The sequence below is a fragment of the Pseudomonas sp. C6002 genome, assembly GCF_013385805.1.
GTDB lineage: Bacteria > Pseudomonadota > Gammaproteobacteria > Pseudomonadales > Pseudomonadaceae > Aquipseudomonas.
On record NZ_JACAPH010000045.1, the window covers coordinates 91,080 to 136,696 of the forward strand.

The following is a 45,617-nucleotide window of genomic DNA, read 5'->3' on the forward strand; positions in this document are numbered from 1 at the left end:
GAAAAGCAGATCTGCTTTCGCTCTGGTCACCGAAAAAACGGATATGTACTCAATCCCGATAGAGCCCACCAATCACCCGGTCAGCCCAAGCAATTGGACGCAACGCAAACATGCTTCTAACCTGACAGCCTGCGCCACCCAAGAAGCCCGCCCATGATCGTCCGTCCCAAACCCAACCTGCTCGGCATCCTGTTCTCCCTCAAGGGCTCGATCGCCAAACGCATTGCGCTGCGCAGCCTGCTGGTCACCCTCCTGGCCTCAGTCATCGTGCTGGTAGAAACCCTGCACCCGGCCTACTTTTCCAAGGTCAACGCCACACCCTTCACACTGCTGGGGCTGTCACTGTCCATCTTCATGAGTTTTCGCAACAACGCCTGCTACGACCGCTGGTGGGAAGGCCGCAAACAACTGGGCCAGATGATCATCGAGATCCGCTCACTGATCCGCGAAACCCAGGTCCTCAACCCTGCCGAACGCAAACACGTCCTGCGCAGCCTGTGCGGTTTCGCCCATGGCCTGATCGCCCGCCTGCGCCTGGAAGACGAAAGCCAGGCGATCAAACCGTGGGCCAATCCAGAACCCGGCCACCCGAACCTGCCCGACAGCATCCTGCAAGACCTCGGCGCCCGCTGCTCGAACCTCGCCGAACAGGGCCACATCAGCGACTGGCGCTACACCCAACTGGAAACCCGGCTGTACGGCCTGAGCCAGATCCAGGCCTCCTGCGAGCGGATCAAACACACCCCGCTGCCCTTCCCCTACACCTTGCTGCTGCACCGCACCATCTACCTGTTCTGTATCCTGCTGCCCTTCGCCATGGCCGAGCCGCTGGGCTGGCTGACCCCGGTGTTCACCGCCATCGTCAGCTACACCTTCTTCGGCCTGGACGAAATCGGCGACGACCTCGAAGACCCGTTCGGCTTCGACGAAAACGACCTGCCCTGCAACGCCATCGTGCGCACCCTGGAGCGCGAGATTCTCGCCGCCCTCGGCGAAACCACGCTGCCGCCGGCCCTTGAGCCGATTGAGTTCGTGCTGACGTGATGCGGGTTTGACACTCGCGATAACCTGACCGAAGCTGATGGCTTTGCACTAGCTGCCCAGCTTTCGGACGCCTGCATGTCAAAGTCACGCCGTTATTCCATCGTCGGCCTGTGCGCCCTGTTGTTTATTGTGCTGATCACCTGGTATTTCACCCGCACCACGCCGGTGGTGGTGCCCCCGGCCATCGCCCATGGTTACGCCAAGGCCTTGAAACAGGCGCACAACGGTGAACCCGGCGCTGCCCGGGTGCTGTATCAACAGTTGGGCCGCCCGGACCTCTCCGATGTGCGCCGCGCCGCCCTGCATACCGAACTGCCCAACTACCCCAGCCCCCAGGCCCTCAAGCTGGCGGACAAGGACCTGGCCAACGACGCGCCAATGGTGCGCGAGGCGGCGATTCACAGCATTGTCGGCCTGGTGCCCAGCGGCCAGCGCACGCTGTTGCTCGGGCCACTGCTGGATGACCCGGAGCAAAGCGTCAGGTTTGCCGCGGCCAATGCCTTGCTCGGGCTGTCCCCGGATACCCTGGGCCTGTACTTCGGCCCGTTGCAGCAAGTGCTCGACGAATACGTGAAGCTGCTCAAGGGCCAACCCGAAAGCCCCGAAGGCTGGATCCAGCTGGCACGCCTGTACATTCACAGCGCGCTGCTGCCCGACGCACAAAACGCCCTGGAGCAGGCGATGCGCCTGCAACCGGACAACCTGCAAGCCGTGGTCGCGCAAATTGAACTGCTGGACAAGCAGGGCAAGGTCGACGAGTCCCGCCAACTCCTGGCCAAACAGTTGCAGGCCCACCCCGATTCGGCCTACCTGCAACATGCCCTGGGCATGTGGCTGCTGCACCATGGCGAGCGCGCCTTTGCCCTGCTCAGCCTGTCCCGGGCGGTGGAGCTTGAACCGAACAATCAGGATTACCGCTACGACCTGGCCACCACCCTGCACGCCCAGCAGGAGCTGGAGGCCGCCCAGCGCCAGCTGGAAGAAATCATCCAGCGCAACCCGGCCAATCGCAAAGCCAGGGTGCTGCTGGTCAATTACTGGAAGGAAACCGGCCAGTTGCAGAATGTGCAGGTGCTGCTGGCACAGCTTGAACAGCAGAATCCGGACGACCCGGCGCTGCAACAGGGCCTGTAAAAGCGGTATTTGATACAAAACGTTGAACCGCCACACGGCGCCAAGGTCAAGTAAATATGGCGCGCCCCAGACGGCGCTGCCGACTACTTATTTGTGACCCGAGGGCACTTCTTGTCTACATCCAAAGAGCTGTTCACAGCAAAGGCGGCCACCGGTATTGAAGGTCTGGACGACATTCTTGCCGGAGGGCTTTCCCGTAGCCATTTGTTCCTGCTGGAAGGTGAACCCGGCACCGGTAAAACCACCGTGGCCCTGCATTTCCTCCAGGCCGGCGCAAAAAACGGCGAACGATCGCTGTACATCACCCTGTCGGAAACCGAGCGCGAGTTGCGCCAGGGTGCCAAGTCCCATGGTTGGGACCTGGACGAACACATTCACATCTTTGAACTGACTCCCCCCGAAAGCCTGCTCAATGCCGAGCACCAGCAAAGCCTCCTGTATTCCTCGGACCTTGAGCTGGGCGAAGCCACCCGGCAGATCTTCGAAGTGGTGGAACGGGTCAAACCTACCCGCGTCGTGATCGACAGCCTTTCGGAAATCCGCCTGCTGGCGCAAAGCTCCCTGCGCTATCGCCGGCAGATCCTGGCGATCAAGCACTACTTCGTGCGCTACGACGCCACCGTGCTGCTGCTGGACGACCTGACCACCGAGTCCCTCGACAAGACCGTACACAGCGTGGCCCACGGTGTGATTCGCCTGGAAGAACTGACCCCCAACTACGGCGCCGAGCGCCGCCGCGTGCGGATCGTGAAATACCGTGGGCAGAAATACCGCGGCGGTTTTCACGACTTCACCATCATGGAAGACGGCGTACATGTGTTCCCGCGCCTGGTGGCAGCCGAGCACCGTGGCGGCTACAACCGCCAGACCCTCACCAGCGGCATCCGTGAGATGGACGCCCTGTTGGGCGGCGGGATCGAGACCGGTTCCAGCACCTTGATCCTGGGCCCGGCCGGTACCGGCAAATCGCTGATCTCGATGATCTTTGCCGCGGCAGCCGTCTCCCGGGGCGAAAAAGCCGCGCTGTTCATTTTTGACGAAGAGCTGGGCCTGCTGTTCGAGCGCATGAAGAACATGGGCATCGACCTGGAGGCCCTGCAAGGCACCGGCAACCTGCTGATCGAACAGGTGGACGCCGCCGAGTTGTCCCCCGGCGAGTTCTCCCATCGGGTGCGCCGCTGTGTGGACGAACGCGGGATCAAGACCGTGGTGATCGACAGCGTCAATGGCTATCAGGCCGCGATGCCGGAAGAGAACGCGTTGATCCTGCACATGCACGAACTGCTGCTGTACCTCAACCGCCGTGGCGCCGCGACCTTCATGACCGTCGCCCAGCACGGGCTGGTGGGCGACATGCAGGCGCCGGTGGACATTACCTACCTGGCCGACACCGTGATCCTGCTGCGTTACTTCGAAGCGCTGGGCAAGGTGCGGCGTGCGATTTCGATCATCAAGAAACGCACCGGCAACCACGAATCGACCATTCGCGAATACCGCATCGGCAGCCGGGGCATGACCATCGGCGAACCGCTTGATGCGTTCCAGGGTGTATTGCGCGGCGTACCGACCTACATGGGCACCGACAACCCGCTGCTCAAGGATGAAAGTTCATGAGTGGCCTGCCGGCCACTTTCGAACGGGCGATCATTCTGGCGCCCCTGGGTCGCGACAGCTCCCTGGCGTTGATGATGCTCAATGAGGCCGGGTTCAACGGCATCATCGCCAGCCATTTGCAAATGCTCTGCGAGGAGCTGGAGCACGGTGCCGGCTTGCTGGTCATTGCTGCCGAAGCCCTGCGCGGTATCGACCTGGAACCGCTGCTCACGTACCTGCATCAACAACCGGCGTGGTCAGACCTGCCGATTGTGCTGATGACGCACCACGGCGGCAGCGAACAGAATGGCTCGTCGCACCTGAGCACCTTGCTGGGCAACGTGACGTTCCTGGAGCGTCCGTTCCACCCGATCACCCTGATCAGCCTCGTGACCACGGCGCTGCGCGGACGTCGTCGGCAATACGAGGCCCGCGACCGGCTGATCGACCTGAGCCAGAGCGAACAGCGCCTGCAAAGCACCCTGGAAACCCTTGAGCAACAGGTGGAAGAACGCACGGCGCAGCTGCGCAATAACGAAGAAGCGTTGCGCCAATCGCAGAAAATGGAAGCCGTCGGCCAATTGACCGGCGGCATCGCCCATGACTTCAACAACATGCTGACCGGCATCATCGGCAGCCTGGAACTGCTGCGCAGGCGCGTGGCTCGGGGCCGCACCGAAGACCTCGACAGCCTGATCGACCTGGGTGTCACTTCAGCCAACCGCGCGGCCGCCCTGACCCACCGCTTGCTGGCGTTTTCCCGTCGCCAGTCGCTGGATTCAAAACCGGTACAGATCAACCAATTGGTGAGTTCGATGGGTGAGCTGCTGCAACGCAGCCTGAATGAAAGCATTGCCCTGGATATCCGCCTGACCGAGCAACTCTGGACCGCCGAAGCCGACCCCAACCAGCTGGAAAGCGCCCTGCTCAACCTCGCCATCAATGCCCGGGATGCGATGCCCAACGGCGGCAAACTGGTGGTGGAAACCACCAACCGCCACTTGGACAGTGTGTTTACCGCAGCCTACGGCACCCTCACCCCTGGCGACTATGTGGAACTGAGCGTCAGCGACACCGGCTGCGGCATGCCCGAGAGCGTGATCAGCCGTGCATTTGACCCGTTCTTCACCACCAAACCCATCGGCCAGGGCACCGGGCTGGGGTTGTCGATGATCTACGGGTTTGCGCGCCAATCCCACGGGCATGTGTCGATCCACAGTGTGGTGGGCCAAGGCACCACCGTCAGCCTGTTCCTGCCGAGGTATGTCGGCGAGGTCATTGCAGATGAACCGCTCAACCCGGCATTGCTGCCGTTCGCCAATGCCGGCGAGACCGTGCTGATCGTCGAGGACGACCCGGCCGTGCGGGTGCTGGTCAGCGCCGTGCTGAGTGAACTGGGCTATGCCTTCGTCGAAGCCGGTGATGCCGACAGTGCCATGCCGATCATCGAGTCCAGCCAGCGCATTGACCTGCTGATCAGCGACGTTGGCCTGCCCGGCATGAACGGCCGGCAATTGGCGGAGATCGGCCGGCAGGTGCGGCCCGAGTTGAAGGTGTTGTTTATTACCGGCTATGCAGAGCATGCGGCTGTACGGGGCGGTTTTCTGGACCCGGGCATGCAGATGATCACCAAGCCGTTCACCTTTGATCTGTTGACGGCAAAGGTGAGGGAGATGATCAAGGCTTGAAGAGGGAGTGTGCTCCCTCTTCTCAAGACGTTAAGCCAACAGCCGCTGGATATGTTCCTGCAACGTATCCAGGTCAAACGGTTTGGCCAGGATCGGTGCATTGCGCGTGATCGGGCTGTTGCAGTCGAGAATCTCCTGCGGGTAACCGCTGATGAAGATCACTTTCAATTCCGGTCGCAGCTTGATCGCAGGCTCGGCGATCTGTACCCCGGAAATGCCGCCAGGCAGGCGGTAGTCGGTCACCATCAGGTCCAGGTGCGGCTTGGTGGCCAGGATTTCAAACGCCTGCTCACCGTCAATCGCCTTCAACACCCGATACCCCAGGCCCGCCAGGTACTCGCCCAACACAAACATAATCGATTCGTCATCTTCGACGATCAGTACAACATCTTGTGCATCTTCACTCATGGGAAGCCTTTGTCCGGTCAATTGCTGCTGATACGACCATGGGGTCACGCAGAGGTTGCGTCGGATTTGCGAATGATTTCATGCCCCGGCCTCCAGGGGCAGGCAGACGCGGAACAACGCGCCCTCGCCTATCCGGCTTTCCACTTCAATGGTCCCGCCGTGGGCCGCGATAATCTGCTCGGAGATAAACAACCCCAGGCCCAGGCCCGCCACGGCATGGTTGGCCGACACGCGCTCGAACTGCTGGAAAATACGTTTCTGGTTGTCTTCGCTGATGCCGATCCCGTGGTCACGTACTTCTACCCGCGCTTCGCCATGCTCGGCGTACACCCGCACTTCCACCGGGCTCTTGGCCCCGTAGCGCAAGGCGTTGGTCAACAGGTTGGACACCACCTGTTCGATACGGAATTCATCCCAGTTGCCTACCACCGGCCCTTCCTGGACCCAGGCCACCGAAGACTCCGCCGCCGCCACCTGCGGCGCAAAATTTTCCAGCAGGTTGTGCACCAGTTGCGTGAGGTCAAAGCGACCGGGGCGGATCGACAGCTTGCCCGTGCGAATGCGCGACACGTCGAGCATGTCTTCGATCAGGCGGATCAGGCTCTGGATCTGCCGCTCATCGCGGTCGACCATGGCATGCATCTTGTCCAGGGTAAACGCTGCGGCGTTGTCCCGGGCAAGGTGCATCTTGCGCAGCTGGGTTTCCAGGATCAGCCCGTTGAGGGGCGTGCGCACTTCGTGGGCGACGATCGACATGAAGTCATCGCGCATGCGCACGGCCTGCTCCAGTTCGGCCTGGGTGGCCTGCAAGCGCGTGAGCAAGGCTTCCTGCTCGCGCCGGCTTTGCTCCAGGGCTTCAACCTGCTGCTTCATCGCCTTGCTCTGGCGGTACAGGTCAACGAATACGTTGACCTTGCTCTTGACCGCGTGGATATCCAGCGGCTTGTGCAGGAAATCCACGGCGCCGCTTTCGTAGCCCTTGAACGCATAGTTGAGCTCACGGCCGGCAGCACTGACAAACACGATGGGAATGTTCTTGGTCTTTTCGGTGCCGCGCATCAGCTCGGCCAGCTCGAAGCCGTTCATGCCCGGCATCTGCACGTCGAGAATGGCCATGGCGAACTCGTGCTCCAGCAGCAGCGACAAGGCCTCGTCGGCGCTCAATGCCTTATAGACCTGGCGGTCCTCGCGCTTGATCAGCGCTTCAAGGGCCAGCAGGTTTTCCGGCAGATCGTCGACGATCAGCAGTTTGGCCTGGACAGTACTTAACATGGGGAGGATTCCAGGGAAGCCAGCAAGGTGCCGATGCGGCTCAAGGTGAGGATATGGTCAGGTTCATGCAGCGCCAGGGCGGCCCGGGGCATCACAGCGACGCGGGCCTCCAAAGGGTCCTGCACCACCGTGGTACCGCCGCTCTGCTTGACGTGGGCCAGGCCCCGGGCGCCGTCCTGGTTGGCCCCCGTCAGCAAAATCGCCAGCAAGCCCTTGCCGTAGACATCGGCGGCCGAATCAAACAGGTAGTCGATTGCCGGGCGGGAATGGTGCACTCGGTCCTCCTGGCTCAGTGACAGGCTGCGGTCGTGCTCCACTGACAGGTGATAACCGGGGCCGGCAAAATACAGGGTACCGGGCTGGATCACTTCCTTGTCGCGGGCCTCCACCACCTTCATCGATACGCGTCGGTCAAACACTTCCGCCAACTGGCTGCGGCGCTCGTCCGGCAAATGCAGCACGGTAATGATCGGCAGGCCGAAGCTCGCCGGCAGCTCGCCAAAAATGCTCAGCAATGCCTCGACACCGCCCGCGGAAGCGCCGATCACAATGGCCTCGATCCCGGATACCGGGCTGGCAGTAGCTTCATTCATAATTTTCGGTAGATCCGTTCTTGCTTGACCAGGGGTTCGAACTGTTTGCTGTAGGCGGAAAAATCCAGGGTTTCCTTGCTGCCCAGCACCAGGAAGCCGCGATGACACAGCGACTCATGGAACAGTCCAAACGCCCGATCCTGCAACTTTTTATTGAAGTAAATCAATACGTTGCGACATGAAATTAATTGAGTTTCGGAGAATACGCTGTCGGTCGCCAGGCTGTGATCGGCAAACGTCACGTTCTCCCGCAGGGTCTTGTCGAAGATCGCATGATCGTAAGCCGCCGTATAGTAATCGGCAAACGAACGCTGGCCACCGGCCTGCTGGTAGTTGTGGGTATAGGCGCGGATGTTCTCGAGGGAAAAAATCCCCTGCTTGGCTTTTTCCAGGGACCGGGGATTGATGTCGGTGGCGTAGATGATGGTGCGTTCCAGCAGGCCTTCCTCACGCAACAGGATGGCCATGGAATACACCTCCTCCCCGGTACTGCAGCCCGCGATCCAGATCTTGATCGACGGGTAGGTCTTGAGCAGCGGCACCACTTCCTTGCGAATCGCCAGGAAGTGCGAGGGGTCGCGAAACATTTCGCTGACCGGAATCGTCAGGAACTGCAGCAACTGCATGAACGCCGTCGGGTCATGCAGCACCCGTTCCTGCAAGGCCGAGATGGTGGCGCAGTCGAACTGACGCAACGCATGAGCCACGCGGCGCTTGACCGAAGCGCCGGAGTAGTCGCGAAAGTCGTAGCTGTACTTGAGGTAAATCGCCTCAATCAACAAGCGCAGTTCGATGTCAGTGCTTCGTTCCAATTAAATCCGTTCCATCTTGGGTAGCCACACGCGAATCAATGAAAACAACCGGTCCAGGTCGATGGGCTTGGCCAGGTAATCGTTGGAGCCTGCCGCCAGGCAGCGCTCCTGATCGTCCTTCATGGCCTTGGCCGTCACCGCGATGATCGGCAGCTTGCGCCAGCGCGGGTCCTGGCGGATCAAGGCGGTGGCCTCGTACCCGTCCATCTCCGGCATCATCACGTCCATCAGTACCAGGTCGATGTCATCGACTTCATTGAGTTTCTCGATCGCCTCGCGGCCATTACGGCCGATCACGACAATCGCGCCCTTGTGCTCCAGGGCACTGGTCAGGGCGAAGATATTGCGTACATCGTCATCCACCAGCAGGATCTTGCGGCCCTCGAACACCTTGTCGCGGCTGCGGGCAGTCCTGAGCATTGTCTGGCGTTCATGGGACAACTGCGATTCGACTTTGTGCAGAAAGAGTGTCACCTCGTCCAGCAGGCGCTCGGGGGAACGCGCGCCCTTGATGATGATCGAGCGCGAATACTTGCGCAGTTCGGCCTCTTCATCGCGGGTCAGGTTGCGCCCGGTGTAGACGATCACCGGCGGGAACGAGCAGATGTCCTCGATGGACATGCGCTTGAGCAGCTCGTTGCCGAGCATGTCCGGTAGCTTGAGGTCGATGATCATGCAGTCGTAGATGTGGGTGCGCAGCAGGTCCAGGGCCTCCTGGGCGAAGCCTACGGCGGTGATCTCGATATCATCGTCGCCGATCAGGCGGGCAATGCTGTCTCGCTGAAGGTCATCGTCTTCCACCAGCAGCACACGCTTGACCTTCTGCGTCAGCTTGGCTTCCAGGCGGGCGAACACATCCTTGAGCTCTTCGCGGGTGGTCGGCTTGACTGCATAGCCCACGGCGCCCATGTGCATGGCGGCTTCGACGCGGTCCTCCACGGAAATCACGTGCACCGGGATATGGCGGGTCCCGGCATGTTCCTTGAGCCGTTGCAGCACGGTCAGGCCGGAATGGTCCGGCAGGCGCATGTCCAGCAGGATCGCGTCGGGAATGTACTGTTCCGCCAGGGCGTAGCCTTCGTCTGCGCCATGGGCCACCAGGCAGTGGTAACCCAGTTCATGGGCGAGGTCGAAGAGGATGCGGGCAAAGTTGGGCTCATCTTCCACCACCAGGATGCAACGCGTGGCGAATGGAGCCTTGTCGCGGTCATCGATAAAGCGCGGGATCTGCGCTTCGTGGGCGATCGGCATCGGCGACACCTTGATCGGCGCCGGTGCAGGCACAGGGACTACCGCGCGCGGCTGTTCCAGCGCCGGGGTGTCTTCGTCATGCTCTACATAGTGCTCGGGCACCACCAGGGTAAAGATACTGCCCTGGCCAGGTTCGCTGGTGACGCTGATATAGCCGCCCAGCAGGTTCGCCAGGTCCCGGGAAATCGACAGGCCCAGGCCGGTGCCGCCGTAACGACGGTTGGTGGTGCCATCGGCCTGGCGGAAGGCCTCGAAGATGCTTTCCTGCTGGTCCGGGGCGATGCCAATCCCCGAGTCGCGTACGGTAAAGGCGATGCCCTCCCCCGGTGCCCGGGATACCGACAGGCTGACCTCACCTTTCTCGGTGAACTTGATGGCGTTGGACAGCAGGTTCTTCAGAATCTGCTCCAGGCGCTGGCGGTCGGTGAACAGCATGTGTGGCGAGCCTTCCTGCACCTCCACCTGGAACCCGAGCTTGCGGTCGGCCGCCAGCGGCTCGAACATGCCGCGCAGCCCATCGACCAGGCGCGCAACGCTGGTGTTCTCCGGGCGCATTTCCAGCTTACCGGCTTCGACCTTGGAGATATCGAGGATGTCATTGATCAGGTTGAGCAAGTCGTTACCGGCCGAGTAGATCGACTCGGCGAACTTGACCTGTTCGGCGCTGAGGTTTTCCTGGGGGTTCTCCGCCAGCAACTTGGCCAGGATCAACGAGCTGTTCAGCGGCGTGCGCAGCTCGTGGGACATGTTGGCGAGGAATTCGGACTTGTACTTGCTGGAGCGCTGCAACTCGTCGGCACGCTCTTCCAGCTCGATCTGTACGCGGTTGAGCTGGACGTTCTTCTGGTCCATGGCATCGCGCTGCTCGGCCAGGGTCTGGGTCTGTTCGGCCAATTGTTCGTTGGTCTGCTCCAGCTCCGCCTGCTGGGTTTCCAGGTGGGCCTGGGACTCCTTGAGGATGCGCGACTGTTCTTCCAGCTCTTCGTTGGCCGTCTTGAGCTCTTCCTGCTGCACTTGCAGCTCTTCATTGAGCTGCTGGGTTTCGGCCAGCACTTCCTGCAGGCGCTGGCGATAACGCGCGGCTTCGATGGAGGTGCCGATGTTGTCGGCAATCAACTCCAGCAGTTCGACATCACGGTCATCGAGTGCACGCAGGAAACCCAGTTCGATCACCCCGTTGACCCGGCCATCATCGCTGGTCGGTACCACCAGCACGCTGCGGGTCGAACCTTCGCCGAGGCCGGAACTGACCTTGAAGTAATCCACCGGCACATCGTCCAGGCGAATCAGGCGGTCCTGCCGGGCCGATTGGCCGACGATGCGTTCGTCGTTGTAGATCGACTGTTCCTGCTGCTCCTGCTCGCGGGAGAAGCCATAGGTCGCCACGCGTGTGAGGCCGCCGTGCTCTTCACGCACGTACAACGCCGCCACCGCCGAGCCCATGTACTGGGCAAAGAACTGCAAAATGTTGCGCCCCAGCAGGTTCAGCGTCAGTTGGCCAAGGACCTGCTCGGCCAGCTCGGTCTGGCCGTTGCGCAACCAGGCTTGCTGCTCGAGGCGCTTGGCGATCCTCTGCTGCGACATCAGGTTTTCGCTGTAACTGTTTGAAAGTTCTAAAAGATTCTTTCGACCGACATACGCCAGGAAGCCACTCAGGCCGAGCACAAACACCAGGTACAAGGTGACGCTGATGATCGTGGTGCGGGTAACGTCTTCGTTGCGGGTGATGCGGAACTGTTGCTCCATCGCCACCGCCCGGTCGTACTCCTTGCGAATCTCGTCCGTCAGGCTCTTGCCACGCCCGGCTTTCACGGCGGTGCGGTAATCGCCGTTTTGCCGCTGCATGTCAATCATCGACTGGGCGTAGGTGTTCCACGCCTGTTGCAACGATTCCAGACGCTTGAGCCGGTCCACCTGCTCCGGATTGTCCGCCACCAGTGCCTGCAAGTTGCGCAAGTCGGAAATGATCCGCGGCTTGGCCACTTCGTACGGGTCGAGGAAATGCTCGTCACCGGTAATCAGGAAGCCGCGCATGCCGGTTTCCAGGTCCACGGTCAGTTTCGAGGTTTCGTTGAGATTGTTGATTACCCGGTCGGTGTGTTCGACCCACTGGATCACCGACAACAGGTAGGTGATCAGAACGACGAAAAACACCGCGCTGAGCACGCCAACGCCCAACGGCAGTGCCACGTTGCGGCCCAGCAATTTACGGAAGCTTTTCTCATCGACAGACGACGCGGGAGTCATGGGCATGCCTTGGCCAATACGGAAAAACGAGGAGTTTGCCCCAAAGTTGCGCCTGAGCGCTATTTTTCTGCTACCCGTAGCGACATGGATTACATAACCCATTGATAAATAGACGAATGGATGTGTTTTTAACACTCGGCAATTGACTTTCCTTCTTACATGGGAACCGAAGTGAGCCTGGAACGTTGTGTGTGGGCCGCCCCACCCAAAGGGGTGCCGTGGGGAACAGGGAACCTCCCCGGAAAAGGCGCGTATCTCCTAATAAAACAGGTACCCACCGATGCAAAATGTCAGCAACCTCTCCGTGCAACAGCCTGCGCCCCAATTCTTTTCCTCCCCTGCTTCCGGGGCATCGTCCCTGAGCCCCCTGCCAGCCACGCCCCCTGCCGTTGCAGCAGCGCCAGCATCAGCCGCCGACCGCTCCGATGTGCTGAAACAGCCCATGGCCGACCGGCAGAACTGGCAGAACCTGCTGGACGCCATCAACCTCGCAGCCCCGGCCCTGCAAGACTACGACACCGCCCCCTATGTACAGTCCGTCCTGAAGCTCACACAAATGGCCATTCATCCGGACTCGTCCCATCACAACACCCTGGACATGGGGACCAGGGTCAACCAAAGCCTGGAGGCATTCCTGAATGCCAACGGGGTGCCTCTGCCAACCTCCAAGGCCGAGTTGCTCAAGCTGAAACTGGAAGCGACCGTCAGGATCGCCGCCCACCCTTTCGGTGACCTGGGCGGTGCCCTGTCCTGGCCCGCACCGCTGGACCAGAACCAGCAAACTCAGTTGCGCCTGCTTGCGATGAACCACGCCCACCACCTCGGCGATCAGCCGCAAGTCACGCAGACAAAGAGCGTCCTGGACTTTCTCGCGTACCAAAATCCCATTCCTGTGGCCGCCTTGAACGACCCGGCGAAGATCCTCGAGTTTCTTTTAAGCTCGCCCGAAGGCCAACTGATGGGCCAGGCCCTGCAGCGCGGGCTCAATGGTATCGAGACCAAGAACAGCCATTACGACTACCTGCTGGCCGCCATCAGTGCACAGATGGATCCCGAGTCAGTCCAGGCGCCTCAACGGAACAAACTGGCCGGTTTCGACGTGGCCAGTGAAGAACATTGGGGCAAGCCGGCCTCTGCCATCGTCAACGGGCTGAGCGCACACCTGTCGAGCGAGGGCAGAACGAGCCCCGAGATGGCCCAGACGGGTGCTTACGTATTGCTGGCAAGAACAGCCCCGGAGTTCCTGATCAAAGACATCCCGGCCAGCGTGACCTATGGCAGCCCGGCCTGGGTCAACCTGGCGGTTGCGGCGGCGTCGATTGAAGCGCAGTCGCCGGGCTCGGTACCGAACATGACTTTCGCCCAAGTGATGCTCAAGGCCGAAAGCGCTGCACTCGCCGAGCCCGCCGTGACCCAAAGCGCACAGAGGGCAGCGCTGATTGATTGGGCCGTGGCCAACGGCGTTATCAGCAAACAACCCAACGATGCCTACAGCCCCGACCAGCTGGAAGCGATACGCGTCGAGTTCACTCAGCAGGTGGATGAACGCATGAAGGCCTCCACCCTGCTGGAGACCGATATCCCGAGCCGCAAGGCCATTGCACTGGCCCAGCTCAAAGAGCGATTTGGCGAAGATGTGCCGTTTGAAAAAAAGGCCCTGACGGTGAAGGACACCCGCCAACAACAGTTTGGCGTACCGCTCTACGACCCAAACCGCGCACCTGCGGGCCTGCATTCGTTGCTGGACATCGCCATGAGTGGCTTGGGCGATTACACCTGGGAATCCAAGGATCCAGACATCACCCAGGCACTGGAAGGCCAGTCGCTCAAGTTCGACGTAAACGCGACATTTCAAAAGCAGTTTGAAGCGTCGATCAAGTCGCTGAACGACGGGGTTGCCACCACCGTAAAGCACCTGATCGCCAGCCTGCCGCTGGAAGATCGAAAAAACATCGAGCAGGGCAACCTCACTTTTTACCAGCCCTCTGTTTATCAATTGGGCCCAAACCTGGTCACCTCGCTTTTCAAACCGATTAAAAATGAGCTGCTGATACAGGTAGAGGGTGGCACGGAACCTGTTACCTATAGGCTGGACATAAAAAACGGCAGCATCAAAAAAGTAACGCCCCAGGATTTCTCTGCGAGTACCTGGGAACTGGCGATCGAGGAAAACAGAATAAAAAAATTCGACGCATCAGAGGCCAGTGAGCCCGAGCGCTCAGCCAGTACAGACACGAACCCACTGCCTCCCAACAGCTTTGCCACCGCCCGTACCCAGTACATCGCGGATGCATTTGTCGAAAACCTCGACCTGGGCAACGAGGATGTCGTCAAGCAAGCCAAAGGCGCCACGACCTACGACAAGCAAATGGAAACCGAGTTGAAGGTGACCCATTTCTTCCTCGACCTCATTCCCTTCAAGTCAGCGATTGCCAACTTTACCAAGGGTAATTACCTGGAGGGGGCGATTGACCTCCAGCTGGACCTGCTGGGCTTTGTCAGCCTGGGTTCGTCCAAAGCGGCACAGGCGGGCACAAAAGCCCTCAGTGCAGGCGCCAAGGCGCTGAATGTTGCCAAAAAGATCGGTGTCGCCACCATCGGCGCCTTGAACCCGGTGGGCGGCTTGGGCGATTTGCTTCTGGGAGGCGCAGGACTGATTAACCGGGGCGGCAAGTTTGTAGTCGAAAAAAGCATTAACGGGCTAAACAAACTCAAGGGGGCAGCCGGCAGCTATGACCTGTTGAAAGCCGCCGGCAAGGAACATGGCGTCGCGGCAATCGGCACCATCAAGCTGGCGGATCAAACCGTCGAAGCCTCCGCTGTATTGAACAAGGGCGAATGGTACGCGTACGACGCCCTCAAGAAACAACCCTATGGCCCACCGCTGAAGGGGTTCACGCCACAGACCGTGTCGGTCCAGGACAACGTTGAAAGCTTCTGGGAGTACTTTGTCGGAGGGCCGGCCACCAAGGCGCAAAACACACCCTCCAAGCAATTATCCAACTCATTCAAGGCTACGCAGGAACACGCCAGAACAACGAGCCACGATGCGTATATGCGTGGCTATAACAACGGGGTAGTGGATGACATCCCGGGCTACTCGGGCTCCATGGATATCGCAGAGCTCATGGAACTGGCACTTAAGCCGAATCGAAGCCCCGAAGAAATCGGCGCCCTGGCACAGTCAATAGGCAAAAAGCGATCAGAAGTCGGCCTTAAAAACTATGAGTTCTACAAAGCCGAAATTGAGCGCATCCCCGGCATCAAGCTCCGGGGCATGCCCCAGAATTTCTATTTGAGCCAGGTGGACACGGTGACCGGAGGCGAATGTGGCGTGTTAGCCAACGCAATGGCCTACGCCGTGTCCGTTGGAAAACAGGACGAGTACATCGACAAGCTTTTCATTGCAGCGGCAACCAAGGAAACCAACCCAAAATCGGCGAGGTTCATCAAGGACATGAGCGAAGCCCAGGATCACTTCAGAAAGCGACCGCACTCGGCTGAAGTCGTCACGCAAAAGTCCTATCAGGCCATCATCGATGACCTGGCCAACGCGACGACGTCCAAGACACTCATCATCGCCACGCCCGTCCACGCGATGACAGCGGGAGTGATCGTGGAAGGCGGCACGCGAAAATGGTTCTATTTCGACCCCAATTTCGGATTGGTCAATTTTCCGACCGAGGACGCCATGAAGAAAGGAATGAAGGAATCGCTGGCCAACAGTAAGACGCCGCTCATCCCGGGAGCGTTTGGGACGCCGACAAACCCGGAATATACGGTCAGCACATTCAAGGCAAGCGAGAACCAGAGCCGGGTCCATGGGTTGGTGTACGGATCCCTTTAACCGATAAAACCGGCAGCTTGAGACCATGCCAGGGGCTTGCTGGTTGTTCCAGCAAGCCCCTGGCAAGTGAGTGGCAGTGATACGCGACATTTGTAGCCGTTACCGGCACAATGTTTTGCTTATCTGGGGAACTTGCCGGGACCGACAATACTCAGGATGAAAACGGTCTTCCCATTGCCCAAGACCTGCCCCTTCCACTGTTCGGGAACCTCCACTATGTCAGCCGCCCCCTCCACCATCCTTGTAGTCGAAGACGACGCCATCGTGCGCATGTTGATCGTCGATGTCCTCGAAGAGCTGGAGTACCAAGTGCTTGAAGCGGCCGATGCCGAAGAAGCCTTGAAAATTGTTCAAGACACCGACCAGACCATCGACCTGATGATGACCGACGTCGGCCTGCCGGACATGGACGGCAAGCAACTGGCCCTCAAGGCCCGCGAAATACGCCCCGCCCTGCCCATCCTGTTCGCCAGCGGTTATGCCGAAAATATCGATTCGCCAGCCGACATGCAGGTGATCGGCAAGCCGTTCTCGATTGATCAGTTGCGTGACAAGGTCAAATCCATACTGCCCGTCTGCTGAAGCCCCCCTATTCCCCAATGCCGTTACACAGTGACGGCATTCCAATGCAGTCTGCGCCCAGCGGACGCCTCCGTGATCGCGACCACAGCAAACAACTAATTCTTTCGATTGACTAGCGAGTGCGGAATTTACTGCTAGCGTCAAACGACATGTCCTACACGTAATAGTGAATAAGCACAGCCCCCTAGCCTTCGCAAACGCGCTATCGGGAACATCACCAGGGAATTGGGGAGTGGTCATGCTCAAGTCATCGTATTTTCCAGCAGCTGTGCTGGTGGCTTCGGTGTTGCCTGTGATTTCGGCCCAGGCCGACAACGCCGACACCGCCAACAAGAGTAACAACCCGCTGAACCTCGCGCCGGGAGCGAACCTGCAGGATTACTACACGCCCAGGCTGTTCGACAGCAACGCCCACACCAATGACACGCTGCTGCGCGGCACATTGCCGATTGCGCCATCGGATTTCATCGGTGTCCCTCAGTTACTACGCGCCACCCTGCCCATCAGTACGCGCCCCGACCCCCACAGTGGCTACACCACCGGGATCGGCGACCTGAACCTGTTCGATATCTTCCTGCTCAAGACCGATGGCGTGCAGTTGGGCATCGGCCCGCAAATCACCGCACCTACCGCCGAGCACGATGAATTGGGCACCGGCAAGTGGCAGGCCGGACTGGCGGCGGTGGCCATCGACGCCTCGCCCCGCGGCTTGCTCGGCGCACTGGTGCAATACCAAAGCTCGTTTGCCGGGGACAGTGACCGCGCCCATGTCGAAAGCGCGACCTTCCAGCCGTTCATCATTCACAACCTGCCCAAGGGCTGGTACCTGCGCTCTACCGGCACCTGGACGTTCGACCTGAAAAACGACACCCATTACATCCCTATCGGGTTCGGTGCCGGCAAAGCCTGGAAATCCGGCAGCAACATCCTCAACGCCTACCTCGAACCGCAATGGACCGTGGCCCGCAAAGGCGATGGCCTGCCGCAGTTCACCCTGTTTGCCGGGATCAACGTCACGTTTGGGAAATAAGGATATTTTATGCGTGTTCTGATTCGTAGTGCCGGGTTCTGCCTGTTAACCCTGACCGCCGCTGTACAGGCACAGACCCTGGACACCCGCATCGGCCCGATCACCATGGAAGGTGAACTGCCGGCCCACAGCGAAATCGCCAAACTGTATGGCGAGCTGGATTTCCAGCAGGCTACCCAGAGTTTTCTCTGGGCCCTGCCGCTGGTGTCCTACGCCCAATGGCAGGACGAATTCAGCGCCAAGCTTGGCGCACGCAGCGGCGATTTGATGGTACTGACCACCTACGAAGACAAGCTCGGCGTGATCACGGCCAACGCCACCACACCGTATATCCTCGGCTTCGTCGACCTCAACGAGACCGGCCCGCTGGTGATCGAACTGCCGCCAGGCCCCACGGCCGGCGGGATTGGCGACTTCTGGCAACGGGCGATCATCGACATGGGCCAGACCGGCCCCGACCTGGGCAAGGGCGGCAAGTACCTGGTGTTGCCACCCGGCCAGGAGCCACCCGCAGATGCCGGCAAGTATTACCTGGCCAAATCGGAAACCATGAACGTGCTGGTGGGTTTTCGCGTACTCGACCCCGACCCGGCCAAGGGCAAGGCGCTGGTTGAGCAATTCAGGATGTACCCCTACGCCCAGCGCGCCAACCCGGCGAAAACCCGCTTACTGTCTCCCGGCGGCAAGCCCTGGTCCGGCACCCAGCCGCGCGGCATGGCCTACTGGGAACGGCTGCACGGGATTATCCAGAAAGAGCCCGTCAACGAGCGTGACCGCTTCTATATGGCCATGTTGTCCAGCCTGGGCATCGAAAAGGACAAGCCGTTCAACCCCAACGACCGCCAACGCCAGGCCCTGGAGCAAGGCGCACAAATGGGCGAGTTGATTGCCAAGGCCAATGCCTTCGCCAAACGCTTCCCCCAGGCCCAGTACTGGAAAGACCGGCAGTGGGACACCGTGCTCAACATCGCCGAACCGTCCCAGCGCGTTACCTACTATGACCAGCTCTGGGAACGCAGCGCCTGGTTCTATGAAGCGGTCACCAACACCAAAGGCATGGTTTCCAAGACCCCCGGCCTGGGCCAGACGTACCTCGGCGCCTATACCGACAACAAGGGCCAATGGCTCGACGGCGGCAAGGCCTACACCCTGCATGTCGGCGCCAACCCGCCGGCCAAACAGTTCTGGTCGATGACCGTGTATGACATCGACAGCCGCTGCCTGATCGACAACCCACAGCGTAAAGCGGACCTGTCTTCACGCCAGGATTTGAAGAAAAATGCCGACGGATCGATAGATCTTTACTTCGGACCGCACGCGCCAAAAGACTTCGAGAGCAACTGGGTGCAAACTCTGCCCGGCAAACACTGGTTCAGCTATTTCCGACTGTACGCGCCGACTGAAGCCTACTTCGATAAAAGCTGGAAACTCGACGATATCCGACTGATTCAGTAAGGACGCAACAACATGATTCGAAAACCGACGCGCCTGCTGTTGGCGAGCCTCTCGATTCTCATGAGCACCGGCGCCTGGGCCGATTTCACCGCTACGCCGAGTGAAGCCAGGGCCATCGCCAAGGAAGCCTACCTTTATGGCTTCCCCGTGGTGGAGATGTACAAGACCCTCTACACCCAGGCCGTCGACAAGACCGGGCCGAACTACAAGGCGCCGTTCAACCATATCGGCAACACCGCGCAGGTGTTCACGCCCAAGGACACTGCGTTCGTTACACCGAATTCGGACACGCCCTACTCCTTCGTCTGGCTCGACCTGCGCGCCGAGCCGGTGGTGCTGACCCTGCCGAAGATCGAGGACAACCGCTACTACTCGGTGCAGTTGATCGACCTCTACACCCAGAACTTCGGCTACCTGGGCACCCGCAGCACCGGCAACAACGGTGGCCACTACATGATCGCCGGCCCCGGCTGGAAAGGTCAGCAGCCCACCAATATCGACCGCGTCGTGTACAGCGAAAGCAACATCGCCTACGCGCTGTACCGCACGCAATTGTTCGATGACAAGGACCTGGCCAAGGTCAAGCAGATCCAGGGCGGCTACAAGGTCCAGACCCTCAGCAACTATGTGAACCAGCCGAAACCGACCAAGCCGCCGAAAATCGCCTGGCCCAAGCCCACCCCGAACATGAGCGACAGCGTGCACCTGTTTCGCTACCTGAACTTCATGCTGGGCTATGCGGCGCCTCAGGACAGCGAGAAAGACGTGCTGGCGCGTTTTGCCAGGATCGGCGTCGAAGCCGGCAAGCCGTTTGACCTCAAGGCCCTCACCGTCGAGCAACGCAAGGCCCTGGAAGACGGCATAGCCGACGGCAAGGCCGAGTTTGCGGCGTTCAAAAAGGACAAGGTCGATACGCACCAGGTAACCAGCGGTGACCTGTTCGGCAGCCGCGATCACCTGCAGAACAATTACCTGTACCGCTACGCCGGCGCCAACATGGGCATCTTCGGCAACTCCACCGACGAAGCCGCCTACCTGAGCTACTTCGTCGACAGCGAGGGCAAACCGGCCAACGGCGCACGCCACAGCTACACCCTGCATTTCGACAAGGGCCAGTTGCCACCCTCCGATGCGTTCTGGTCGCTGACCATGTACGACGCCAAGACCAAGCTGCTGGTGCCGAACCTGAAGAAACGCTACCTGCTCAACTCGCGGATGCTGCCCAACTTCAAGCTCGATGCCGATGGCGGCCTGACGCTGCTGGTGGCCCACCACGAGCCACCGAAAGCCGAACAAAGCAACTGGCTGCCAGCACCGCCCGGCCCGTTCTACGCGGTATTGCGCATTTACCTGCCCAAGCCCGAAGTGGGCAACGGCCAATGGAAGCTGCCACCGCTCACACCGATCAAATAGCGCCTGGTCACGTAGTACCGCTGCACCCTGACATCAGGCATTTACAAGGAGTAGAGCCATGGTTTCACGTAGTCAATTGAGTGCGTTTACCGCCGCCACGCTGGCACTGATGCCAGGGATAGGGTTTGCCGACAATGCCAGGGATTGGCAGAACACCCCGACGGATCTGAACATGGTGTTCGGCTACTACAACCGGGTCGACACCAACACCCCGATCGACACGACATTGCCCATCAACGGCCTGTCGTTGAACGCCGACCTCTACCTGTTCCGCTACGCCCGTTCATTCGGCATCGACGGGCGCAACAGCGCCATCCAGTTTATCCAGCCGTACGCCGACGTTTCGGCGTCGTTCGACAACGCCCAGTTTTTCAGTGGGACCAAGCGCAACGGTGGCATGGGCGACACGCAGATTGTGTTCGCCCATAACATCTTCGGTGGCCCGGCATTGACCGCCGAGGAATTCGCCAGTTGGAAGCCCGAGACGTTCCTCACCGGTGCGCTGTGGATGACCATGCCCACCGGCGACTACGATAAAGACCGCATCATCAACATCGGCTCCAACCGCTGGGTGTTCAAGCCCGAACTGGGCTTCGGCACCCCGATTGGCCCGACCTGGCTCGAAATCAACACCTACGTCTCGCTGTTTGGCGACAACAAGGATTACCACGGCGACAGCAAGCTGGAACAAAAGCCGCTGTATGCCATCGAGGGTCACTACAGCTACACCATCAACCGCGCACTCTGGGTGTCGCTGGACGCCACCTACAACCGCGGCGGAGAAAGCAGGATCGACGGCGACTGGCAAGACAACAAACAGGAAAACGGCCTGCTGGGCGCCAGCCTGGGTTTTATGTTGTCACCCCAGTTTGGCGGCCTAATCGCCTATAACGACACGGTCTCCGAGCGCACCGGTTCACCCGATGTGAACACCTGGACCTTCCGCCTGCAGTACGTCTGGTGAGAGCCACCTTCACGGAATGAACGGAGTGCGCCATGTCCCGTATTCATCTCGCGCGTCTATTGCTGGCAGGCTTGCTGCTCACCCCTCACACCGTTTTGGCCGACGAGCTGGAACCCAAGGCCCTCACCGCCCTGGAGCAGATGGGTGGCTACCTGCGCAGCCTGCAGCAGTTTCGCATCGACGCCCACAGCCACACCGACCAGGTGCTGGAGAACGGCCAGACCATCGAGTTCAGTCACCAGACCCGCCTTGCAGCGATGCAGCCGGACAAGCTGCAAGTCTCGGTGGAAAGCGACGGTGAGCGCCGCAGCCTGTTCTACAACGGCCAGCGCTTTACCCTGTACGACAGCCGCAGCGGTTACTTCGCCAACCAGGCGGCACCGGCGAATATCGGCGGGTTGCTCGATCAGTTGAGCGAACGCTACGGCATCGAGCTGCCCCTGGCCGACCTGTTCCGCTGGCATCCCGGCACCGCCAAGGAGGTGGGCATCAGCAACGCCGTACTGATCGGCAGTGAAACCATCGACGGCCAGACCTGCACCCACTACGCCTACCGCCAGCCGGACATCGACTGGCAATTGTGGATTCGCCAGGGCGCGCAACCGCTGCCCTGCCGATTGGTTATCAGCCGCCGCGACACCGCCGAACACCCTCGGCACAGCGTCAACTACCTGTGGCAGCTCAACAGCCCGCCCAAGCCTGCCGACTTTGAGTTCACCCCGCCGGCCGGCGCCCGCGCGGTGCCCCTGCAACAGTTGGAGCCTCAGGGAGAACAGCCATGAAAAGCATGGCGGCGGTGCTGACCGCGACTTTGCTGCTGACGCTGTTCGATCCGCTGGCGGCCCAGGCCTGGCAACTGCGCGGCGGTGGTGGCGCACGCACGTTTGTGGTGCCCCATGGCGGCGGTGGCGGTTACCGCCCGCCCATGCCGGCGCCGCGCCCGATGCCTGCACCACGGCCGATGCCACCGCACCCGGAGCCCCATCCACAACCCCATCCACAACCAGGACCTCATCCTGAGCCGGGGCCGCATCCGGGGCCCGGGCCACAACCGGGGCCACATCCTTACCCGATGCCACCGCCTCCTCCGCCCCCACCGCCGCCCCCTCATGGCGATGACTGGTACCACCCATGGGCCACCGCCGCGGTGGTCGGCGCGACCACGGCGACCCTCCTCGCCATCGGTACGCGCGTCACCACGGTGCCGGTGGATTGCGTCTCGGTGGTCGCCAATGGCGTGGCCTACCAGCACTGCGGGCCCACGTGGTACCAGCCGCAATACGTCGGCAGCTCCGTGCAGTACATCGTGGTCGCCGCGCCCTGGTGACCCATCGTTTCAAGGATGATTGTGATGACGACGCTCAACGATTTAACCGCCCTGCAAGCCAGCATCGGCGAAAGCGTGCTGGGTCAGGACCAGGTCATCCGGCAGATCCTCATCGGTCTGCTGGCAAACGGTCACTTGCTGCTGGAGAGCCTGCCGGGGCTGGCCAAGACCCGCACGGTCAAGGCCCTGGCCCGGCACCTGGATGCGAAGATGAGTCGCATCCAGTTCACCCCCGACCTGCTGCCCTCGGACATCACCGGCGCCGAGGTGCTGCACCAGGTGGATGGCCAGAACCAGATCCGTTTCCAGCCAGGCCCGTTGTTCGGCAACCTGGTCCTCGCCGATGAAATCAACCGCGCCCCGGCCAAGGTCCAGGCGGCCTTGCTCGAAGCCATGGAAGAACGCCAGATCACCGTAGCCGGCGCCAGCCATCCGCTGCCCGAGCTGTTTATCGTGGTCGCCACCCAAAACCCCATCGAACAGGAAGGCACCTACCCATTGCCGGAAGCGCAGATGGACCGGTTCCTGATGAAAGTCCTGCTGGATTACCCCAGCGCCGACAACGAAAGCCAGGTGCTGCGGCTGCTGCGTGAAGAAGAACAGCATGCCGCCACAGCGGCGACCCGGGGCTTCACCCTCGCCCCCGAAGTGATCTTCGCTGCCCGCAAGGAGGTCAGCGCGATCCAGGTGTCCCCCGCCATCGACCGCTACTTGATCGACCTGGTCAACGCCACCCGCCATCCCGCCGACTACGACGCCGACCTGGCGCGCTGGATCAGCCTCGGCGCCAGCCCCCGTGGCGGCATTGGCCTGGACCGCGCCGCCCGTGCCGACGCCTGGCTGCAAGGCCAGGCCTTCGTCACCCCGGACAACGTGCGCACGGTGGCGCACCCGGTGCTGCGTCACCGCCTGCAATTGAGCTACGACGCGGTGGCCGATGGCGTCACGGCCGACGAGGTGCTGGACCGCCTGCTGGATAAAGTGGCGATCCCGGCATGAACGCCGACGGCCTGGTCTACGTGTCCCTGGGGCAGTTGATGGCCCTGCAGTTCCAGACCCGTGGCCTGAGTTTCGTCGCGCGCCAGCCCCAGGGCAGCATCCTCGCCGGCAACCATGCCTCGCGGCTGCGCGGGCGCGGCTTGAACTTCGATGAACTGCGTCGCTACCAGCCCGGCGATGATCTGCGTCACCTGGACTGGCGCGCCTCCCTGCGTACCGGCAAACCGGTGATCCGCACCTTTACCGAGGAGCGCGACCGCCCGGCGCTCATCGTGGTCGACCAGCGCATGTCGATGTTCTTCGGTTCGGTGCGCAGCTTCAAATCGGCCGTCTCCGCCGAATTGGGCGCGCTGGCGGCATGGATGGTGTTCAACGCCGGCGACCGGGTGGGCGGGCTGGTGTTCAACGATGAGCACATCGACAGTGTGGCGCCCTTGCGCAGCCGCAAGCGCGTCGAAGCCTTGTGCAGCCGCATCGTCCAGCAGAACGCCGCATTGAGCGCCGGCAACCCGGACCATGAAGCCGACGGCCAGCTCGACAAGGTGCTGCAACGGTGCCTGGCGCTGGCCGGGCATGACCACCTGATCTGCATCATCAGCGATTTCGCCGGGGCCGGTGACCGCACCCTGCAATTGATGCGGCAACTGTCGGCCCACAACGATGTGATCGCCCTGCAAGTCTATGACCCGCTGGCGTTGAACGTGCCGGATAGCGGGCACCTGATGGTCACCCAGGGCCAGTTGCAGGTGGAACTCGCCGTACAGAAACGCCAGGTGCGCCAACCCCTGGGGGACTTTCTTGGCGGGCGCCTAAAGGACGTCGCCAGCCTGCTGCGCCGCAGCCAGGTGCCGCTGTTGATGATCAGCACGGCGCTGCCTGCAGTTGACCAACTGCGCGATGAGCTGGGCCGGCGCAATGGAGCGCGGCGATGAACGCCAATGTGCCGAGCATCGAACAACTCAAGGAGCTGGGCCTGCCGGCGCCGGTCAGCTACTGGCCGCAGACGTGGGGCTGGTGGGTGCTGCTCGGTTTGCTGGCGATTGCCCTGCTGGTGCTGGGCGTCCGCGCCTGGTTGCGCTGGCGCCGCAATACCTATCGCCGCGAAGCCCTGGCGCGCCTCAACGTGATCGAAGACCTGCGCGAATTGCCGGAACTGCTCAAGCGCGTGGCCCTGTCGATGCCCCTTGCGCCCGAAGAACACCAGCGCGTGCCAACCTTGAGCGGGGCCGACTGGCAGGCGTTCCTGCTGCGCCATGGCGGTACGCCGCTGCCGGAGGATTTCAGCCTTCAACTGGCGAGCCTGGCGTATGGGGCAGCCGATATGTCAAGCGCGCAACGTGAACAGTTGTTGGCCCGGTGCAAAGCCTGGGTGGAGCATCACCATGTGGCAGCTTGATTACCCCTGGCTGTTGCTCCTGCTGCCGTTGCCGTGGCTGGCCTACCGTTACCTGCCGGAATACCGCGAAGCCCGCAGCGCCGTGCGTGTGCCGTTTTTTGCCAGCCTCAGCCGGGCCGTGGGCCAGACGCCCGCCGCCAGCGGCATCCGCAGCAATCGCCTGCAATTGCTGCTCAACCTGCTGGTGTGTGCGCTGCTGGTGTTGGCCATTGCCCGCCCGGTGTGGATCGAAAAACCCATCGAACGCCAACAGCCGGTGCGTGACCTGATGCTGGCCATCGACATCTCGCAGTCCATGGAAACCCAGGACTTCACCGACGCCAATGGCCAGAAGATCAACCGCCTGGCCGCCGTCAAACAGGTGGTGCAGGGCTTTATCCAGCGCCGCAAGGACGACCGTATCGGCCTGATCCTGTTTGGCAGCGGTGCCTATCCCCAGGCGCCGTTGACCCTCGATCACGCCAGCCTGTCGCTGCTGCTGGATGACAGCGGCATCGGCATGGCCGGGCCCAATACCGCGATTGGCGATGCCATCGGCCTGAGCCTGAAACTGCTGGACCAGGCCCATGAGCAAGAGAAGGTGCTGATCCTGCTCACCGACGGCAATGACACCAGCAGCGCGATCCCGCCCGATCACGCGGCCTCGATGGCGGCGGCGAAGGGCGTGGTGATTCACACCATCGGCATTGGCGACCCGGGCGCCTCGGGCGAATCCAAGGTCAACCTGAGCGCCCTGCAACAGATTGCCGAGGCCACCGGCGGGCGCTATTTGCGCGCCGAAAACCGCGACACCCTGGACCAGGTCTACGCCACACTCGACCAGATCACCCCGCATCAGGTGAACACCCTGAGCCACCAGCCCAAGCGTGATCTGTTCTGGATCCCACTCGCGGCAGCCATCGCCGTGCTGGCGCTGTATCACCTGATCGCCGCTTTGTGGCCGCATCTGGGACTGCGCCATCGGGAGGTCCGCGATGGCGTTCAACCTCAGTGACTTCCACTTCCTGCGCCCGGGCTGGCTGCTGCTGGCGTTGCTCGGCCTGTTGCTGCCGCTGCTGTGGCGCCGCAGCAAGGATCTGCAACGACGCTTGCGGGGCAATATCGCGCCGCACCTGTTGCCACATTTGCTGTTGACGCCGACTGATCGCCATCGCCTGCGGCCGGTGCATCTGGTCAGCGCACTGCTGATTTTCGGCGCACTGGCCAGTGCCGGCCCCACCTGGGAACAGGACCGCCCCGACTTCCTGGAAAACCGCGCGCCGCTGATCATCGCCCTGGACCTGTCACCGTCGATGGACACCGCCGACGTGCCGCCTGCCCGGCTGCAAGCTGCCAAGCACAAGTTGCAGGACCTGGTGCAGCGCCGCCAGGGCGCGCGTACTGCGTTAATGGTGTATGCCGGGAGCGCGCATCTGGTATTGCCGCCGACGGACGACCCGGCATTGCTCGACAGCTTTATCCAGGCCCTGGCCACCGACCTGATCAGCAAGCCCGGACGGGATGTGGCCGGAGTGATCGACCAGTCCAAGCGTTTGCTCGCGGCGGAAAACGCCCCCGGCAGCCTGTTGCTGATCACCGACGGCGCCGACCTCGCGCAGCTGCCGCAGCTCAAACAACACCTCGCGGACAGCCCGTTGCAGGTGCTGGTATTGGCGGTCGGCGTGAACTTCGATGCCGACGCCTTGAAGCAACTGGCCGCGGCCACCGACGCGCCGCTGGGCAGCCTGACCCTCAACGATGACGACCTCGACTGGGTAGAACTGCATGCCCAGCAGCACTTCCAGAACGCCGATGAACAACAGCGCAACCTGCAATGGAAAGATGCCGGCTACTGGCTGTGCTGGCCGCTGCTGCTGTTGGCGTTGTTCAGCGTGCGCCGGGGCTGGAGCCTGAACTGGATGGCGGTGCTGGTGCTGGGGGCGTTCCTGCAACCTGCGCCCGCCGAGGCCAATGCCCTGACCGACGCGTTCTTCACCCGCGACCAGCAAGGCCGCTGGGCCTTCGAACACCATCACTACCCCGCCGCTGCCGCGCTGTTTGTCGACCCCTACTGGAAGGGCGTCGCCGCCTACAATGCCGCCGACTACGACCTGGCCCTGGCGACCTTCGCCCAACTCGACACCGCACAGGCCGCGTTCTACCGGGGCAATATCCACGTGCGCCGCTTCAAGTTCGACGACGCGATCACCGCCTACCAGCAAGCCTTGCAGCAGCAACCGCAGTTCCCCGAAGCCAGCACCAACCTGGCGCTGGCGTTGGCCCTGAAGAAAGACACCGAGAACGCCTCGGACAATGCCCCCGAGGTCAAGCCTGATGCGGTCAAGTTCGACAAGGCCGCCGGCAAGGGCAAGAGCAAGGCTATCCAGACCGAACAGGCGAGCAACGACGCGCTGTGGCTACAGAACCTGACAACTTCCCCGGCGAACTTCCTGCGGCGCAAGTTCAGCCTGCAGGACCAGGGAGCCCAGCCATGAACCGGCTCTGCTGGCTGTTGCTGCTGGTCGCTGGCCCGTTGTGGGCGGCCGAACCGCAATTGAAAGTGCAGGCGCAACTGGTGCCTGGCAACAACGTGGTGGTGGGCGAACAAGTGCAATTGCAGGTCGATGTATTGACCGACACCTGGTTCACCGCCGCCGCCAGCCTGCCGCCGCTGCAGTTGCCCGGCGCGCGGGTGCAGGCGCCGGACAGTGAATCCGAACACGTCAACCAGGTGCTCGAGGGCAAGACCTTCTACGGCATGCGCTACCGCTATCGCATCACCCCGTCCGTGGCCCAGACGTTCAACATCCCGGCCCTGACGGTGCAGGCCCAGCCCGGCCAGGCCAGCGCACCGTTGAGTGCGCAAACGGCGGCGCTGTCATTCCAGGCGACCCAGCCGCCGGGGTTCGAACCCGGGGAAACCGTGTTGGTGGCTGACGGGCTGCGCCTGACCCAGGCGGTCACCACCACACCGCTCAAGGTCGGCGACACCCTCACCCGCACCCTCACCCTGCAAGCCGACAACACCCCCGGCCTGTCACTGCCGCCACCTGACCAGGCCCAGGTAAAAGGCCTGCGTCGCTACCCGCAGTCGCCGGTCATCGGCAACCTGGATGATGGCCGCGGCAACATCACCGGCGGCCAACGCATCGACCGGCAGGTGTACCGCGTCGAACAGCCCGGTCACTACCAACTGCCGGCGATCAGCGTGAAATGGTGGGACAGCCGCAACCATCGCCTGCAACTCACGCGGGTGCCCGAGATCAGCATCGAGGCGCAAGCCGCAAGTGCCTACACCCCGACGTTTTCCATCGCCGAGGACCTCAAGCAACTCGGCCAGCACAGCTGGCAACTGTCACGGCACGGCATGGCCTGGAGCGCTGCCCTGGTGGTGCTGGTACTGGCCGCGTACCTCGTGCATGGCCTATGGCCACAGGTCCCTCCCCTGTGGCGACGTGGCTACGAGGCGTTGCGCTGGCGCTTTCGTCGACTACGCTTGCTACCACTGAACCCCCGTCGCGAAAAGGATTTCCCATGACGTCCCTGCGTTGCGTCTTGCCCCTTCTGCTGCTGATAAGCCTGCCTGCGCTGGCGGCCGATCCGCTGCCCTCGTGGAGCGAAGGCGCGAACAAACAACACATCATCGAATTCGTCCGGGCCGTGACCGCCGAAGGCTCCAGGGACTATGTAAAACCCGCCGAACGCATCGCCGTATTCGATAACGACGGCACCCTGTGGACCGAACAGCCGGCCTACTTCGAGGTGCTGTTTGCCTTCGACGAAATCAAGCGCCTCGCCCCCCGGCATCCCGAGTGGAAAACCACCCAGCCATTCAAGGCCGTGCTCGACAACGATCACCAGGCCCTGGCGCAAAGCGGCATGGAAGGCCTGCTGAAAATCATCGGCGCCACCCATACCGGGATCACCACCGACGCCTTTATCGACAACGCCAAGACCTGGCTCGCCCAGGCCCGTCACCCGAAAACCGGCAAGCCCTACACCGAGATGATCTACCAGCCGATGCTGGAGATGCTCGACTACCTGCGCAGCCAGCAATTCAAGACCTACATCGTTTCCGGCGGGGATACTGCCTTCATGCGTGCCTTCGCCGAAGTGGTCTACGGCGTGCCGCCGGAACAGGTGATCGGCTCCAACTTCGTCACCGCGTTCCAGATCAAGGATGGCGCCCCGCAGGTCCTGCGCACCGCCAAGCTCGCCCACAACGATGACGGCCCGGGCAAGCCGGAAAGCATCGACTCGATCATTGGCCGCCGGCCGATCCTGGCCTTCGGCAACTCCGACGGCGACCTGCAAATGCTCCAGTGGACAGCCGCCGGCCAGGGCAAACGCTTCATGGGCCTGGTGCACCACACCGACGCCACGCGCGAGTGGGCCTATGACCGCAACTCTCACATCGGGCGCCTGGACAAGGCGCTGGATGAAGCCAGGACAAAAGGCTGGACCGTGGTGGACATGGCAACCGAGTGGAAGCGCATCTACCCGTTCGAGCCGGCTGTGCAACAGCAGGTGCAATAAGAAAAGACGTCGCGAAGGACTGTAATAAACGTTGGTCGCAGGCAATGCGACTCAAGCCGAGAAAGGAGCAAGTCATATGACTCGCCTACGCAAGTGGCTGCCGAAACTCGCCCTGGTGGCGGTATCGGTGATGGGGGTCTCGGCATCAGCCTGGGCCGCCGACAAGCCGAATATCCTGGTGATATTCGGCGATGACATTGGGCAAACCAACATCAGCGCCTATTCCATGGGCGTAGTGGGTTACAAAACCCCGAATATCGACCGTATCGCCAAGGAAGGCATGCTGTTCACCGACTACTACGCGGAGAACAGCTGCACCGCCGGGCGCTCATCCTTTATCACAGGCCAGACGCCGTTGCGCACTGGCTTGTCCAAGGTGGGCATTCCCGGTGCGCCGGTGGGCCTGCAAAAACGCGATATCACCATTGCCCAGGCGCTCAAGGGCCTGGGCTACTCCACCGGGCAATTCGGCAAGAACCACCTGGGCGACCGGGATGAATACCTGCCCACCAACCACGGCTTCGATGAGTTCTTCGGCAACCTGTACCACCTCAATGCCGAAGAAGAGCCAGAGCGCCCGTACTGGCCCAAGGACGATGCCGACTTCGTCAAGGCCAACACCCCGCGCGGGGTGATCCACAGTTTTGCCGACGGCAAGATCGAAGACACCGGCGCCCTGACCACCAAGCGCATGGAGACCATCGACGACGAAACAACGGCCGCCGCCCAGGCGTTCATCAAGAAACAGGCCGAAGCCAACAAGCCGTTCTTCGTGTGGATGAACACCACGCGCATGCACGTGTTCACCCACGTGCGTGACTCGATGAAGGGCCAGAGCGGCATGCCCGGCAACGAGTACGCCGATGGCATGCTGGAGCATGACGGCGATGTGGGCAAACTCCTGCAAACCCTCGACGACCTGAAGATCGCCGACAACACCATTGTGGTCTACACCACCGACAACGGGCCGAACCAGTTCTCGTGGCCGGATGCGGCAACCACACCGTTTCGCAACGAGAAAGACTCCAACTGGGAAGGCGCCTACCGGGTGCCCGCGATCATCCGCTGGCCGGGCAAGATCAAGCCTGGTGAAGTCTCCAACGAAATGGTCTCGGGCATGGACTGGTTCCCAACCCTGCTGGCCGCCGCAGGCGATGCGGACGTCAAGGACAAGCTGCTCAAGGGCTGGGCTCCGACGGCGGGCGGTACCAACTTCAAGGTGCACCTGGACGGCTACAACCAACTGCCCTACCTGACCGGCCAACAACCCAAAGGCGCACGTAACGAGTTCTTCTATTTCAACGATGACGGTGCACTGGTGGCAGTGCGGTTCGACAACTGGAAGGTGGTGTTTGCCGAACAGCGCCAGCCGGGCGGTTTCCGGGTGTGGAGCGAGCCGTTCGTGCAACTGCGGGTGCCGAAAATCTTCAACCTGAGGATGGACCCGTATGAGCGCGCGGATGTGGTGTCTGACCAGTATTACGACTGGAGCACCAAAAACATCTACCTGGGTGCGGTGGCGGTGACCAAATCGGCGAAGTTCCTCGAGACGTTCATCGAGTACCCGCCGAGCCAGAAACCGGCCAGCTTCAGCATCGACCAGATCCGCGAAGCCGTGGACAAGAAGATTGCGGAAAAAATGAAGGCTAACCCGGCGCAATAGCCGTAGGCGCCGCGCTTATGGGTGGCGCCCAACCCGTGGCGAGGGAGCTTGCTCCCGCTGGCTGCACAGCAGCCCCCATCCAGACAGCGCGGTTTTTCAGGTAAGTCGCGGTGTCTGGCTTTGGGGGCGCTTCGCACCCCAGCGGGAGCAAGCTCCCTCGCCACACTTTGATCGGTATTTCCATAAGGCTATCTGCAATGTCGTCACGCACCGCCAGCAAACCCGTTGCACTGGCTCACACCTCAACCACGCTGATTCCCGCCTTGCTGCTGTTCATCTCCGGCATGGCTGCCCTGGTGTACCAGGTGCTGTGGATCAAGCAACTGTCGCTGGTCGTGGGGGTGGAGGTGTACGCCATCACCACCGGCATCAGCGCGTTTTTTGCCGGGCTGGCATTGGGTGGCTGGCTGTTCGGACGCTGGGCCGATCGCCTGTCACGCCCGCTGCTGCTGTACGCAATCCTCGAAATTCTCGTCGCCGTGCTCGGCGTGGCTGCCACCGTGGCCCTGAGCATGGCCGCCAGCCCGTTTGCCTGGCTGGAACAACAGGTCGGCCTGCTGGCCTGGGTCCTGCCATTTGTGCTGGTGGGCATCCCGGCCCTGCTGATGGGCGGCACCTTGCCGGTGCTGGTGCGCTCGCTGGACATCGACCCCAAGGCCCTGGGCCAGGCCGGTGGCCGCTTGTATGCGGCCAACACCGCCGGGGCAATTGCCGGCACCTTGCTCAGCGCCTTCGTGCTGATCGCCACGTTCGGCGTGCGCGGCAGTGCCCTGGTGGCCGCGATGCTCAATCTGCTGGCCGCCGTCGGCGCGCTGTTGTATGTGCGGCATCACACGCCTGCGCCGACCAGCCACACCCGCAGCGCGCAACCGGCGCGCCTGGCCCTGGTGCTGTACGCCGTCGCCGGTGGCGTGGCCCTGGGTTACGAGGTGGTGTGGTCGCAGTCCATCGTGCAGTTCATGAGCACCCGCACCTATGCGTTTGCCGTGGTACTCGCCACGTATCTGGCCGGGCTGTTTATCGGCAGCCAGTTGATGGCGCGGCGGGTCGAGCGGGTCCGCGACCCATGGGGCATCTTCGGCCTGCTGATCGCCGGTGCCGGGTTGGTGGCCTTGCTGGAAATCGCCCTGCTGGGCCGCTGGCTGGTGCTGCTGCAAACCCAGGCCGAAGCCCTGGTGCTGAGCCTGGGCGGCGCCGAACTGCCGGGCATGAGCGCACGCTTTGCGGTGGCAGCGCTGTGCATCGTGTTTGTGCCAACCCTGTTGCTCGGCGCAGCCTTTCCCCTGGCCCTGCGCTTGAGCGTGGGCAGCGAGCACGTGGGCCGGGATGTGGGCGCGGTGGTGGCATTCAATACCCTCGGCGGGATTGTCGGGGTGATGTTGTGCGGTTTTGTGCTGATTCCCTGGCTTGGGCTGGTGCGTACCCTGGGCTTGCTCGCGGTGATCGCGGGTGCCGTGGGCGATATGGCCGTGCGTCGTGGCCACGGGGTGAAAAAAGGCCGACGCCAGGCAGTAGTCGCTCTCGGTTTGCTGTCTGTGGCCGTAGGTTTACTGACGCCCGTGGATCGCCTGGCCAAGCTGCTGCCCGGGGCACGCAATGCGAGCCTGGCGTTTTACCAGGAAGGTCGCGGCGCCACGGTCGCCGTGGTCACCCAGGGCCAGGGCGCCCGCAGCTTTCAGCGCCTGTACATCCAGGGCGTGTCCAACACCGGCGACGCCATGCCATCCCTGCGCTATATGCGGATCCAGGCACTGCTGCCGCTGCTGATCCATAACGGCGAGCCCCGCTCGGCGCTGGTGATTGGCTTTGGCACCGGGATTACCGCCGGGGCCTTGCTGCGTTATCCCGGGCTCGAGCACCGGGTAGTCGCCGAGTTGCTGCCATCGGTGATCCAGGCGGCGCCGCTGTTCAAGGGCAATTTCAACGCTGCCAGTGATCCGGGAGTGGACGTGCGTCTGCGGGACGGTCGCCAGGAACTGCTGCGCAACCCGCAGGCGTACGACCTGATCACCCTCGAACCACCGCCACCGTCGGCGGCTGGCGTGGTCAACCTGTATTCCCGCGACTTCTACCAATTGGCTGCCCGGCGCCTGGAGAAAAACGGCCTGCTGGCCCAATGGCTGCCCCTGCCGACGCAAAACATCGAGGACTCACAGTCCCTGGTGCGCAGCTTCCTCGACGTGTTTCCGTACGCGACGCTGTGGACCAGCGAATTCCACGAAATGCTGCTGGTGGGCTCCATGGAGCCCATCGAACTGGACGCCACGCGGATTCGCCAGCGCTTTGAGCAACCGACCGTCAGCAGCGCCCTGAGTGATGTAGGCATAGATTCCGCGGCAACCCTGCTCGCTACCTGGGTCACCGATCGCCAGGGCCTGGAGCGTTTTGCGGGCACTGCGCTGCCGGTCACCGATGACCAGCCGCGTATCGAATACGCACCGTGGGTACGCAGCAAAGAGATCGCCCGGGTGCTCCCGGCGCTGCTGGATCTGCGGGTGCCTGCGCCATTGCTGAGTGCGGACCCGGCGTTCACCCGTACCCTGTCCAGCGAACAGCAGCGCCTGATGCAGTTCTATCGCGCCAGCCTGCATGCCTATGACGGCGATCGCACCGCCTGGGGCCGGGATATCCAGGCGGTGTTGCAACAAGACAGCGCCAACCCTTATTACCGCTGGTTCATCGGCCAGTAGTCGGGGGCTCATGCGGCCCGGGGCGCGAACCCCGGGCCTGACACATCAGCGTTTCAGCTTCAGATACGACTGGTGCAGGTCCGACGCCCAACCGTCGATCACGCTTTTCACGTCATCGGCCTTCATCACCTGGGAGTCGTTCGACAACGGCTTGCCGGTGCCTTTACGCACGACCTGGGCGATTACCTTGCCGCTGTCGCCATCGAGGAATTGGGCCTCGGTGCCCAGGGTGGTTTCCTGGTCACGAATCCCGGTACCGGTGCTGACCGCAGCGGCCACCAGCGCGACAGGAATGTACTCATACGGCTTGAGGCTTTCGGTCTTGCTGCTGACGGCCGTGATGGCCGCCCGTACTACAATCACGCCCGGGCCAGGCCCGTTGGCCAGTGGCAGGGACTTTTCCAGCTCGCGCTTCAGCGCCTGGTTGTAGTAGGTGTTGATGCCCTGCAAGGTGCTTTCAGGAATCCTGGTGGTGGCTTGTGGCTTGGGGTAGAACTGGGTGGGCTCGATATACACGCCGGTATAACGGCTCAGGTTCAGGTTGGGGTCCACCCAGCGCATCACGTCAGCGCCCGAGGGGGACTTGGCTTCCTTCAGGTTGCTGTAGTCGGAGAGAAACCCGGAATACTCGTCCGGCTGCGTCACCTTGCTGGAACACCCCATCACCCCGATCGAGGCAATGCACACCGTGCCGATCATTAGTCCTAGCTTCATCGTCGAACTCCCTGGTTGTCATCGAAGGAACGTTGAGCTGTAGGTATAGCCAACTCTGGGAAAATAACCCGGCAGACAACACAGGTTGTGGGGTATTTCACAGCGACTATTTGACAGGCAAGCGCCCAACGTCAAAGCTGCACAGAGCTTAAGCGCGCCACCAGAGCGTCAATGCATCGGACATCGGAAGTCGTAATGCCCAAGCCTGACAATAAAGCCGTACCTCGCCGTGATTCCCCCAGTCGTTACCTGTATCCCGTACTGATCGCCCTGCTGCTGTTGGCCATGGCCGGAATCTGGTTTTTCCTCCAGGCCGGCACGCCTCGGCTGCCAGTGGCGGCGCCTGCCCCCGTGGTCAAGCCGGTGGCCGTTCTGCCGCCTGCAAAAATGGTCGATGAGCAGCAGTGCCAGGGTTGTCACCAGGCACAGGTCAAGGACTGGCAAGGCTCGCACCACAAGTTGGCGATGCAGGTCGCCACCGCCGAGACGGTACTGGCCGACTTCAACGATGTGTCCTTCAGCAGCGAGGGTGAGACCACCCGGTTCTCGCGCCGGGGCGATGAGTTCTGGGTCAACACGCCCGGCGCCGACGGCAAGGCGGCGGATTTCAAGGTCGCCTATACCTTCGGCATCGCGCCATTGCAGCAGTATTTGATCGAGGTTGGCGACGGGCGCTTGCAGGCCCTGGGCGTGGCGTGGGATACGCAAAAGAACCGTTGGTTTCACCTCTACCCCGGCCAGGGCGTGAACTTCAAGAACCCGCTGCATTGGAGCAAGCCCAGCCAGAACGCCAACTTCATGTGCGTGGAGTGCCACACCACCGGCTACAAGCGCAATTTCGATGCCGCCAAAAACAGCTTCGACAGCCAGTGGAACAGCCTGGGCGTCGGCTGCCAGGCGTGCCATGGCCCGGCGTCGAACCATGTGGAGTGGGCGGCGAAAAAAGGCGATCTGCTGCACGCGGGCTTTGCCGTGGACTTGAAAGACAAGGACGCCACCTTCGAGATCGAGACCTGCGCCCGCTGCCACGCCCGCCGCGCGCCACTGGGGGACGGCTATACCGTCGGCAAACGCCTGATGGACGATTACCTGCCCAGCGTGCTGACCCGCGAGCTGTATGCGCTGGACGGCAAGATCAAGGATGAAGTGTTCGAACACGGCTCGTTCGCCCAAAGCAAAATGGCCGACAAGGGCGTGCGCTGCAGTGACTGCCACAACCCCCACAGCGCCGAACTGAAAGCACCGGGCAATGGCCTGTGCCTGCAATGCCACAACACTGCGGGCAAAACCGCCGTGGCCACGGTGGATGGTCGCGGGTTGCAGGCCAAGAACTACGACTCCCCCGAACACACCCGCCACGCGGCCGGCGAGCCCGGTTCGTTCTGCGTCGATTGCCACATGCCCGGCAAGTTCTACATGGGCAATGACTTCCGGCACGACCACAGTTTCAGCATTCCCCGGCCCGGGGATAAGGTCAGCGAACAGTTCAAGCTCTGGAGTGCCAGCGAGCCCGAGCATGCACCGCGTTACGCCGAAAGTATGCTGCTGATCCGGGGTGGCCAGCCAGGCGCGGCGCAAGCGCTGTATGACCAGTTGGCACGCAACAACCTGCCGGCAATCCAGCGCGCGACGCTGCTGGCTGAACTGCCGAACTACCCGAGTGAACAGGCGTTGAAACTGGCGACCAGGGACCTTGGCAACCCGGCGCCGCACGTACGTGAGAGCGCAGTGCGGGCGATCAGTGCATTCCTGCCGCCGCCTGAACGGGTAGCGTTGTATGGGCCGTTGCTGCGGGACCCGGTGCTGGCGGTGCGGATCATTGCCGCCCGTGACCTGCTGAGCGCCTCGGGCCAGGGCCTTGGGCCGGACTGGGACAAGGCGATCGCCGAGTACGAAAATGTACAGTTGAGCTTGCTGGAGCGGGCCGAAGCCAATCTCAACCTGGCGATGCTGTACCAGGCCAGCGGTCGCGGCGACAAGGTAGAAGCGCAACTGCGTACCGCGTTGCTGCGGGACCCGGATTTCTTCCCGGCGCTGGTGACCCTGGCGCAATGGCTGGAGGCCAACGGTCGTGCCGAGGAGGCACGGACGCTGGTGGCGGACAACCTCAAGCAGCACCCCGAGGCGGGACTGTTGCAGCACACCCAGGGGTTGATGCTGATTCGCGCCGGGGAATCGGCCAAAGCCATGCCGCACCTGCGTGAAGCGGCGCGACTGGAGCCCGCAAATCCGCAGTACAACTATGTACTGGCGGTGGCGCTGCATGACAGCGGGCATGTGGATCAGGCCTGTGAACAACTGGAAAAGCTGTTGGCATTGCAGCCGTATAACCGCAATGCGCGGCTGTCGTTGATCCAGTACTACCTGGAAAACGGAAAAGAGCCCAAGGCGCAGGTGGTGATGCAGTCGTGGAAGAAGCTCAACCCAGGAGATCCGGCGTTGAAATAAACCGGCCTGGGCCGGCAGCCGATTAACAGTCTTTGACAGTTTCCCGACAAAGCTCACAAAGACTCATCGACGGCCCGCCCCTAGCATTCGAGCATCCAAACCACCCCTCGGGTGCTCATCATGTTTCGCACATTGCGCAGTATTCCGCTGCTGGGTTGCCTGCTGGGCAGCCTCGGCTGCCACGGCCAGCCGCCGGCCCCGCCGCCCATTCCCAAGGGCGACTACAGCGCAATTATCCGCTACCTGCAAAAACGCATTCCCAGCGAAATGGCCAGGCAAAACATACCCGGCCTGTCCATCGCCCTGGTCAACGGCCAGGAACTGATCTGGGCCCAGGGCTTTGGCCTGGCCGACAAGGCCCTGGGCAAACCCGTCACCCCCAACACCGCGTTCCGCGCCGGCGCCCTCTCCAAACTGCTGACCGCCACCGCCGCCCTGCAACTGGTGGAGCAACAGCGCCTGGCCCTCGACGCCCCGATCCAGGACACGCTGCGGGAGTTCTACGTACGCTCGCGCTTTCATTCCGACCAGGCTGCCGCCGACCGCGACATCACCCTGCGCCGCCTGCTCAGCCACCAGTCCGGCCTGCCCAGCGAACACCTGCGGGACGTGCGCAACACCTTCGCCATGGGCCAGATGCCAATGCGTATTTCAGGGGTTTGGCTGAGCACGCCACCGGGGACCCAGGTGGCCTATTCCAACCTCGGCTACGCCCTGGTCGGCGCCGCCATCGAACGCAGCAGTCGGCAGGATTTCGAAACCCGACTGCAAAGCAGCCTGCTCAAGCCCCTGGAGATGAACCAGTCGAGCTTCGTCGGCACCGGCGCGCAACCGGGCTTTCGCGCCCGGGGTTATGCAGGCGGCACCGTCAGCGCCGACGCCCAGGTGCGCGACCTTGCGGCCGGTGGCTTGTGGAGCAGCCCCAAGGACCTCAGCCACTACGTGCGCATGCTCTTCGCCCGGGGCCTCTATAAAGACAGACAGGTACTGGGCAGCCAGTCGATTGACGAGATGTTCAGCCAGCAAAACACCGGCAACGCCCTGGACTTCGACTGCCAGATGGGCCTGGGGTGGTTTCTCGCCCCTTGCGGCGATGAGCCGGTGGGCCCCGGCATTCGCACCTTCCAGCACAGCGGTGGCGGGGATGATTTCGCGGCGCAACTGACGATGCTGCCTGACCAGCAACTGGCCGTGATCGTGATGGCCAACGACAGCAACGCCGAAGAGATGGTGGTGTCCCTGACCACCGACACCCTGCGCCTGATGCTCCAGGCCCAGACCGGCGACCCGGTGTGTGCCGACAACTGTCAGGCGCCCGCCCACGGCCTGAAAATCCGCCAGGTGCCCGCCGCGATCGACCGCAGGCGCCTGGCGGGTTTCTACGCCACGGCCTGGGGCATTTTCCGTATCAAGGACGAAAACGGCCAGCTGTATGGCGAGTTGGCCGACACCCGTTTCGAACTGCTGCGCGACGGCCAGGGCTGGCTGCGGGCACAACAGAAGTTCCTCGGCTTCTGGCTCAAGGACCTCGGCGAACTGGGCCGTGTGCAGCTGGATGTGGTAACGGTGCAAGGGCGCCAGATGCTCACCGCCCGCAGCCACGGCCAACGCGTGCCGGTGGGCGAACGCATCGAACCGACCCCGCTGAGCAATGCCTGGGCCGACACCATCGGCACCTATCAAGTGCTCAACACCCATGAGCCCGACGCGCCCCTGAGCGGCATCAGCGTGCGCCTGGAAAACGGCTTCCTGGTGATCCGCGGCCAACTGCACGACGAGCCGCTGACCGACTACATCCTGCTGCCCGTGGACAACGCCCATGCGGTGCTGGCCGGCAACGGCTATGGCCTGGGCGATACCGTGAGTCGCCAGGTCAACGGCCTGAGCGCCTCCGGCTACCACTTCAAACGTACCGATTCTCCCCACAACCCCTTGAGTCTCTGACCTCACATGAAGACCATCATGCGTTCAAAACACCTGTGCCTGTCCCTGACGTCGCTGTGCCTGCTGGCCAGCGCCGACACCCTGCTGGCCGACGACTGGGAATACACCCTCAAAGCCGGCGTGGCCAACCTGCCCCGCTACAGCGGCAGCGACGAGCGAGTCACCGCGCCGGTGCTGGGGGCGGCCATCGTCAGCCCGTGGGGGATTTTCCTCGACACCGACAAGGGCCTGGGCTGGGGTTATGACGGCGGCGGTGCGAGCTTCAGCGCCTACGTCGGCGCCAGCGGCTCACGCAAGGACGAAAGCAAGACCGGGCGCCCGGGCTCGAAGAAACTCAAGGGCATGGGCGAGATCAAGACTCGCGCCCAGGTGGGTGTCAGTGGCAGCTATAACCTGGGCGGGGTGATTCTCGGCGCAACCCTGGAGCATGCGCTTGAGGAGGATGATCACAAGGATTCCGGCAAGGCGTTCACCCACCTGGAGCTGAGCCTGGGCACCAACCTGTACGACGGCGACTACGGTTCGCTGGATGCCAGCCTCAGCAGCCATTTTGGCGACAGCAACTACCTGCAGACCTGGTACGGCGTGACCACCGGCCAGGCCGCACAGAGTCGCTTCAAGGCCTACAAGGCCAGCGGCGGCAACATCAGCAACGGGATGAATCTGGTGTGGAGCTTGCCGATCAGCGAGCACACACAGTTTTCGACGCTGTTGGATGTGCAGTACCTGGCAGACAAGGCCGGGCAAAGCCCGATTGTGGAGAGACGCTTGCAGACGTCGGTGATGGGGATGGTCGAATACACGTTCTAACTTTGGTAATCCAATCAAAATGTGGGAGCGGGCTTGCTCGCGAAGGCGGTGTTTCAGTCAATGTATCCGGCGACTGATTCACCGCCTTCGCGAGCAAGCCCGCTCCCACATTTGATCTCCATGGCTCCTGGATGATTACTCGGCATACGCCCAGGTCATCCGAAACGATGCCCCGCCCCACTCCGAATCCAGCACTTCAACCTGCCCGCCATGCCATTGGCACACCCGCCGCACCAGCGCCAGGCCGAGGCCGAAGCCACCGGTGCGGCGGTCACGGCTGGCGTCCAGGCGCAGGAACGGCTCGAAAATCTTCCCTCGCCCTTCCACCGGCACACCGGGACCGTCGTCATTGACCCGTACTTCATAGCCGGTGCCAAACTTCACCAGCGACACTTCCACACGCCGGTCTGCATAGCGAATTGCATTACGCAACAGGTTGATCACCGCCCGTGCCATAAAGCGCGGCTCGATACGGATGTAATCGACTTCACAGGTGCGCAGCAGCAACTGCACGCCTGCCGCCTCGGCCTCCAGGGCGACGCTGCCGATCACACTGTCGAGCCAGCTGTGGGCCTCGATGCTTTCCCGGGTGATCTGCGTGGCGCCGCGTTCCAGGCTGGCGTAGGTCAACAGTTCCGAGACCATTTCTTCCAGCTCGCCGAGGTCGGCATACATGTCGGCGATCAGTGCGCGGCTCTCCCGTGGATCGGCCTGTTGCCTGAGCTGGTCGAGCTCAAACGACAGCCGCGCAATCGGCGTACGCAGCTCGTGGGACACGGCGTTGGTCAACTCGCGCTGATTGGCGATCAGGCTTTCGATGCGCTCGGCCATCTGGTTGAAGTGCCCCGCCAGCTCGCGCACAGTAGAACGGCGCGGCAGCAGGATGCGCGAGCCGAGATCGTTGTCACCGAAACGTTGCGCGGCCAGGCGGATATGCTCCAGGTCACGCCAATGGGGCCGAACCCAGAAGTACAGGACAATCGCCAGGCACAGGCCGAGGAAGCCATAGGCCCACATGTACAGCCACTTGGGCTCTTCCGGCAGTTTGATTTCCAGCAGTTGGTGGCCGCCGTCGATGTTGGAGATGAACTCCATGAAATCCCCACGCACCACCAACTCGCCACTGGCCAGCAGCTGCTGCTCACGCTCGGTCAGTTTCAGCTTGTCCCGCTGCACCAGCGCCAGGCGCAGCCCATAGTGCGGTTGCAACTCGGCCAGGCGGGCGGCGCGCGCTTCCCCCGTCACCGGCCGCAATTGTTCCACCACCCCATACGCCGGGCCGCGCAGGGCCTCGCGGTTGTAGGTTTCGTTGGCCTCCGGCAACAGCTCATCGAAGGTATAGTTCACCAGCCAGATCGCCCCGGCCAAGCCAATGGCCAGGATGATATACAGACGCAGAAACAGCCTTAACATCTAGACCTCCCAGGCGAACGGATTGAACAGGTAGCCCTTGCCCCAGATGGTCTTGATGCACACCGGTTCCCGGGGGTTGTCATTGAGCTTGCCGCGCAGCTTGCTGATGTACACGTCGACGCTGCGGTTGAGCCCGTCAAAGGCAATACCGCGCATGCGGTTGAGAATGTCATCGCGGGAGAGGATTTTCCCGGCGGCGCTGGCCAGCAACCACAGCAGTTCGAATTCCATGGTGGTCAGGTCGATCTTCTCCCCGCCCAGGCTCACCACCCGGCAACTGCGGTCGATGGCCAGGCGGCCAAACTCAAGGGCGCCGCGCACCGTGGGTTCCGGCGCCTGGCGACGTTGCAGGGCGCGCAGGCGAGCCAGCAGCACAGGCGGCTTGATCGGCTTGATCACATAATCATCGGCGCCGGACTCCAGGCCGAGGATGTGGTCGAGGTCGTCTTCCTTGGCGGTGAGGATCACGATGGGTGTGTCGGACACGTTGCGAATTTCACGGCACACATGCAGCCCGCTCTGGCCGGGCAGCATCAGGTCGAGCACGACGATCTTCGGCTTGAACTCCAGGAACGCCGCCAGCGCCAGATCGCCGCGGTGCACGGCCAGCACCTCGAAGCCATGCTGGGACAGGAAATGGGCGATCAGCCCTGCCAGCTTCTCATCGTCCTCCACGAGCAAGACCTTGCCGAGACCCAAGTTATCCATAAATTTCCAGTGCACGCGCGGATTGAAGTGTGCGCATTATAGGTGGCAAGCCGGCAGACTAAAGCAGCTGGCCATCACTGGCCGACGAAGCTTCATGCTTTTAAGAGTTTTTAACAGTTTCACCGCAGTCTTTAACTCGGTACCGTCCGCCAGATGCGCCCCACACGCTTTTCGGAAGTGTCGCTGATGACAACACCGCAAACACAAGAGAATCATGGCCCTCCACCTACATAGCGGGAGAAAACCATGTTCGTTCGTCACAAATCAGACATAGAAAACACCGCGCACTTTGTCGAATGGGGCGCTGGCACCAGCCATCGGTTGCTGACGGAAAAGGACGGGATGGGTTATACCGTCTGCCACACCGTCGTGCGTGCCGGCACCGAGTCACTGCTGCAATACCGTAATCATCTGGAGGCTTGCTACTGCATCGCCGGTGAGGGTGAAGTCGAAGATATGGACGGTAACGTCTACCCGATCCGCCCCGGTGATATTTATGCGCTGGACCAACACGACTGCCATTATCTAAGAGGCGGAAAGGAGCAGGACCTGGTGCTGGTCAGCGTATTCAACCCGCCGCTCAAGGGCGACGAGCGCCACAATCTCACGGATAAATCCGGCTCCGGCTACTGACGACGATTTGACTCACGGACACGAGCACACCATGCGCAAGGATTACCTGGCTTTCTTCATTTCGTTGTTTCTGTCACGCCTGGCCGACCAGATTCTGTTGTTCATCGTGCCGCTGATCGTGTTCCAGACCACCAACAGCGTGTCCTGGGCGGGCCTGGCGTTTTTTGTCGAATCCTTGCCGCGGTACCTGTCGTTCCCGGTGTGCGGGGCGTTGTGCGACAAATATCCCGCCGTGCGCGTCCTGCATATCAGCCAGGTGTACCGGGCGCTGGCGTGTGTGGCGGCGGTGCTGCTGTATGGAATGTTCGACGGGATTTATTGGATTGTCATGCTTTCGGCGCTGTGCGGCGTGTTGACCACCCAGGGCATCATGGCCCGGGAAGTGCTGCTGCCGCATATCTTCAAGCATTACACCTACGCCAAGACCTTGTCCTACTCGCAGATTGCCGACCAGACCGGGCTGGTGCTGGGCCCACTGGTGGCCGCGCTGATGTTGGGCGTCTGGGCCTGGCACTGGGTCGTGCTGGGGGTTGCCGGGCTGTTCCTGCTGGCGGACCTGGCGATGCGCATCTGGCAACGCCACACCACGGTCAATCTTGAAACCTTCGAGCAGCACAACGACATCTGGCTGCAGCCGTTGCGCGTTGCCTTCGGGCATATCCGCGACCTGCCGGAGCTGAAAAGGATTATCGCCCTGGCGGTGGGTGTGAACCTGATCATCGGCGTCACCCTCGCCACTTCCGCCGCGATGGTCATTGGCCAATACGCCGCCGGCAAGGACACCTACGCCGGGTTGCAGGCGGCCGGCGCGCTGGTGACCATCGCCATCCTGTTTTTCCTGGCGCGCGCTTCCCTGCCGCTCAAGGTGCTGGGCGGTTTGTCGTATTCGATGATTGCCGTGGGAGCGTTGATCACGGCCATCAGCCCGAATGTGTGGGCTTATGCCGTGGGTTTCCTGCTGCTGACCGGTTTCGACAAGATGTTCAACGTGTACATCCGCAGCGTCCGACAACGGGTAATCCCGGCCCGGGACTTTGGCAAGACGGTGGGCGTGCTGACCTTGCTCAACAACCTCTCGCAGCCGCTGGCCGGTTTGCTGATCGCACTGCTGGCGGCGCCGCTGGGGACGCAGGCGGTGATCCTGATACTCGCCGGGATCACCGCGTTGCTCGGTGCAGCGGTTGCGTCAGGCTGGCACGCCGCTGTGAAAGCGGAACTCGACGTCCGGTGACTCGATCAGTTCCTGCTCGGCGGCGCGTACACGGTCGATGACCTGGGCGATGTCCTTGGCGTCGCCGTACTGGTAAGCCAGTTTCAGGTAACCCTGGAAATGCCGGGCCTCGCTTTTAAGCAGGCCGAAATAGAACTTGCCGAGTTCTTCGTCCAAATGCGGCACCAGCGCTTCGAAACGCTCGCAACTGCGGGCTTCGATAAACGCGCCGACCACCAGGGTATCCACCAGTTTGACCGGTTCATGGCTGCGCACCACCTTGCGCAAACCCGAAGCGTAGCGGCCGGCGGACAGCTGGCGCAGCTCGATCTTGCGCTTCTTCATCAGGCGCATGACTTGCTCGTGGTGCACCAGTTCTTCCCGGGCCAGGCGTGACATCAGGTTGATCAGGTCGACGTGGGAATGGTACTTGGCGATCAGGCTCAAGGCGGTGCTGGCGGCCTTGAATTCACAGTTCTTGTGGTCGATCAGCAGGGTTTCCTGGTTGGCCAACGCGGCCTGGACCCAGCCGTCGGGGGTGCGGCAACCGAGGAATTCGTGGATTTCTGGCAGGTTCATCGGGCTCACGGGCAAAGATTCACAAAAGGCCGGCGATTATACCGACCGCGCCGCAGACCGCCAGCTACCGGGCTTGATGTGCATCAACATGACGTGTGCCGGGCAGCAACTATAGTTGTTCCACGCCCACCCTTTTTTGGAGAACCCGACCATGCAAGCCATACGCAGCATCCTGGTGGTCATCGAGCCTGAGCATTCGGAAAGCCTGGCCCTCAAGCGCGCCAAGCTGATTGCCGGCGTCACCGGGGCACATTTGCATTTGTTGGTGTGTGACAAGAAGCACGAGCATTCTGCGATGTTGAGCCTGCTGAAGGCCGGTTTGCAGGAGGATGGCTACAGCGTCACCACCGAACAGGCGTGGAATGACAGCTTGCATGAAACCATCATCGATGTGCAGCAGGCAGAGGGGTGTGGGTTGGTGGTCAAGCAGCATTTCGCTGACAGCCCGCTGAAAAAGGCGCTGTTGACGCCTGCCGACTGGAAGTTGATGCGCTACTGCCCGACTCCGGTGCTGCTGGTGAAGACGTCCAGGCCTTGGGCTGGCGGGGTGATTCTGGCGGCGATTGATGTGGGGAACTCTGATGCGGAGCACCAGGCGCTGCATAACTCGATCATTGATCATGGTTTTGATATCGCGAGTTTGGCGAAGGCGCAGTTGCATGTGATCAGTGCGCATCCGTCGCCGATGCTCTCGGCGGCGGATCCGGTGTTTCAGCTCAAGGAGACGATCGAGGCACGCTATCGTGAGCAGTGCAAGGCGTTCCAGGCGGAGTTTGATATTGACGACACTCATCTGCATATCGAGGAAGGGCCGGCGGATGTGTTGATTCCTCACGCGGCGCACAAGTGGCAGGCGGCGGTGACCATCATTGGTACGGTGGCGCGCACCGGGATTTCCGGGGCGTTGATCGGGAATACGGCGGAGGTGGTGCTGGATGCGGTGGACAGTGATGTGCTGGTGCTTAAGCCGCAGGAGTTGATGGATCATCTGGAAGAGCTGGCTAATGGGTGATGCTTCTTTTTGGGGGCATATCCGTTTTTGGGGGATGGCTTGTATTGGTTCCGCTCTTACAGCGGGTCACTTTTGAAAGGAGCCCAAAAGTAACCAAAAGGCTCTTGCCCCACCACTCGGCACCTCGCCTAGGCTCGGTGTGCCCTCACTCCGGCTTTGGACCGTGGGCCGCCGTCATGGGCCATCCTTGGCCCAGGACGGCTAACCCGGCGTCCTGCCGGGT

General features: G+C 61.9%; 36 protein-coding genes. 27 read left to right on the forward strand and 9 right to left on the reverse strand.

What is annotated here, in order from left to right; translation table 11 throughout:
- Window positions 1–153 precede the first annotated feature (153 nt).
- The 4 genes from HX817_RS29230 to HX817_RS29245 all read left to right on the forward strand — a co-directional run bounded on the left by HX817_RS29230 (window position 154) and on the right by HX817_RS29245 (window position 5,459).
- Complete coding sequence (locus HX817_RS29230) at window positions 154–1,044, forward strand: bestrophin family protein (protein ID WP_177042090.1); 891 nt, start codon at window positions 154–156, stop codon at window positions 1,042–1,044.
- A gap of 75 nt (window positions 1,045–1,119) precedes the next feature.
- A complete protein-coding gene (locus HX817_RS29235) occupies window positions 1,120–2,178 on the forward strand; it encodes a lipopolysaccharide assembly protein LapB (protein WP_177042092.1) in 1,059 nt (352 codons plus the stop codon).
- Window positions 2,179–2,289: 111 nt separating this feature from the next.
- Window positions 2,290–3,792, forward strand: coding sequence for an ATPase domain-containing protein (locus HX817_RS29240; RefSeq protein ID WP_177042094.1), 1,503 nt, complete (start codon window positions 2,290–2,292; stop codon window positions 3,790–3,792).
- Entirely contained in the window at window positions 3,789–5,459 is a 1,671-nt protein-coding gene (locus tag HX817_RS29245; protein ID WP_177042096.1) for a response regulator, read from the forward strand. The genes HX817_RS29240 and HX817_RS29245 overlap by 4 nt, the downstream gene beginning before the upstream one ends.
- Before the next feature lie 30 nt (window positions 5,460–5,489).
- Here the strand turns inward: HX817_RS29245 and HX817_RS29250 are convergent, their stop codons facing one another.
- From HX817_RS29250 to HX817_RS29270, 5 genes are all read right to left on the reverse strand, one after another.
- Window positions 5,490–5,867 (reverse strand): response regulator, encoded by a 378-nt coding sequence (locus HX817_RS29250; RefSeq protein WP_003217591.1) that lies wholly within the window; start codon window positions 5,865–5,867, stop codon window positions 5,490–5,492.
- Window positions 5,868–5,945: 78 nt separating this feature from the next.
- Window positions 5,946–7,139 carry a hybrid sensor histidine kinase/response regulator gene (locus HX817_RS29255; RefSeq protein ID WP_003217587.1) on the reverse strand — a complete coding sequence of 398 codons (1,194 nt, stop codon included), beginning with the start codon at window positions 7,137–7,139 and terminating at the stop codon, window positions 5,946–5,948.
- On the reverse strand, window positions 7,133–7,732 hold the full coding sequence (locus tag HX817_RS29260) for a chemotaxis protein CheB (protein ID WP_008431027.1): 600 nt from the start codon (window positions 7,730–7,732) through the stop codon (window positions 7,133–7,135). Before HX817_RS29260 ends, HX817_RS29255 begins: the two co-directional genes overlap by 7 nt.
- Window positions 7,729–8,544: a protein-glutamate O-methyltransferase CheR gene (locus HX817_RS29265; protein ID WP_003217583.1), complete on the reverse strand. Its 816-nt coding sequence runs from the start codon at window positions 8,542–8,544 to the stop codon at window positions 7,729–7,731. The genes HX817_RS29260 and HX817_RS29265 overlap by 4 nt, the downstream gene beginning before the upstream one ends.
- Window positions 8,545–12,042, reverse strand: a complete 3,498-nt coding sequence (locus tag HX817_RS29270; protein WP_177042098.1) for a response regulator — start codon at window positions 12,040–12,042, stop codon at window positions 8,545–8,547. It lies immediately after the preceding gene.
- A 280-nt stretch (window positions 12,043–12,322) separates the two neighbouring features.
- Here HX817_RS29270 and HX817_RS29275 point away from each other — a divergent pair, with 280 nt between their 5' ends.
- The 17 genes from HX817_RS29275 (at window position 12,323) to HX817_RS29355 (ending at window position 33,923) form a co-directional block, all read left to right on the forward strand.
- The gene (locus HX817_RS29275; protein ID WP_256348847.1) at window positions 12,323–15,889 is read left to right on the forward strand and encodes a hypothetical protein; all 3,567 of its coding nucleotides are present in this window, start codon (window positions 12,323–12,325) and stop codon (window positions 15,887–15,889) included.
- Window positions 15,890–16,105: 216 nt separating this feature from the next.
- Entirely contained in the window at window positions 16,106–16,471 is a 366-nt protein-coding gene (locus HX817_RS29280) for a response regulator (protein WP_177042100.1), read from the forward strand.
- Window positions 16,472–16,709: 238 nt separating this feature from the next.
- A complete protein-coding gene (locus tag HX817_RS29285) occupies window positions 16,710–17,501 on the forward strand; it encodes a hypothetical protein (protein ID WP_177042102.1) in 792 nt (263 codons plus the stop codon).
- 9 nt (window positions 17,502–17,510) lie between these two features.
- Window positions 17,511–18,956 (forward strand): DUF1254 domain-containing protein, encoded by a 1,446-nt coding sequence (locus HX817_RS29290; protein WP_177042104.1) that lies wholly within the window; start codon window positions 17,511–17,513, stop codon window positions 18,954–18,956.
- A gap of 12 nt (window positions 18,957–18,968) precedes the next feature.
- The gene (locus tag HX817_RS29295; RefSeq protein WP_177042106.1) at window positions 18,969–20,369 is read left to right on the forward strand and encodes a DUF1254 domain-containing protein; all 1,401 of its coding nucleotides are present in this window, start codon (window positions 18,969–18,971) and stop codon (window positions 20,367–20,369) included.
- A 58-nt stretch (window positions 20,370–20,427) separates the two neighbouring features.
- Window positions 20,428–21,333, forward strand: a complete 906-nt coding sequence (locus HX817_RS29300; RefSeq protein ID WP_177042108.1) for a transporter — start codon at window positions 20,428–20,430, stop codon at window positions 21,331–21,333.
- A 32-nt stretch (window positions 21,334–21,365) separates the two neighbouring features.
- Window positions 21,366–22,115 carry a DUF2092 domain-containing protein gene (locus tag HX817_RS29305; RefSeq protein WP_177042110.1) on the forward strand — a complete coding sequence of 250 codons (750 nt, stop codon included), beginning with the start codon at window positions 21,366–21,368 and terminating at the stop codon, window positions 22,113–22,115.
- Window positions 22,112–22,660: a hypothetical protein gene (locus tag HX817_RS29310; RefSeq protein WP_177042112.1), complete on the forward strand. Its 549-nt coding sequence runs from the start codon at window positions 22,112–22,114 to the stop codon at window positions 22,658–22,660. The genes HX817_RS29305 and HX817_RS29310 overlap by 4 nt, the downstream gene beginning before the upstream one ends.
- Window positions 22,661–22,684: 24 nt before the next feature.
- Window positions 22,685–23,659 (forward strand): MoxR family ATPase, encoded by a 975-nt coding sequence (locus HX817_RS29315; protein ID WP_177042114.1) that lies wholly within the window; start codon window positions 22,685–22,687, stop codon window positions 23,657–23,659.
- The gene (locus HX817_RS29320; RefSeq protein WP_177042116.1) at window positions 23,656–24,591 is read left to right on the forward strand and encodes a DUF58 domain-containing protein; all 936 of its coding nucleotides are present in this window, start codon (window positions 23,656–23,658) and stop codon (window positions 24,589–24,591) included. The genes HX817_RS29315 and HX817_RS29320 overlap by 4 nt, the downstream gene beginning before the upstream one ends.
- Window positions 24,588–25,055: a DUF4381 domain-containing protein gene (locus tag HX817_RS29325; protein WP_177042118.1), complete on the forward strand. Its 468-nt coding sequence runs from the start codon at window positions 24,588–24,590 to the stop codon at window positions 25,053–25,055. The genes HX817_RS29320 and HX817_RS29325 overlap by 4 nt, the downstream gene beginning before the upstream one ends.
- On the forward strand, window positions 25,042–26,049 hold the full coding sequence (locus tag HX817_RS29330; protein ID WP_177042120.1) for a VWA domain-containing protein: 1,008 nt from the start codon (window positions 25,042–25,044) through the stop codon (window positions 26,047–26,049). The genes HX817_RS29325 and HX817_RS29330 overlap by 14 nt, the downstream gene beginning before the upstream one ends.
- Entirely contained in the window at window positions 26,030–27,529 is a 1,500-nt protein-coding gene (locus tag HX817_RS29335; protein WP_177042122.1) for a VWA domain-containing protein, read from the forward strand. The genes HX817_RS29330 and HX817_RS29335 overlap by 20 nt, the downstream gene beginning before the upstream one ends.
- Window positions 27,526–28,572: a BatD family protein gene (locus HX817_RS29340; protein WP_177042124.1), complete on the forward strand. Its 1,047-nt coding sequence runs from the start codon at window positions 27,526–27,528 to the stop codon at window positions 28,570–28,572. Before HX817_RS29335 ends, HX817_RS29340 begins: the two co-directional genes overlap by 4 nt.
- Window positions 28,569–29,570 carry an HAD family phosphatase gene (locus HX817_RS29345; protein WP_177042126.1) on the forward strand — a complete coding sequence of 334 codons (1,002 nt, stop codon included), beginning with the start codon at window positions 28,569–28,571 and terminating at the stop codon, window positions 29,568–29,570. The genes HX817_RS29340 and HX817_RS29345 overlap by 4 nt, the downstream gene beginning before the upstream one ends.
- 76 nt (window positions 29,571–29,646) lie before the next feature.
- On the forward strand, window positions 29,647–31,233 hold the full coding sequence (locus tag HX817_RS29350) for an arylsulfatase (protein WP_177042128.1): 1,587 nt from the start codon (window positions 29,647–29,649) through the stop codon (window positions 31,231–31,233).
- 197 nt (window positions 31,234–31,430) lie between these two features.
- Entirely contained in the window at window positions 31,431–33,923 is a 2,493-nt protein-coding gene (locus tag HX817_RS29355; protein WP_177042130.1) for a fused MFS/spermidine synthase, read from the forward strand.
- Between the two features lie 45 nt (window positions 33,924–33,968).
- Here the strand turns inward: HX817_RS29355 and HX817_RS29360 are convergent, their stop codons facing one another.
- Entirely contained in the window at window positions 33,969–34,637 is a 669-nt protein-coding gene (locus HX817_RS29360) for a DUF3313 domain-containing protein (protein ID WP_177042132.1), read from the reverse strand.
- 195 nt (window positions 34,638–34,832) lie between these two features.
- Between HX817_RS29360 and HX817_RS29365 the strand changes: the two genes are divergently transcribed.
- The 3 genes from HX817_RS29365 to HX817_RS29375 all read left to right on the forward strand — a co-directional run bounded on the left by HX817_RS29365 (window position 34,833) and on the right by HX817_RS29375 (window position 39,839).
- Window positions 34,833–37,085: a tetratricopeptide repeat protein gene (locus HX817_RS29365; RefSeq protein WP_177042135.1), complete on the forward strand. Its 2,253-nt coding sequence runs from the start codon at window positions 34,833–34,835 to the stop codon at window positions 37,083–37,085.
- Between the two features lie 120 nt (window positions 37,086–37,205).
- Window positions 37,206–39,029, forward strand: coding sequence for a serine hydrolase (locus tag HX817_RS29370; protein WP_177042137.1), 1,824 nt, complete (start codon window positions 37,206–37,208; stop codon window positions 39,027–39,029).
- Window positions 39,030–39,035: 6 nt separating this feature from the next.
- Window positions 39,036–39,839 (forward strand): MipA/OmpV family protein, encoded by an 804-nt coding sequence (locus HX817_RS29375; protein WP_087693017.1) that lies wholly within the window; start codon window positions 39,036–39,038, stop codon window positions 39,837–39,839.
- Between the two features lie 135 nt (window positions 39,840–39,974).
- On the opposite strand, the gene HX817_RS29380 is transcribed toward HX817_RS29375, so the two are convergent.
- Together HX817_RS29380 and HX817_RS29385 are read right to left on the reverse strand one after the other, a co-directional pair.
- A complete protein-coding gene (locus HX817_RS29380) occupies window positions 39,975–41,252 on the reverse strand; it encodes an ATP-binding protein (RefSeq protein WP_177042139.1) in 1,278 nt (425 codons plus the stop codon).
- Window positions 41,253–41,960, reverse strand: a complete 708-nt coding sequence (locus tag HX817_RS29385; RefSeq protein WP_003217561.1) for a winged helix-turn-helix domain-containing protein — start codon at window positions 41,958–41,960, stop codon at window positions 41,253–41,255.
- Between the two features lie 246 nt (window positions 41,961–42,206).
- Here HX817_RS29385 and HX817_RS29390 point away from each other — a divergent pair, with 246 nt between their 5' ends.
- Window positions 42,207–42,593 (forward strand): ectoine synthase, encoded by a 387-nt coding sequence (locus tag HX817_RS29390; protein ID WP_003217559.1) that lies wholly within the window; start codon window positions 42,207–42,209, stop codon window positions 42,591–42,593.
- A 31-nt stretch (window positions 42,594–42,624) separates the two neighbouring features.
- Window positions 42,625–43,824, forward strand: a complete 1,200-nt coding sequence (locus HX817_RS29395) for an MFS transporter (protein WP_087693019.1) — start codon at window positions 42,625–42,627, stop codon at window positions 43,822–43,824.
- Here HX817_RS29395 and HX817_RS29400 read toward each other — a convergent pair.
- Entirely contained in the window at window positions 43,780–44,382 is a 603-nt protein-coding gene (locus HX817_RS29400; protein WP_177042141.1) for a tRNA-(ms[2]io[6]A)-hydroxylase, read from the reverse strand. The genes HX817_RS29395 and HX817_RS29400 overlap by 45 nt on opposite strands.
- 151 nt (window positions 44,383–44,533) lie before the next feature.
- Between HX817_RS29400 and HX817_RS29405 the strand changes: the two genes are divergently transcribed.
- Window positions 44,534–45,394, forward strand: a complete 861-nt coding sequence (locus tag HX817_RS29405; RefSeq protein ID WP_010171159.1) for a universal stress protein — start codon at window positions 44,534–44,536, stop codon at window positions 45,392–45,394.
- The last annotated feature ends 223 nt before the right edge of the window (window positions 45,395–45,617 follow it).

What these genes read in the sequence shown, in the direction of transcription:
- HX817_RS29350 (WP_177042128.1), top strand. Translation starts at nt 29,647, where the DNA reads ATGACTCGCCTACGCAAGTGGCTGCCGAAACTCGCCCTGGTGGCGGTA.
- HX817_RS29270 (WP_177042098.1), bottom strand. Translation starts at nt 12,042, where the DNA reads ATGACTCCCGCGTCGTCTGTCGATGAGAAAAGCTTCCGTAAATTGCTG.
- HX817_RS29260 (WP_008431027.1), bottom strand. Translation starts at nt 7,732, where the DNA reads ATGAATGAAGCTACTGCCAGCCCGGTATCCGGGATCGAGGCCATTGTG.
- HX817_RS29395 (WP_087693019.1), top strand. Translation starts at nt 42,625, where the DNA reads ATGCGCAAGGATTACCTGGCTTTCTTCATTTCGTTGTTTCTGTCACGC.
- HX817_RS29280 (WP_177042100.1), top strand. Translation starts at nt 16,106, where the DNA reads ATGTCAGCCGCCCCCTCCACCATCCTTGTAGTCGAAGACGACGCCATC.
- HX817_RS29275 (WP_256348847.1), top strand. Translation starts at nt 12,323, where the DNA reads ATGCAAAATGTCAGCAACCTCTCCGTGCAACAGCCTGCGCCCCAATTC.
- HX817_RS29400 (WP_177042141.1), bottom strand. Translation starts at nt 44,382, where the DNA reads ATGAACCTGCCAGAAATCCACGAATTCCTCGGTTGCCGCACCCCCGAC.
- HX817_RS29370 (WP_177042137.1), top strand. Translation starts at nt 37,206, where the DNA reads ATGTTTCGCACATTGCGCAGTATTCCGCTGCTGGGTTGCCTGCTGGGC.
- HX817_RS29335 (WP_177042122.1), top strand. Translation starts at nt 26,030, where the DNA reads ATGGCGTTCAACCTCAGTGACTTCCACTTCCTGCGCCCGGGCTGGCTG.
- HX817_RS29345 (WP_177042126.1), top strand. Translation starts at nt 28,569, where the DNA reads ATGACGTCCCTGCGTTGCGTCTTGCCCCTTCTGCTGCTGATAAGCCTG.
- HX817_RS29340 (WP_177042124.1), top strand. Translation starts at nt 27,526, where the DNA reads ATGAACCGGCTCTGCTGGCTGTTGCTGCTGGTCGCTGGCCCGTTGTGG.
- HX817_RS29235 (WP_177042092.1), top strand. Translation starts at nt 1,120, where the DNA reads ATGTCAAAGTCACGCCGTTATTCCATCGTCGGCCTGTGCGCCCTGTTG.
- HX817_RS29295 (WP_177042106.1), top strand. Translation starts at nt 18,969, where the DNA reads ATGATTCGAAAACCGACGCGCCTGCTGTTGGCGAGCCTCTCGATTCTC.
- HX817_RS29375 (WP_087693017.1), top strand. Translation starts at nt 39,036, where the DNA reads ATGAAGACCATCATGCGTTCAAAACACCTGTGCCTGTCCCTGACGTCG.
- HX817_RS29315 (WP_177042114.1), top strand. Translation starts at nt 22,685, where the DNA reads ATGACGACGCTCAACGATTTAACCGCCCTGCAAGCCAGCATCGGCGAA.
- HX817_RS29310 (WP_177042112.1), top strand. Translation starts at nt 22,112, where the DNA reads ATGAAAAGCATGGCGGCGGTGCTGACCGCGACTTTGCTGCTGACGCTG.
- HX817_RS29250 (WP_003217591.1), bottom strand. Translation starts at nt 5,867, where the DNA reads ATGAGTGAAGATGCACAAGATGTTGTACTGATCGTCGAAGATGACGAA.
- HX817_RS29385 (WP_003217561.1), bottom strand. Translation starts at nt 41,960, where the DNA reads ATGGATAACTTGGGTCTCGGCAAGGTCTTGCTCGTGGAGGACGATGAG.
- HX817_RS29365 (WP_177042135.1), top strand. Translation starts at nt 34,833, where the DNA reads ATGCCCAAGCCTGACAATAAAGCCGTACCTCGCCGTGATTCCCCCAGT.
- HX817_RS29290 (WP_177042104.1), top strand. Translation starts at nt 17,511, where the DNA reads ATGCGTGTTCTGATTCGTAGTGCCGGGTTCTGCCTGTTAACCCTGACC.
- HX817_RS29255 (WP_003217587.1), bottom strand. Translation starts at nt 7,139, where the DNA reads ATGTTAAGTACTGTCCAGGCCAAACTGCTGATCGTCGACGATCTGCCG.
- HX817_RS29355 (WP_177042130.1), top strand. Translation starts at nt 31,431, where the DNA reads ATGTCGTCACGCACCGCCAGCAAACCCGTTGCACTGGCTCACACCTCA.
- HX817_RS29360 (WP_177042132.1), bottom strand. Translation starts at nt 34,637, where the DNA reads ATGAAGCTAGGACTAATGATCGGCACGGTGTGCATTGCCTCGATCGGG.
- HX817_RS29320 (WP_177042116.1), top strand. Translation starts at nt 23,656, where the DNA reads ATGAACGCCGACGGCCTGGTCTACGTGTCCCTGGGGCAGTTGATGGCC.
- HX817_RS29230 (WP_177042090.1), top strand. Translation starts at nt 154, where the DNA reads ATGATCGTCCGTCCCAAACCCAACCTGCTCGGCATCCTGTTCTCCCTC.
- HX817_RS29305 (WP_177042110.1), top strand. Translation starts at nt 21,366, where the DNA reads ATGTCCCGTATTCATCTCGCGCGTCTATTGCTGGCAGGCTTGCTGCTC.
- HX817_RS29245 (WP_177042096.1), top strand. Translation starts at nt 3,789, where the DNA reads ATGAGTGGCCTGCCGGCCACTTTCGAACGGGCGATCATTCTGGCGCCC.
- HX817_RS29300 (WP_177042108.1), top strand. Translation starts at nt 20,428, where the DNA reads ATGGTTTCACGTAGTCAATTGAGTGCGTTTACCGCCGCCACGCTGGCA.
- HX817_RS29285 (WP_177042102.1), top strand. Translation starts at nt 16,710, where the DNA reads ATGCTCAAGTCATCGTATTTTCCAGCAGCTGTGCTGGTGGCTTCGGTG.
- HX817_RS29330 (WP_177042120.1), top strand. Translation starts at nt 25,042, where the DNA reads ATGTGGCAGCTTGATTACCCCTGGCTGTTGCTCCTGCTGCCGTTGCCG.
- HX817_RS29380 (WP_177042139.1), bottom strand. Translation starts at nt 41,252, where the DNA reads ATGTTAAGGCTGTTTCTGCGTCTGTATATCATCCTGGCCATTGGCTTG.
- HX817_RS29325 (WP_177042118.1), top strand. Translation starts at nt 24,588, where the DNA reads ATGAACGCCAATGTGCCGAGCATCGAACAACTCAAGGAGCTGGGCCTG.
- HX817_RS29405 (WP_010171159.1), top strand. Translation starts at nt 44,534, where the DNA reads ATGCAAGCCATACGCAGCATCCTGGTGGTCATCGAGCCTGAGCATTCG.
- HX817_RS29390 (WP_003217559.1), top strand. Translation starts at nt 42,207, where the DNA reads ATGTTCGTTCGTCACAAATCAGACATAGAAAACACCGCGCACTTTGTC.